Origin of the sequence: Streptosporangium sp. NPDC049376 (genome assembly GCF_044466505.1) — a bacterium.
Taxonomy (GTDB): domain Bacteria; phylum Actinomycetota; class Actinomycetes; order Streptosporangiales; family Streptosporangiaceae; genus Streptosporangium.
This window is the reverse complement of sequence record NZ_JBITMT010000014.1, coordinates 111,397-169,067: the sequence shown is the minus strand read 5'-3', so window position 1 is coordinate 169,067 and position 57,671 is coordinate 111,397. Positions and strand designations below refer to the sequence as shown.

Here is a 57,671-nt window from a genome sequence, read left to right as displayed (position 1 = left end):
GCTCGTGGTGAAACTCGACCCCGGGTTGCAGTCGGTGGACAGCGCGACCGTCGCCCCCGCCTCCAGCAGGCGCCGGGCGTCCGGGTAGGCGGCCCTGGTGGAGAACTCGGCGCCGGGCAGCAGCGTGGCGACCGTGTTCCCCGAGGCCAGGGCGTCGACGTCGGCGTCGTCGAGGTGAGTGCAGTGGTCGGCGGAGGCGGCGCCGAGCTCGACGGCGAGCCGTACGCCGGGGCCGTGACCGAGCTGGTTGGCGTGGACCCGGGGGGTGAGCCCGCGCTTGGCGCCCGCTTCGAGGATCGCCCGCGCCTGGTCGCCGTCGAAGGCGCCGCGCTCGCAGAAGACGTCGACCCAGCGGGCGTACGGCGCGCACCGGTCGAGCATCGGCCCGGTGACGAGGTCCACGTAGGCGTCGGCGTCGGTGTCGGCCGGGACCACGTGGGCGCCGAGATAGGTCACCTCGTCGGTGTGCTCACCCGCGATCCGCAGCGAACGGGCCTCGTCCTCGACGGTGAGCCCGTAGCCGGACTTGCACTCGATGACCGTGGTCCCCTGGCGCAGCGCCTCGGCGACCAGCCTGGCGACGTTGGCCGACAGTTCGACGTCGCTCGCCGCCCTGGTCGCCGCGACCGTCGTGCGGATCCCCCCGGCCGTGTACGGCGTGCCCGACATGCGGGCGTCGAACTCGGCCGTGCGGTCCCCGGCGAAGACCAGGTGGGCGTGGGAGTCGACGAAGCCGGGGATCGCGGCCCTGCCCCCGGCGTCGTGGACCTCGTCGGCCGCCGGAGCCGAGGAGGCGGGGCCCACCCACGCGACCGTGGGCCCGTCGAGGACGACGGCGGCGTCCTCGACCACGCCGAGCGGCCCCTGCCCCAGCGAAGGATCGTTGGTGACGAGACGGGACAGACCGGTGACGAGCAGGCTCACGGTACCTCCGGACGTGCGGAAAGACAGGCGGAACAGGGACTCACCACGGCACGGCGTGAATGGGTACAGGGACCGGTCCCGGCGCTCACCACGGCATGGTGTGGGACGGGCCAGGGACCGGCCCCTGCGTTCATGATGCCGCCGTCGTGCCGGGTGACACGGCTCCGACGCGGCGAGGAGACCACGGCGCACCTCGGCTCATGTCTCCGGTGCGACGGGGAGACCATGACGTCACGACGCCCAGAGGCGGCCGACGGCCCGGCGCAGGGCGGCGGGGACGTCGGGGACGAGCCGGTGGGCGCCGTGACGTACGACCAGCCTGCCGCCGACCACGACGTCCCGCACGTCGGCGGCCGTCGCGGCGAAGACGGCGGTCTCCGGGCGGGGCCGTGGGGTGGCCGTGCGGACCGAGTCGAGGGAGACCGTCACCAGGTCGGCGACGGCGCCGACCTCGATGCGGCCCGCCTCCGGCCAGCCGAGTGAGGCGTGTCCGTCGCCGGTGGCGGCGCGCAGCAGTTCGTCGGCGCTCCAGTGCCCCCTGCGGCGGGTGCGCAGCCGTTCGTCCAGCTCCATGCCGCGTGCCTCCTCGAACAGGTCGATGACGGCGTGGCTGTCGCTGCCCAGGGTGAGCCGCGACCCGGCGAGCTGGAGGTCCTTGGCCGGTCCGATGCCGTCGGCGAGGTCCCGTTCGGTCGTCGGGCACATGCAGACGGTCGTGGCGCTGCCGCCGAGCAGGGCGACGTCATCGCCGGTCAGGTGGGTGGCGTGTACGGCCGTCGCCCGGGGACCGAGCACGCCGTGGTCGGCCAGCAGCCTGGTCGGCGTGACGCCGTACGCCTCGACGCAGCCCTCGTTCTCGGCGGGCTGCTCGGACAGGTGCGCGTGGATCGGCGCCAGCCTGCCCTCGGCCCAGGCCGCGACGACGGCGAGCTGGTCGGCGGGGACGGCCCGCACGGAGTGCACGGCGGCGCCCGCGACGGCGTGCGGGTGCTTGTCCAGCGCGACGGCCAACGCCTCGGCGCGTTCCGCCCAGGCGTGGGCCGTACCGTCGCTGAAGCGGGCCTGCGTCGCGTCGGGCGGCGCCCCGAACCCGGACGACAGGTAACAGGTGTCGAGCAGCGTGATCCGGATGCCCGCCCGTGCCGCCGCCTCGACCAGCGCCTCACCCATGACGTTCGGGTCGGCGTACGGCGTGCCGCCCGGCGCGTGGTGCAGGTAGTGGAACTCCCCGACGCAGGTGATCCCGGCCAGGGCCATCTCGGCGTAGACGGCCGTGGCGAGGTCGAGGTAGGTGTCGGGGTCGAGGGCCGCGGCGGCGCGGTACATCGTCTCCCGCCAGGTCCAGAAGGTGCCGCCGCCGACCTGGGTCTCGCCGCGCAGCGCCCGGTGGAAGGCGTGCGAGTGGGCGTTGGCCAGTCCGGGCAGCACCAGCCCGTCGAGGACCACGGCGTCGCCGGGCTCGCCGCCCGGCCGCAGCGCCGTGATCCGGCCGTCGGTCACCTCGATGAGCAGCCCGGACTCAAGGGGGTCGGAACCCCCGGACCCGGATACCCCAGCCCCAGGGGTTCCGGGACCGGGGGCTCCTGCCTGTGCCCCTCCCGTCCAGGCGTGTCGTGCCCAGAACCTGCCGTTCACAGCAGGTCCTGAAGAACGTCGGTCAGGGCGCTCACCCCGGCCAGACAGTCGGTCTCCTCGGCGTGCTCGTGCGGGGAGTGCGAGACCCCGGTCGGGTTGCGCACGAAGAGCATCGCGGTCGGTACGGCGGAGGCGAGGATGCCCGCGTCGTGCCCGGCGCCGGTCGGCAGCACCGGGACCCCGCCCAGGACCCGGGCCAGCCGGTCCCGCAGCGGGACGTCGAAGTCGACGACCGGCGTGTAGGACTCCCGGGTGACCTCGGCCCCCTCGGCGGCCTCGGTGATGGCCTTGACCAGCGCGTCCAGCGTCGCCGAGTCGGCGGCCCGCGAGTCGAGCCAGGCCGTCACCAGGGAGGCGATGGCGTTGGTCCCGTTGGGTTCGACGCGCACCTTGCCGAAGGTCGCCAGCGCCCCGGCCTCCCGCGCCAGCTCCCTGGCCGAAAGCACGGCCGCCGCGTAGGCGAGCATGGGGTCGTGACGGTCGACGAGCCGGGTGGTCCCGGCGTGGTTGGCCTCGCCGGGGAAGTCGAACCGCCAGCGGCCGTGCGGCCAGATGGCGGAGGCGACGCCGACGGCGTGCGGGGTGTCCGCGAGGTACCTGCCCTGTTCGACGTGGAGTTCGACGAACGCCCCGATCCGCGACAGCCGCTCGTCGTCGCGGCCGATCGCCTCCGGGTCCCGGCCCGCGCGCTCCATCGCGTCGGCCAGCCGTACGCCGTCGCCGTCACGCAGATCCCTGGCGTGGCCGGGGTCCAGGACACCGGCCATCAGCCGGGACCCGACGCAGGCGACGCCGAACCTGGCGCCCTCCTCGTCGCCGAAGTTCACGACGGCCAGCGGCCTTGACGGGGTGACGCCCCGCTCGCGCAGCGCGTCGAGGGCGGCGAAGGAGGACACGACGCCGAGCGGGCCGTCGTAGGCGCCGCCGTCCGGCACCGAGTCCAGGTGCGAGCCGACGACGACGGCGTCCCCGGCGGCCGGGTCGCCCAGCCAGGCCCACTGGTTGCCGTTGCGGTCGATCTCGTAGCCCAGGCCCCTGGCCTCGGCCTGCTCGGCGAACCAGGCGCGGCACTCGGCGTCGGCGGAGGTCCAGGCGTGGCGCCGGTAGCCGCCGCTGCCCGCGTGCCGGCCGACGGGCAGCAGCTCCCGCCACATCCGGCGGAAGCCCTCCCCCGCCGCGCCCGCCTTCTCGTATGCGTCGCTCACGCGTCGCCCTCGCGCATCGGGACGCGCACGTCGCGCTCCTCGGCGACCTCGTTGGCCCGGTCGTATCCGGCGTCCACGTGCCTGATGACGCCCATGCCGGGGTCGTTGGTCAGCACCCGGCGGATCTTCTCCCCGGCCAGGGCCGTACCGTCGGCGACGGTGACCTGGCCCGCGTGGATGGAACGGCCGATGCCGACGCCGCCGCCGTGGTGGATGGAGACCCACGACGCGCCGGAGGCGACGTTCACCATGGCGTTGAGCAGCGGCCAGTCCGCGATGGCGTCCGACCCGTCGAGCATCGCCTCGGTCTCCCGGTACGGCGAGGCCACCGAGCCGCAGTCGAGGTGGTCACGGCCGATCGCGACGGGGGCGGACAGCTCGCCGGAGGCGACCATGTCGTTGAAGCGCTCACCGGCCCGGTCGCGCTCGCCGTACCCGAGCCAGCAGATGCGCGCGGGCAGACCCTGGAAGTGGACGCGTTCCCCGGCCATCTTGATCCAGCGGGCCAGGGACTCGTTCTCGGGGAACAGGTCGAGGATGGCCCGGTCGGTCCTGGCGATGTCGGCGGGGTCGCCGGACAGCGCGGCCCAGCGGAAGGGGCCCTTGCCCTCGCAGAACAGCGGCCTGATGTAGGCGGGCACGAAGCCGGGGAAGTCGAAGGCGCGCGCGTAGCCCGCGAGCTTGGCCTCGCCGCGGATCGAGTTGCCGTAGTCGAAGACCTCGGCTCCGGCGTCCTGGAAGCCGACCATCGCCTCGACGTGCCTGGCCATGGACTCGCGGGCGCGCTGGGTGAAGCCCTCCGGGTCCTTGGCGGCCTCGTCGGCCATGTCCTCGAAGGCGACGCCGATCGGCAGGTAGGCCAGCGGGTCGTGCGCGGAGGTCTGGTCGGTGACGACGTCGATCTCGGCGCCCCTGGCGAGCAGCTCCGGTACGGCCTGCGCGGCGTTGGCCTCGACGCCGATGGACAGCGGCCTGCGGGCGTCGCGCGCCTCGTAGGCCAGGCGCAGGGCCTCGTCGAGGTTGTCGGCCTTGACGTCGAGGTAGCGGTGCTCGATGCGCCGGTCGATGCTGCGCGGGTCGCAGTCGATGCAGATGACGACGCCGCCGTTCATCGTGACGGCCAGCGGCTGGGCGCCGCCCATGCCGCCGAGTCCGGCGGTGAGGGTGATCGTCCCGGCGAGGGAGCCGCCGAACCGCTTGGCGGCGACGGCGCTGAAGGTCTCGTAGGTGCCCTGGAGGATGCCCTGGGTGCCGATGTAGATCCACGATCCGGCGGTCATCTGCCCGTACATGGTCAGGCCGAGCTGTTCGAGGCGCCGGAACTCGGGCCAGGTCGCCCAGTCGCCGACCAGGTTGGAGTTGGCGATCAGGACACGCGGCGCCCACTCGTGGGTCGTCATGACCCCGACGGGACGGCCGGACTGCACGAGCAGGGTCTCGTCGCCCTTCAGCGTGCTCAGGGTGCGGGTGATGGCGTCGTAGGAGCGCCAGTCACGCGCCGCCTTGCCGGTGCCGCCGTACACGACGAGCTTGTCGGGATGCTCGGCAACCTCGGGGTCGAGGTTGTTCATGAGCATCCGTAGCGCGGCCTCCTGCTGCCAGCCGCGCGTGTTCAGCTCCGTCCCACGCGGAGCCCTGATCGGACCTCGGCCGTTCTGCTCAGCCACGCTTCCGCCCTCCAGCACGTCGGCCGTCAGCCGACATGTTCAAATAGATGTATTCACTTGTATCCCGCTTGAATAGTTTCAGTCAACAGGCTAGTCCGTGAAGATCTCCCTGGCCGCGGCTGACACCTCGAACGCCTCAAGCCGTCCCTCGGCCCCCGGGATCTCATCGCACATCGCCTCAAGAAGGACTCTGCCCAGCATCATGGGGCCGCAGGCCGTGTCGAAGACCAGACTCGTGCCGACCTCGGCGGCCAGCACCACGTCCGACAGCGCCGCGGCGGGCGCGAAGGCGCTGTCGGCGACCGTCACCACGCTCAGCCCGGCGTCCCTGGCGACGGTGAGCGCCTCGGTCAGCTCCGCCGGATAGCGGGGCAGCGCGAAGCACAACAGCGCGGTCGCCCCCGCCGCCGCGGCCCGCTCGATCCGGTCGGCCAGCATGGACCCGCCCTCGTCGAGCAACCGCACGTCCGGGTGGACCTTGGCCGCGAAGTAGGAGAACCCCGCGGCCTGCGCGGCGGCGGCCCGCAGCCCGAGGACCGGCAGCGGCCGGGAGACCGACAGCAGCCGCGCGGCGGCGACGACCGGCTTGGGATCGGCCAGCGTCCCGGCCAGCCGCCGCAGGTGGGCGATCTCCGCCAGTACGGCCCGCTGCAACTCGTTCGGCGCCTCCTCCTCGGCACCCTCCCCAGCCTCGTCCTGGACGACCGTCTCCGGGGAGCCCAGCTCACGCAGCTGCCTGCGCAGCGCGGGGTAGCCGTCGAACCCGAGGGCCATCGCGAAGCGGGTCACCGACGGCTGACTGACCCCGGCCAGCTCGGCCACCTCCACGCTGGACAGGAAGGCCGCCTCCCCGGCGTGCTGCACCAGGCAGTGCGCGATCCTGCGCTGCGCGGGGGTCAGCCGGTGCCCCTCGAACAGCCGCAGCATGCGGGGTCCGGCGTCGTCGTGACTCATACTTCTCCTCGGTCGGGGGCGTCGGTCGGGGCCCAGCGCGGCCGTGACTCAGAACCCGGGTCTGGAGTGGGGCCGGGCTTCAGACTTGGGCATGGAATATATTCATTCATCATGCCTCCTGCATGGCTACATGCAGAACGGTGGAGGCTCCCTAAAGGGCTATTCGGTCACCGCCCGGTCGGCCGTCCGCCGGAGACCAGTGACAGCCGTCACCGTCGTTTGCCCGCCTTCCGTGCCAGGCCCGGGCCCTCAACGCATGATCATGCGCGGAAGCGGACATGACCCGCGCGAAAAGTGCCATGAACCGCCAGGCTGGGGCTACCGGTTGCCGGAATATGACCCCGGGGCATAAGAAAAGCGGATAACCTCCGCAGAAAATGGATCTGCTGGACGGAGAACACGGTGGCATCGTCGAAGCCGGAGAGGCCCAGGCTCGACACCACGACCCCGAACATGGGGCGGGTCGCTGACTACTTCCTGGGTGGCAAGGACAACTTCGCCGCCGACCGGGAAGCGGCCAAAGCGGCGATGGCCATCACCCCCGAACTGCCCGTGCTCTGGCGTGAGGGGCGGCGCTTCCTCGGCCGGGCCGTACGCTTCCTCGCCCAGGAGGCCGGGATCCGGCAGTTCATCGACGTCGGCTGCGGCCTGCCGACCCAGGGCAACGTGCACGAGATCGCCCACGCGGTGGCCCCGGACGCCCGGGTCGTCTACGTCGACAACGACCCCATGGTCGTGGTCCACGGCCAGGCCCTGCTGCAGGACGACCGGCTGACCGTGGTCGTCGAGGCCGACCTCCGCGATCCCGAGGCGCTGCTCGCCGACCCCGGCCTCACCAAGATGATCAACCCCGAGGAGCCGGTCGCGATCCTGCTGTTCGGCGTGCTCCAGGACATCCAGGACGACTCCCAGGTCGACCAGATCATCGACTACCTCCGCAAGACCATCTCGCCGGGCAGCTACCTGGCCATCTCCCACCCGGTCGGCGACCTGCGCCCCGAGGCAACCGCCAAGCTCGCCGCCTTCTACCAGAACGAGGGCGCCGTCACCGGCCCCCACAGGAAGGGCCTGCGCAGCAAGGCCGAGATCGAACGCTACTTCGACGGCCTCGCCCTGGTGGACCCCGGAGTCGTCTACATCCCCGAATGGCGCCCAGAGGACGACCTGATCCACCGCCCCGACTCAATCTGGGTAGTCGGCGGCATCGGCCACAAGGAATAGCGCCTCCCCCTCAACAGGGCTCTCCTCACGCCTGGCCGTATAACGGCCCCGACCCTGAGGCCGTGGCAACTCCAACCGACATCGCCTCCAGCCTGTCCTTGCTCCGCTGGACCACGGCGATGCCGACCTCAAACAAGCGACACATCACGGTCGCCCCTCGATCTGCCATCGCGCACGACCGTCGCCGCCACACCCGCCCCGAAAACCATCCCCGCGTGCGCGGGGAGCACTCCACTCGGGCCGTGTACCGGTAGGGGTAGCCCGGACCATCCCCGCGTGTGCGGGGAGCACCTCCTGACATCCTGCTGGCAAATCGGCCTGATCTTGAGCCGTGCGGGCTCTGAGCCGGGCGGCGGGCTCTCCGCGAGTGACCGTGCCTGTCCACTGCTGATCGCCCTCAGTGGCCCGGCGATGTCCTTCGACCTGCCGATCTGTGAGCACGGACTTACTTTCCACCTCAACCTTCTCCTCATCACCGGCGGTTCTGAGACCAAGGTCCCGGACGGCTTGACGAGCCGTGCCATCTTGTAGCACCAGGTAGCACATTCCTATAGGGATGAAGAGTGAACACTCCTCAGCCCGACCCCTCCCATCAGACCTCCCAGCGTGACCTGCGCAACCGGTCAGCCGAGATCATGGATGGGCTGGAACGAGGGGAACGGTACGCCGTCACCCGTAACGGCCACCACATCGGCGACCTCGTTCCCATCCGCCGCCGACGCCGAGCCGTCTCACGAGCGGAGTTCGCCGCCGTGTCTCGCGGCACGCCATGGCTGGACGACCGGAAATACCGCGAGGACATGGACCGCCACGTCAACGACGAGTTTTACGACCCCTACGACCGCGCTTACGGCAGAGGCGCGGTCACGGAGAACGAGGAATGACCCACGCCCAGGGGTTGCTCGGCACCAACACCCTTATCCTGCGCGCCGGCATCGACCCCAACGAGATGCTGATCAGCGCCATCACCACCGCGGAGCTGTTCAGTCGGCGTGCTGGTGGCCACCGGACCGCAGGAGCTCGCCCAGCGGATGAAGATCCTGCAGACCGTCGAGGCAGAGTTCGATCCACTTCCCTTCGACAACGCCGCCGCCCGTGAGTACGGCCAACTGTGGACGGCCGTCGTCGCCTCAGGACGTAAACCCCGCCCCCGGACAGCGGACCTGATGATCGCCTGCATGGCCATCGCAAACCAGCTGCCCCTCTACACCTGCAACCCCAAAGATTTCAAAGGCCTGGACCACCTGCTCTCCGCGATGCCGGTCACTCGGCCGCGCTGGGACAGCGGATGAGCGCAAGGCAGTCGAAACTCCCGGTGATCGGCTAGTGTCATGCGCCTGAAATTCGCCGCGTAAGTTCCTATGCTGATTTGTATGTCGCATCCGGGTCCATCGGCGGTGAAGATTCATCTGAGCGAGGCTGAGCGTGCTCGGCTGATCGGTATGTCGGCGGAGCCGTCGAGGCTGGCGATCCGGGCGAAGATCGTGCTGGCGTGTGCCGAACCAGGGGCCAGTAACGCGCAGGTGGCACGGGACCTGGGAACGGCGCTGGCTACGGTACGCAAGTGGCGGGCGGCCTTTGCCCATGACGGGATCGACGGGCTCCTCGACCAGGTGCGTCCAGGACGGCCGAAGTCGGAGTTGTCTGTGACCGACCAGGAACGGGCCACACTGCAGCGATGGGCACGGCGGGCCACATCGTCGCAGGTCCTGGCGATGCGGTCGAAGATCGTACTGGAGTGCGCGGACGGCAAGGACAACCAGCGGATCGCGGCTGAGCTGCGGGTGCATCCCGACACGGTGTCGAAGTGGCGGACCCGGTTCATTCAGCTGCGACTGGACGGGCTCATCGACGAACAGCGGCCGGGCCGACCGCCGTCGATCACCCTGGAGCGGGTCGAACAGGTGGTGGTGGCGACGCTGGAGGAGACGCCCAGGGGCGCCACGCACTGGTCGCGGGCCTCGATGGCCGAGCGCAGCGGGCTGAGTAGATCGACGATCGGACGGATCTGGCGGGATTTCGGGCTCAAGCCTCATCGGGCCGATACCTTCAAGCTGTCGAGTGATCCGTTGTTCGTGGAGAAGGTCGTCGACGTCGTAGGGCTGTACCACAATCCGCCAGAGCGGGCGGTGGTGTTGTGTGTGGATGAGAAGTCGCAGATCCAGGCGCTGGATCGCTCCCAGCCGGTGCTGCCGATGATGCCGGGCATGCCTGAGCGGCGCACCCATGACTATGTGCGCAACGGGATCACCAGCCTGTTCGCCGCGTTCAATGTCGAAGACGGCACCGTCATCGGGGAACTGCACCGCCAGCACCGTGCCACCGAGTTCAAGAAGTTCCTGATCACCATCGACAAGAGCGTCCCTGTCGAGCTGGACGTCCATCTGATCTGCGACAACTACGGCACGCACAAGACCCCGGCGATCAAGGCGTGGCTGGCCCGGCACCCTCGGTTCCACATGCATTTCACCCCGACCGGATCCTCGTGGATCAACCAGGTCGAGCGGTGGTTCGGCCATCTGACCGAGCAGTTGATCCGGCGAGGAGTCCACAAGAGCGTCCAGAGCCTGGAGAAGGACATCCGCACCTGGATGGATCAGTGGAACGAGGATCCCAAGCCGTTCGTGTGGACCAAGAGCGCTGAAGAGATCCTCGAATCCCTGGCTAAATATTGCCGACGAATTTCAGGCGCATGACACTAGATGCGTGCCATACGGACCTTGAAGTGCCCGTAGAACGACCGAAGCCCAGACTGGGGAACCATCCCCGGCCTGGGCTTTTCGTTGGGCGGAGCCTAGGAGATTCGAACTCCTGACCTCCTGCTTGCAAACGGGGGCCGGTCACAACGTAGAGGGCTCCTCGCCCTGGTCACGCGACAGATGCCGTCCGGAGACGTGTGATCATGTGAGGCGGTGTTGCTGTATCCGGCTGCTGTACACAGCACTCCGGCCAGCGGCCCGCCCCACCATCCGATGGCAAGAGGACCTGGGCCACAGGGCCACCGGGCCGAGGAATGGAAACCCGCGGCGGCGTAGAGCACCCGCGTCAGGAAAGCCGGGGCCGAGTGACCGGCTCGTCCAGTGAGGGGTGCACGGGCGCCCCACACAGCCTGTATCCCTTACAAGATCATCTCATGCATGTCCTGCATTACGGTGGTTGTTCTCCGGCAAGATCACCGACTACCCGTGCTAAATGATCTCCCCCATCCACATGCGTCGACCAAGGTCGTCGAGTTCCATGCGGTGCTCCTTATATTCAGGCAGTGCTTGCCCTAACAGTCGCCAAAAGTAAGCATCATGTCCGGGAATTCGCGCATGGGCGAGCTCGTGGGCGATCACATAGTCAACCAGGTGCATCGGAAGCTGGAAGAGAGGCCAGCCGAGGCTCATTCGGCCTGGTCCTCGCCCCTCTTCCACTGAGCGGTACGTTCCCCAGCGGCTGCCTAGGTCACGTATATCCACCGCTGGCTCCGGCACGGACATCCGGGCTGCCCAGGGTTGAAGTCGTCCCATCACCCAAGCATGACCGGTCCGGCAGTACCAATCGACCAGCGCCACCCGGCCACGTGCCGTATCTTCGGCCAGTTTGTGACTCATGGTCAGACGTCCGGCTACTAACCGAACCCTGTCATTCCTTGACTCGTTCCCCACGATGGCGAGCCGGTACGTTCGGCCGAGATAACGGAAGACCTCCCCCTCTATGAGATGTTTGGCTGGATTCAACGGTCGAGCCTGCTCCCGCAGCGCACGTCTGCTCACTAACCAGGTCCGGTGGGCACGTACAAAATCCTCAGCGTCCGATGCCGAGTGTCCTTGCGGAGCGTGCAGTGTGAGAGCGGCGTCCGCCTCCACCGTTAGCGCGAAGCGCCTGCGTCGGGCGCTGATGCGCACTCGCAGCGCCAATCCGTCGATGGTGAGGAGGCCATCGTTCCTCAGCGCCTGCGGGGTGTGGTTCTCGGCCGATACGCTCACCCGCCCTATTCTCCCTGAGCCCTCCGCAGGAACTGTGAACGGTTGTCGTTGGCATACGCCGCGAGGCTCTCCGCGATAGCCCTCAAGGGAGCCCAGTCCACACCCGCAGGTCGGAGGCCTCCGCGGAGCAACTGGCTGTGAACTGCGTTCGACAGCTCGCTGAGGTCCTGGCTCTGACCTTGATAGGCGACACTGCCCATGACTCGTGCGGCCGTGTCGCACACCATATCGACTAGCTTCCGTAGGTCTGTTTTCCCACGAACGATTCCTGGATTCCCCTCCAGCTTCCCCTCGACGAGCCGGTACAACCGCTGCTCCAGCACGCTGAGCCCCGCCAGAGCGGGGCTCTCCTCGTCCTCCCTACGGGCCTGCTCGATGAGCGGCCCCAACTCCTCGACCTGCTCTTCGAAACGTTCGGGAAGATTTTTCAAGATTTCCTCCAGACGCTGCGAGAGCCGGATGTACTTCTCCGGATCCTCTCGTCTGACCCGTTCCTCCAGGTGGAAGCGGAGCGCGTGCCCCATCTCGGCCGCGGCTTCACGCGCCGGGATGTCCCTGACCATGTCGTCGAAGGAGTCCGAGGCGAGCGAGACTGGCGGGATGACCTGTTCGATCTGTGGACCTTCCAGGTGGGCAGCGATCATGGATCGGACCTTCCGTCCGTAGCGGCGCAGGGTGAAGGTGCCGCCCTCCGCGTCCCGGTAGAGCCGTCGAATACGCTTCTGCAGCATCCCCCAACGTCGGGCGTCGGGCACGTACTCCAGGGCGTGTTCGTGGGGCAGCACACGTTCCAGCGCGTTGAGGAACGCGTGCAGCACTTCGTCGAAGGCGAAGCGGTCCTGCTCATCCTCAAAGGCCAGGGCCGCTTTCCGTAGTCCGGCGAAGCCAGTGAGATCCTCGTCAGTGATCCCTCGACGGCGCAGGAGGCCGCGGACCGCTTCGGCCGCCGGGTGGAGATTCCCGATCTCCTCGGACAGATCGCGCATGGTGTCGTCGACATCGGTCCGCCGGTAAGCACCGAGCGCGTCGGCGAGGTGCTCCAGAACACCGTAGTAGTCGACGACATAGCCGACCTGCTTGCCCGGCATCGGCCGGTTGACCCGCGCGACGGCCTGGAGCAGCTCCGCGTCGCGGATCGGCCGATCCAGGTAGAGCACCTGCTCACGAGGGGCATCGAAGCCGGTGAGCAGCATCGACTTCACGAGGAGGAAGGCGATGGGACTGTCGGGGTGGACCGGGTCGGCTCCGGGCGCGGCTTCCGGTCGTCCGGTCGCCTGACTCTGGGACCAGGGATTGGCGCCCGCGCTGCTGTACGACGTCTCTTGCGGCGGCGGGTTGAAGGGGAGGGCGGCCGTCCAGGCTTGGTCCGGCGGCAACTGGGGAAACGGCTGGTGGAAACGGTCGATGTATGCCTTCTGCCGTTCCGCGTCGGTCCAATGCAGCCACTGGCGGTACTTGCGCTCCGCTCCTGGGGATATCACCGGTACGAAGTCAACACGACGCAGTAGCGCGCGGTACCGGTAGGCCATGTGGAGATAGCGTGTCCTGCCGTCCATCTCTTCCACCGGACCGCTCACCGACTCCGGATCAAACATGGCCAGCTCAGCCAGAAGGGCGTCCCGCGCCCGCCGCAAGGCGTGGTGATACTCGACGGCCGCTTTCCTGCTAACCACCGCGACCTGGGCCTTGAACCCCTCTGGCAGCACCCAGCTCACCCAGTGCTCCAGCATGTCCTCGGCCTTGGCCTCGATCATCGGCACCGACTCGGCGACGTCACGCTCGGTGGGCCAGCGCTTCAGCAGGGCTCTGCGTTCGCCGTCCGTGCGCTCGCGGACCAGGTCGTCGAAGTTTCTATCAAGACCGTCCTTGTCGAAGACCTTTCCCTCGCCGGTACGGCCCTCGTAGCGGATGCGCACGACGACGCCGTCACGCTCGGCCTCGCTCATCCGGTACTCATCGAGGAAGCCCCCGCCGGGGCCGCCGCTGAAGATCCTCCGGGTGTCCTCCGTCCGCCCGGTCATAATCGGTGTGCCGGTGAAGCCGATCTTCGCCGCGTTGGGGACGGCCTTGCGCAGGGCGGCGTGCAGCACGCTGGTGTGTGAGCGGTGTGCCTCGTCGACCAGGACCAGGATCGCGGAAGAGGTGTTGCACTCCGGGAAGTTCGGCTCCGGGGGGATCTTCTCGGCCTTCCCCTCTCGTCTGGCCTGTTCGGCGACCTCGTACTCCTTCGCCAGGTCGCGGTCGTCCCCGTCCTCGGTGGCCTCCGCGGCGAACGCGAGTCCGCTTCCGTACTTCTGGATCATCGCGAAGACGACCCGCCTGCCGCCGTCCCGGAGCAGCCCTTCCAGCTGGGCGCGGGTCTTGGCGGTCTGGACGTCGGACTCGCTCAGCATCAGGGTCCCGGAGAGCTGGTCCTGGAGCTGAGTACGGTCGGTGACGACCACGACCATGAACTCGCTGAGCTCGTGGTGCAGGTGGATGCGGCGCACCAGAAAGGTCATGGTGAGGCTCTTGCCAGAGCCCTGTGTGTGCCAGATGACTCCGCCGCGCTCGTCGGCGTCCCGCGGCCCGCTGCGGACCCGTCCGGTCCGCAGCCTCCGCACGGCCTCCTCCGCAGCCCGATACTGCTGGTGTCGAGTGACGATCTTGATGGTCCGGGTCCCACCGGATTCGTTCTCGACGGGGAACGGGATAACGTAGTGCCTTACAACATTAAGCAGGATGGCGGGGCGCAACACGACCCCGACCAGTTTGTGCCGCTCGTTCAACGGGCCGATTTTGTCCGGTGTCTCTGCTTCGAGCGTCTCCCGGCGTTCCGGCTTCACACTCCGCCACGGGTGGAAGTGATCGGGTGTGGAGGTGACCGTGCCAAGGTGCGCGGTCTCCGCGGTGGCCGCGACCAGCAGCTGGACGGTGCGGAAAAGCTCCGGGACTCCGCCGGGCTCCGAGCCGCTTCCAGCGTCTTCCTCGTCGGGGAGTGGATTCCCCGAGTAGTACCGTAGATCACGTACGGCCTGGTAAAGAGGGTCGGCGAGGTCGGAACTCTTGCACTCGACTGCGGTAAGGGGGATGCCGTTGACGAAGAGGACGAGATCGAGGACCGACACCTCCCCCGAGCGGTTTCGCACCCGGAGCTGGTCGACCACGGTGAAGTCGTTGAGCTCGACACGGTCCTCGTGCCACTCGATGTACTGCACGGTCGCGGAGGGGCCGCCATGCGCCGCGGACGGGCCCGTCAGGATGAACCCGCTGAGAAGCAGGTCGGTCGCGTCGAAGTTGGCCTGCACGACGCCGTGGCCGAGGGAGACGGAGGACAGTTGCTCAACGGACCGCGCCACGTCGGTGTCGTCCATCCACGATCCGCGGCCGGTCGCCTTGAGGTTGATCCGGCGCAGGGCGCCCTTCAGCTTCTCGACCAGGAGCGGAGTGTCGGCATCGAGTGTCCCGGCCTCCGTGCCGGGAAGGTGTGTCCAACCCATTGCTTCAAGCTGAGCGATGATGGGCCGCTCGACCTCGTCCCGCTCCACCTGCACCGCCACGTCGCCACACCCTCCGGCTCTCGCCCGCCGTTCCAGTGATCCATTCTGCGCGCCGCAGTGGCGTAAGGGTGAGGGTTCTCCCGAAATAGGACACCTCGATGAGGCATGGAACCCTGCCTCGGCGAAAACGGTGGCGATGCGAGAGGCTCAGACGCTGACGCGACCGCTCAGCAGATCGTCCACGATTCCCTGCTTGAGCTTGCCCAGCTTGGCGAGTTCCGTCCGCGCACTCTCCACTTGCTCGTCGCAAGCGAGTAGACGGTCGACGATCCTGCGCTGCTCAGCCAAATTGGCTGGCATATCGATTTCCAGCTCGCGCAATCGAGTTGGGTTGACGTTTACCTGCTGGACGGCGACGGTCGATATCGATCGGATTTTCTGACGGATCGACGGATGCATCAACCACTCAACGAGATACTCGGGAATCAGGCGTGAAGTGTCGGGGTTGATGCGCACCAAGTATGAAGCAAATGTTGCTCTCGGGATCTCCTCGCGCCACATGCACGACTTTCCTATATGATCAATGCTGTTTGTTCGATTGAAAAGGACATCTCCATGTCTGAGCTCAAGTTTTTCCGGTACCGGCGTCGGGCTGTAGCGGAGGTCCGTGAGCTCCGTCCTGCCTTCATTGATATTGTTCATTCTCAGTACCGGCACCCCTCTCGAGTCTCGATCGAGGGCTTCGGATATTCCATAATCGACCTTGGGGATAACCTCCTTCAAGGGCACCCGAATCCAGTTGACAGGAGGTTTCCCCAAGTCCATGCGCGCCATGGCATCTAGCAGGACCCCCAACCTTATACCCTGCAACTTCTCGATTAACGCCATGATGACCCTCTCCTGTCTGAGCAGCGCATCAGCGACTTCGATGATTCGCTGCTGTCCAGCGAGTGCCAGAAGAGGAAATTTCAGTGCAGAAAATCGCTCGCCGCCAAGATGAGCGATACTTGTCGTCTGCTTAGCAATGGCAGCAAATACTCCCGTATCCAACCAGCGTTCGAAGATCGCCTGCGCATATGCCGGAAGCACATGATCGCCCGACCGAAAACGCACGAGAGTATTCTGAAAACAGAACTCGCCTTCGCCGCCACCATAAATCGCACTTCGACCAACGAGATCGAGGCTCTGCCCTTCGTTTAGCAGAATATCGCCTGGCTTCAACCCGTATATTTCACGTTCTCTGAGGCTAAACCCCATCGTCTTAACATCCGCATAGTCGATCCGTCCTCGAAGTACGTTCGCGACTCGTAGGTACGGAAATTGCCCGGTCGCTCCCTGGCTTGCAGGAGAAAGTTGTTTCCCCATGCGAACATCCCCGACCTTCCGTACGGGGACCCAGCAGATCTCATTGTCACTCCGCATAACCGAGCTCCTTCAGGAAACCGTCCAGGACCGCTGCGGACCTCTCCCGCTCCGCCTCGATCTCCCGCAGCGACACCGCGTACTTGTCCTCCCACACACGGCATGCCTCCGCCAGCTCCCGGCGGCGCCGTACGACGTGCCCTTCCAGTTTGGCCGTCAGGTCGTCCCGGAGCAGATCGAGCACCACCCTGCGCTCGTCCTGTGGGCCAAGCGCCCGCCGTGCCCGGAACAGGCGTGGCGGTTCCTCGTCGAGTTTGGGCGGATCGCTCGGCCAAGGGAACCAGAAGTCGGCCTCAAGGCGCTTGACCACGGCGGCGGCCTTCGTCCGTGCCTTCTTCACCCGATCGAGCTCCGCTTCCTGCTCCGGGCTCAGGATTTTCTGCTCATGCGACGAGGCTTCGTTGTCGGCCTCCGTCTCGTCCTCGGACGGCTCGGCGTTCAGTTCCTTCCACTGCGCGTCCAGCTCCGCCTTGCGCGCCTCGGCGTCGACCAGCTCCTTCAGGAAGTCCGGGGCGATGGCGGCGACCACCTTGTGGTCGTAGGCTTGGCGCCGCTCGGCGGCCGCCCGGTTGCGCAACTTCCTCGTCCTCGGGTCTTGCTCGGGGGCGAGCATCGTCTCGACATTCTCCACCCACCCGTCCAGGACTCCCGCGAAGCCGTTCTCCGAGAGAGTGAGCAGGTCGTACTTCGCCTCGTACCACCAACCCGCCACCGCGCCGGCGAGCGCGTACCGGTCCAGCGGGCCTTCCTGCCCTAGTTGCTCCACGAACGACTCGATAAGCGAGCCCCGGACCGCCATCAGCGCCGCCTTACGCTCCGAGGAGGACAGATCGGCGAGACGCTCCGGGGTCGCGGCCACCGCCTCCAACCGCCGGGTCTCCGCCTCCCACCACTTCGCGAACGCTTCTCGCAGTTCTTCCTCGCGCGGGCGGGCCAGCTCGACCAGCCGGGCGGCGTCCAGGCGCCGCTCCTTCGGAAGGAAGTCCACGTAGTCCGGGTCCACCGGTTCGCGCTCGGCGAAAAGGTCGCTCAGCGTGATTCGGTACGCGTCGAGCAGTTCCTTCCTGCCCTCGACTTCCGCGCGCGGCACCCCACCCACCAGGTGGGCGCGCACATCCTGCGGCTCCGGCGGCGGCGTGTTGTCCACGTAGCGGCGGATGTTGAGATTGTCACCGTTCTCCCGCAGTTCCTCGCGGTCGACGATGCGCGAGAAACCGGGGACCTCAGCGTAGGCGTGGAAGGTCGAGGTGATTTTCTCGGCGTGTTCGGGGAGGAGCACGTTCTGTGCCCGCTCCGCATGGTACTCACGGTCGGCATTGACAAACAGGATCTTGCCCGCGTGCTCCGGATCCTTCTTTCCCGGCGGACGCAGCACCAGGACGCAGGCCGGGATGCCGGTGCCGTAGAAGAGGTTCGGGGCCAGGCCGATGACCGCCTCGATCACGTCGTCGTCCAGGAGCTTCGTGCGGATCTCCTGCTCACCGCCCCCGCGGAACAGCACGCCGTGCGGCATGACGGTGACGACCATGCCGCCGGAGCCCTCACGCTTGGCCATCCAGAGCATGTGCTGGAGGAACATCAGGTCGGCTTTGCCGCGCTCGCTCGTCTTACCATACTTCGCCCGCTGGCCGGGGAAGCTGAGGGCGGTGAGGACGTAGTCCATGGAGAACGGCGGGTTGCTGAGGACGGCGTCATACCGGTCGGTGTCGGACTTAGGCACGTGCGCTGGTTCAGTGAGGGTGTCACCGGTTTTCAGGTCGAAGCGGCGCACTCCGTGCAGCACCATGTTCATCGTTGACATGATCCACGAGCCACTGTTGGCGTCCTGCCCGGCGAAGAACATGTCTTTGGTGTCCCCGCCGTGCTCCTCCACGTACTCCTTGGCGTGGATGAGCATGCCTCCTGAGCCGACGCACGGGTCGTAGACGCGCATGCCCTGCCGGGGGCGGACCAGCTCGACCATCATGCGGACCACGTCACGCGGGGTGTAGAACTCGCCGCCCTTACGGCCCGCCGAGTCAGCAAACTCCTTGATCAGGTATTCGTACGCGGCACCGATCAGGTCGGGGAACTCGAAGTCGTCGGTCCGCAGGCGGATGCGTCCGAAGTGCATGATGAGCAACTTGAGGCGCTGGTCGGCGAGCTTAGCCGTGGCCGATGCCGCGCCGGAGCCGCCGATGCGGTTGAAGTCGAGATGGTCGAAGAGGCCCCTGAGCTTGCTGTTCTGCCCTTCGATAGCCTGGAGGGCTGGACGCAGCCGTTCCTCGTTGATGTTGTGGGTGGCCGAGGAGATCCACTTCCATCGGGCGTTCTTCGGGACGAACAGCACGTCACGTTCGCCATAAGGCGCGGGCTGTTCCAGAAAACCGTCCAGCAGCTCGCGGGGAAGATCGAGTTCCCGGACGGCATGTTCCCGGATGCGTTCGCGGGCGGCCTCGAACTCGTCGTTTGCCCGTTTCAGGAAGAGCAGGCCGAAGATGTAGTCCTTGTACTCGGAGGCGTCCATGGTACCGCGGAGGATGTCCGCGGCGGCGAACAGATGCCGCTCCAGCTGAGCGAGCGTGAGTTTGGCCACTGTACGACTCCCTACAACCCCGATATGACGTAGGAACCCTACGGCGACAGCGCATGTAAGGGGAAACGATTGCCTCGCCAGGTGGATCGACTTCAGTAGGAGGTGATCCCGAGGCCCTGCTCCACGAAGTGGAAGACATCGGTGTACGGGTCTCGACTCGAGAGGGGCACGTGGTCGCCGTGCTGGGCGTTCATCCGGAGGGCGCGCCGCTTCGCCTCGGTGTAGCGGCCCATGACCTGGCCTGCATGCACCTCCTTGATCTTCTCCACCTCGTTCCTGAAGGGGAGCCGATCCGTCACCAGATCACACACCTGACTAAAGGTCCCGGTCACATCCTTGTGGTGCAGGAGCCGCCATACCTCGAAGCAGGGGTGTGAGAAGGCGATGCGGACCTTTCCCTGCTTGGCCTGCTTGAAAGCCTGGTCGAACTCCTGGTGGTCGTCCCGGTCGAACAGGCACCAGACCTGCGGCATCATCTCCTCCCGCAGCCGATTGCGCTCTGCTTCCCGAGTCAGTTTGCGCATGAGCGGCACCGCTGCCTCGACCAGGTCGATCGGCTTGCGCTGGGAGCCCGGTGCACCGGCGTTCGCGATGTGCACCTCGACGGGGAGCTCCCGCTCGTCAAGGAGCTTTTTCATGATGTCGATGTACGAAGGCTCGGTGAGCCTACCTTCGGTGAAAACGTGGACGACTCGGTTGCGTTTGCCATGCTGCTGTCTGGACGGCCCCAGCGTGTCCTTCCCCCGCGTGCGCGTCATCGGGCTCGCTCTGCGGTGCGCCGGTGTCCGCGTGTACTTGCGGCGGACAACCGCCGGGCAAACTGTCCCTCCACGATGGAGGGGACCCCGCCGAAGGCCCCGGCGAGGTAGGACTCCATTAGGTTCTCGTCTTCCCCCGGTTCGGCGGCGGTCAGGGGGTAGAGTTCCGTGGCGCCATCCTTGTCTTTCTCTGTCAGCCACACCTGGCCCGGCTCCAGCAGCCGCTCGCCGCTTGGGGCGATGAGCAGCGACGGATCGTGCGATGTGAAGACAAGCTGCGCGCCCTTGGGATTGGCATGCGGATCATGGAAGAGCCGGACGACCTCGGCGGCGAACCGCGGGTGCAGGCTCGCATCCAACTCGTCGACGAGCAGCACGGCACCCTCATCGAGAGCCAGCAACAAGGGGCCGAGCAACGCAAACCAGGATCGGGTGCCGAAGGACTCACTCCGCCAGTCGAAGGCGATGTCCCCGGTCGCCGACCGGTGGATCAGCCGCATCGTCGGCCGGCCCTTGCCCTCCTGGACGACTTCCGCGCCGGTGATTCCGAGATCCGCGACCCTCAGTAGTTCATTGATCCGTTGTGCGCGACTGCCGGAAAGCTCCCGCAGAGTGAATTCCTCTCGTTGTTCCCGCTCCTCCTCGGGATTGATGATCCACAGATTACGACGGAACCAGTGGAAGAGCGCCAGGAGTTGCGGATGGTTGTCCGTACCGGCCGTGGACAGCACCAGCGCGTCGGAACGTGTACGCCTGGCTAGCTGCGCCCGGTCCTTGACCCGGTTGCCTGGCCATTCGTATACGCCAGCTCGTGAGGCATCACGGTCGAGCCACACCTGACGACGACCGCGAGGGTAGCTGTGGATCCACTCGGCCTCGACGCGCCTTGAGCTCAGCTCGAATCCGTAGGTCCAGCGCACCCCGTCCATCACGAGGTCGACCTCGAAGAAACTCGGCTCTTTTTCGCTCTTGGAATCAAGCCCGAAAGGTTTACGTGGGATTCCCTCGAATGACGCCCAGTGGGCGTAGGAGCTGAGGACCGCCGCGCGCATGTCAGTCAGCGCGGCCAGAACGTTCGACTTCCCCGAGGCGTTGGCGCCGAAGATGCCGACCAGCGGGAGGACACCGGCGGAGCGACCTGTGCCGAGTCCTGTCTCCCGCGCCACTGCGCTCGGCTCGTGTTCGGAGACGACGAAGGACAGCTCCTGCTCATCGCGTAACGACCGCACGTTGGCGACACGGAATCGGAGCAGCACGCTGTCCCTCCTTTCCACTCTACGGTTAGAGTAACTGTCCGATCTTCCAGTGGCTCGCCCTGGCGACGATCACGCTTCGATGAGTTTTGAGAAGCATGGCAGCGATACCAGACATACCGGCCCTCGGGCTCGATACTCATGCCTTGTGGACGCCTACTCGGAGTTCCTCACCTGCTCGGCAAGCTCGACAAGGGACCTGCCCCGAACCGACCAGTACTTCGTCCCCTGGACCGCCCCCTTTTTTCCGAGCGCCTGCAGCCTCATATGCGCAGTGAGCGTGGTTGGTGAGTAGGGCTGGCCATCCGCTTCCCAGATCAGCGGCTTCGACCTGCTGTTGACCCACGTCGCCCGCCCCCGCTTCGGATCCTTTGCGATCCAGCCGTTCATACCGGCCTGCTCATCGCCGAAGACGCGGAACTCAAGCACTGCCCCTTCCTCGATAACCCCGGCGTCAACGAGCACCCCGACGGCCCGAGAGCTCCGCTTCTTCACCTGAATCTCTGGTGGCGGTGCCTGTCCGTTGACCGACGCGATCACCGACGCAGCCAGAGATCTGCACTTCTCCGGGTTCTTGAAGATGCTAACCGGGTAGCCGCCGAGTTCCTCCACATGGTGTACCAACCAGGCGAGTACGGTGGCCGTTCGTTCTGGGACGGCAGGCAGGACGGTGTCTTCCCAGGGGGACTGCAGATCGTTGATGCCGCTTTGGTCCAGGATCCTGAAGGTAATGTGGGTGATCAGGGATCGTCCGTGTTCCGCGACTCGGGCGGTGAGTCCTTCCCGAAGGCCGTGCCCTTCGTCGAGGGCGGCGCCCACCTCCCGATTGAAGACGACGGACCGCCAGACTCGATAGACGCTGATCTTCTTGGGGAAAAGCTGGTCGTAGGCGCTTCCCGGATTCCTCTCCCAGAGATAATCGCCGCCGGCCTTCGCCTGCACGGTCAGTTCAGGACGCGCATGTGTGCACGCGAGCGCCTCCGCCGCCTCGACATTCGTACAGCCCCGTTTCCCCTCCGGCGCATCGTCGCCCCCTTTGATGACGTATGTATGGCCCAGCGCCCACGCGAACTCCTCCCGCAGGCGAACCTGAACCTCGTCGAGCGCTGCGAGATCACGCCGCCCCACCTGGTTCTGTGTGTTGGTGGCACGGGTGATCTGGTCGGCGAATCCCTCCGGGCAGTCCTCCAGTGAGATCAGCCGAATCCAAACCCGCGCCGCTCCGGCCTTGTCCGGCGCGCGCCGCAATCCCTCATTGATTGCCGCGACCGTCTGCGCCCCGTTGACCACACTCGAGCCCTCCAGCTTGAACTCTCGAGGGCCTCCGTCGGAGGTCGCATACTGCACCGTCGGACGGACCCGATCACACAGGACGGTGATCCCGTTGTTGAAGTACCAGAAGTCATGAGGACGTGTGATCAACGTGTCCACAAGGGAACGATTGACTCCAGTCAGGCCAAGCGACTTGCGGATGTTCTGCTCGAACAGGCTGTCCTCGTGATCGCCGTACCAGCGCGCGACCTGCCCAACCGACACCGACCCGTAGTAGGCGAGGTACGGCTCCTGTAGACGCCCAGCGCCGTCAAGCGTCACAGAGAGATCAATGCGAGCCGGCGCTGATTTCGCGCGGACCATCTTATGGACGTCATGAAGTCCGAGGGTGCGGATGTCCAGAACCTCGTCCTCGGGCTTCGGCCCGTTGAGCTTCTTGGCCGCCGCCAGCAGCGGCCTCTCAACGACGTCCTCCATCTTCGGGTCACCCAGCACGACCAACATCAGGGTGATCTTTACGGAAGGGTCGCCCAGCGCCGCATCGATCCGCTCCTCTAGCTTCGCGAAGCGGGGATTGAAGCTGCCATACTCCCCTTCCAGTAGCAGATCGAGCCCTTCCTTGAGCTTGAGAGTGGTCTCCTTGTCAATCGTCCCCTCGCCAGCCTTAGCCCACTTGGACTGAATCAGCCACAGGTGCGGCTTATCACCGTCGATTGCGACGGCGTCGATACCATTGTCGTCCCGTCCGTCGATCACGAACGCTGCCGCTTCTTCGGCCAAGCGTCCTGTTACCTGCTGCGCAACATATGCGGCAAGCGCACGGCTCAAGAACTGGGCTTCCCTCTGCGCCTGCGGCGCGTTCTCGGCCACATCGGTGAGATCGATCAGCCCATCGAAGGACCTCTTCAGCTCCTCTTCGATGTGTCGGACATGCAGAACACTCACCGAACCTCCTCAGACTCGCACGCACCCACTCAACGGATCACCATGTCGAGCTCATGAGATTTTCCAACTGAGTGAGTCTGTCAATCAAACGGCTCTGTCACGATGCAGAGCCCCGGCGAGTTGTTCGCGTCCGGGCGGCGCATGACCACAATCGTCGCAGACTGCGCCCCAGAGCTGCTGGAGCAGCACGGCATCGGTCCGGACACCGCCGCCGCCCTGCTGATCACCGCAGGCGACAACCCCGACCGGCTGACCAGCGAGGCCACCTTCACTGCCCTATGCGGAGTCAATCCGATCGAGGCATCCTCCGGCAAAACCACCGCCACCGGCTCAACCGCGGTGACGATCGACGCGGCAACAGCGCGCTCTACATCGTCGTCTCACCCGTCTGAGCCGTGCCCAACGCACCCGCGACTACGCCGAACGCCGCACCATCGAGGGCAAAGGGCAAATCGAAGAAAGAGATCATCCGCTACCTCAAGCGCTACGCCGCCCGCGAGGTCTTCCCGATCATCGCAGCAGCCCTATCACCAGCACCGCCTTCATCGGCCGCCTGGCAATCCCCTGAAACCGTGGAGACTTTCTATGCAGCGATGAGCTGCTGACATCTCGCTGTGGCGGCCGTGATCCGCTGTTCGTAGACGAGTGGTGGTAGCCCGTCGGTGGCGCTGTGCCGACGGCAGATGTTGTAGAAAGCGGCGATCCAGGTCGCGATCTTCAGCCGTGCCTCGGTGCGGGTGGCGAAACGGTGCCGGTAGGCGAGCTCGACCTTGAGGGCGGAGTTGAACGACTCGGCCGGGGAGTTGTCCAACGCGCAGCCAGCCCGGCCCATCGACTGCACCACACCCCAGTGGGGGCAGGCGGCCTGGAAGCGGGCGGCGGTGTACTCGCTGCCGCGATCGGTGTGGAAGATCACCCGTCGACGTTCCCGCCCCGCATGGCCGCGACCATCTACAGCAAGGCGACGGTCAGGGCGGCATCGTGATGCTCACCCATGGCATAGCCGAGCAGGCGGCGGGAGAACAGGTCCTCCACTGTGGCCAGATACAGTTTCTCCTCATCGGTGACGTCGCCGCACCATAAAAACGTCCGCGGTGACCGCATTGAACTGCTGGTGCACCAGATCCGGCACCGCAGGCCGACTGCCCTGACGGGTCAGCGACCGGGGCAGACGCCGCATGCGGCCACCAGGCCAAGCTCCGACATCCGGACCGCGACCGTTTTCACCGACACCCGCTACCCGTGCTCGCGCAGGTCACGGGTGATGCGCTGGGAGCACTCCACTCAGGCCGTGTACCGGTAGGGGTAGCCCGGACCGTCCCCGCGCGGGGATGGTCCCCCGCAGATCTGGGCGTTCTCGAACGCCGGTGAGTGCTCCCCGCGCACGCGGGGATCGTCTGCCCCCTCGAAGAGGCGGGAGATAACGATCAAGGTGTGGTGTTGAGGAGGGCGTTGATGTCGGTTTCGCGGTAGCGGCGTTGGTTGCTGGGGGTTCTCACCGAGGGGATGCGGCCGGTCAGAGCCCAGCGGTTCACGGTCTTGGGGTCGACGCCGAAGATGCGGGCGACCTCGCCGGGGGTGAGGAGGCGTTCGGTGGTGCCGGCTCCGGTGGTGAAGGTGCCGTCGGGGGCGACGGCCTTGAGTGGGGACATGGGGGGCTCCAAAAGGGGTCAGGGGCGGGTGTGGTGGAGGATTTCGTCGTGGTGGGCCAGGGCGTCGGCGAGGCGGTGGAGGGTGGTTCGGCCGAGGATGTCGCGGGCTCCGGCCGCGCGCTGGTCGGGGCGGAGCGGTTTGTAGCGGATGGCCCACCATCGGGGCAGACCGGGTAGGTGGAGGTGTTCGTAGCGCCAGGCGGGGTGGGCGCTGGTGAGCAGGTCGATCATTCGTCGCTCGTAGTCGGTCATGGTCGTCCTGGTTCGGAGGGCGGACAAGAAACTCAGGCCGCAGGCCGGGGGCACTTCACCGAAGTCCGTGGACCTTTCTTCGTGCAGGTCATGAGGGCGGTCGTAAGGCCCTTCGAGGGGGCGGGTGCCCGGCCCCGAGCCGGGGAGCACGACGGCCGGGCACCCTGGAGGAGGGCCGGCCCCACGAGTGAGACCGGTGCGCCAGACGACTCCCCTTCCCCAACACGCTCAGAACGTGCATGGGAGCCGCCTTGCGAAGATGTGCGGTCCAGGTCCCTCCTACCTGGACCGCACGTTCATGGGGTACGGCGGGTAGCGGGTGGGATGAGTTTCCACCGCCCGCCGTACCGGCTTCACGAGCGCAGTAACCTGCGCAGTCCGGTGGGACGATCCAGCGCGGCGCCCTGACCGGTCCGTACGGTTCGAGCGGCCTGGACCAGACCGGATGCCCTCGCCAACTGCCTGACCCGAGCGGACTGGATGGCGCGGGCGACGGCGACGGCCTGGATGCTCGGCGGCACCACCGGAGACACCTGGGCGGCCAGCTTGCGATCCAGCTCCTCGGCGGACTCGGCCCGCACCAACAGCACCTTCCCGGGGTACGGCCTGCCGGACAGGGCGCTCCGGTAGGCGCTCCACAGGCCGGACCGCGAGCTGTGGAAGACCAGCCAACCCGGATGAGCCGTCTGCACGGAGTTACACGCTCGATCTGAAAACTCAGAAACTTGACGAGGAACCCAGGCCGGGAGCATCATGCCGCCCTCCCACCCGGCGAACGCCTTTCGGTCACGTCCCGGCCCCGCACCTCAGCGGCCGGACGCCTCCGCCGAGCCAACGAAGGCGGCGCAAGCCGCATCGCCCGGATCATCTCCGCCTCCCGCATCCGCTCCTCCAACCCCTCACCAGTCGAGTCCTCGACGATGACCGGGCGTGGGCCGTCCCAGGCAGCCATGGCGTAGAAGCTGCGTCGGCCCAGACTGTAGAGAACCGTCCAGTCCGCCCACGCCAGGTCGATTCGCTCGGCCTCAGCGCGGGCCGGGCCATCCCACACCCTTCGATAGACCGGCGCGTACGGTTGACCGTCCCGATGCCGACCGGTCACGAGGCCGCCCCCTCACCGGCATCGCGGGCCTTCTCCTCCTGCTTGGCCACGGCCTCCCGAACCTCCTCGAAGGTGTCGGCGTCCACCGTCGGCTCCGCCCCCGCACGCAACGCCGTACGCGGGAAAGCACGGTTACGGATCGCCCAGAACCGCCCGGCATCACTGATGATCAACCGCCACCCCGGAATCGCCGGGGCGGTCGTCGTGGACGTGTCGTCGTGCACGGCTCGGGCCTCCCTTGTTCTGATCAAGAACTCGTTCCGGCGGTCCAGCCACCGGGCGGGTCCGCCTGCGGGCAGTAGGGACCTGGAGTCCCTTCGTTCGGTAGAGCTTGTGGCTGGTGCAGGGGTCAGGTATCCACGTTGCTGCCCTGGCAGGCCTTTCACGCCGGGGGTATGGACCGCGCGCAAGACCGCTACTGGCAGGCCAACCCATAAATGGATGCCTGAGCTCGTCGTCTGTAATGGTGAGGCAGCCACACGGCTCAGAGAAGGCCATCTAGAGGACTTTCAGAGGACTCTTAAAGGACGTAGCCAGCGAGTATGCGCAGGTAACTACCCCTCAGGTAGCCTTTTTTGTACTCTGAAGTCCTGTAGTAGCTCAAGGTTGGAGGCCGTCATGCCGCGAGAGTCCGGCAACGTTCACCTCAAAGCAGCCCGCCAGCACGCCGGATACGCCTCACAACAAGCCCTGGTGGACGCGCTCGCCCGCGCCGGAAGCGAACTCGGCGTGGACCACACCGAGGTGAGCCTTCGGCAGGTACGCCGCTGGGAGAGCGCCAACCCGCCATGGCCGCACGCCGTTCACCAGCGCCTGCTTGAGCACATCCTCGGGCTTCCGATCGCGCAGCTGGGATTCACCCCGCCCTGGGGCGCCCAACCCGAACGGCAGAACGCAACGCCCCGAACCTCGACCACCATGTCGGCCACCCCACCGCTGCCTCTGCCATCTCCGACGACCACGACACAACCGGCGTCGATCGCAGTGGACTACGCCTCTGTGACCAAGGCACACAGACGGCTGTACTGGCGCGTCCAGCCACCCCTGATCCGCGCCGCAGCGACAGAACACACACGATTCGGCACCCAGCTGCTCAGCGAGATGAGCGGCGCGCCCCGACGCGTCCTCGCCACAGCCCTGGCCGAGTCCCTCCTGCTGGTGGGCCGCATCGAGTTCTTCGACCTGCGCCAGCCGAACGAGGCCGACGCCAGGTTCGTTGAAGCTCTGCAGGCGGCCGGAGCCGCCGACGACCAACTGCTCGGCGCCGCCATCCTGGGCCACGCCGCCTTCGTGCCCGGCTGGGCAGGAGACCGGGACGGAGCCGCCGAACGACTCCGCGCCGCCCGTGCCTACATGCGACGTGCGGGTTCCACACCCGCACTCTTCACGGCCTGGCTGTACGCGGTCGAAGCGGAATGTGAGACACGATGCGGCAAACACCGGGAAGCGCTACGCGTCATCACCAAGGCAGAAGACACCCTGGCCGACGCTGACGAAACCCCGCTGCCGGAGTGGTTCGACTGGTTCTCACCGATCCGTCTGGCCTCCTTCAAAGGCAACACCCAGCTCAAGGCAGGCCACCTGCCCCAGGCCCGTCAGACCCTTCTTCACGTTCTGGAAGAACTGCCCGACGAGGCCAGGAAACAGCGCACCGTCGTCCTGGGCGACCTGGCCGCCGTCGAGGCCGCCGAAGGCAACCCGGAAGCCGCATGCGCCCACGCCGGCGAAGCCCTCGACCAACTGTCGATCACCTGGTACGCCACGGGGATGGAACGCATCCGCGAGGTACGGCGAGCTCTCGAACGATGGGCCGACCTCGACTGCGTTCTCCAACTGGACGATCACCTGTACGAGTGGCGCACCACCCTCATCGCGCTTCAGCGTTGAGCGTCTCTATCCCGCCCAGCAGATCAGCCAGGGAGTCAAGGCGCAGGCTGGGGAGCCGGGCGGCCTCCGGGTCGGCCTGCTGGATGGTTCCCCACGGGCCGCGCCTGACCAGCGCGGTCCTCATCCCCGCCGCCACCGCCGGGCGGATGTCGTTGTCCAGGCGATCCCCCACATACAAGATCTCCCCGGCCTCGAACGGCACCATCTCAGCCAGCCGCGTGAAGAACAACGGGTCAGGCTTGGCCGCCCCCCAGTCGTCGGAGGTGCCGATCAGGTCCACGTCCTTGGCGAACAGCTCCCGCAGGATGCGACCGGCCCGCACGGTCTGGTTACCGGCGATCCCCAGCCACAGGCCGGCCTCGCGCAACGCCGCCAGCGCGGGCCGTACATCCGGGTAGAGGTCCTCCTCACCGAAGGTCTCCGCCCGGCCCGCCGCCGCACGAACCTCCCGCTCCTTGTCCAGGTCGAACCCTGGACGAAACACCTGGAAGGTCTCCCGGTAGTCACGCCCCTGAGCGATCACCGCACCGAACACGGCACTGAAGGTATGCCGGGGAACACCGAGCCAGTCCGCCCAGGTGCCGTACTCACGGCTCTCATCCACCAGGCACTCACCGACATCGAACACCACCGCGCGAATCATGCCCGCAGCCTACGACGCCCCCTCCCGCACAAGCGGACATGAAGACGACAGGAAACACACCCTCAGCGAAAGCCCGAAGCCCTCACAGTTCCTTGAGGATTCGTTCCAGGATCATCGGGGTCGCGTTCGGTTGTTCGGCTTCTATGTCGAGGCTGTTCATGACGTGCCAGTACTTCTCGGTCTCCGAAGGTTTGTCCAGGTAGAGGGCACCGGCGAGTTGTTCGAGGTAGACCACGTCGGGCAGTTCCCCCTCGGGGAAGCGCAGGATCGTGATGGGGCCCGCCGCGCAGGCGTGTCCCCCCATGTGGAACGGCATGATCTGCAGGGTGACGTGGGGCAGTGCGGACAGGCGGATGAGGTGCTCGATCTGGGCGCGCATCGTCACGGAGCCGCCGATGAGACGGCGTAGCGCGGCCTCGTCGATCACCATCCACAGCTTCGGGGGGTTCCTCCGGAGCAGCAGCTCCTGGCGCCGCAGCCGCAGGGCCACCCGTCGTTCGGCCTCCAGGGGGCTGACGTCGCGACGGCCGAGCTGGACGACGGCCCGCGCGTAGCCCTCGGTCTGCAACAGGCCGGGGACGAACTGGACCTCGTAGCTGCGGATGACGCTCGCGGCCTGTTCGAGGCCGAGGAAGGCCTCGAACCAGTCGGGCACCACGTCGTGGTAGTCCTGCCACCACCCCGGCACGTTCGCCTGTTCGGCCAGCGAGAGCAGCGTCGCGCGCTCGGCCTCGTCCGCCACGCCGTACAGGGTGAGGAGGTCGGCCACGTCACGCCGTTTGAAGCTGGTACGGCCGAGCTCCAGCCTGCTGATCTTGGAGTGCGAGGCCCGGATGTACTCCCCGGCCTCCTCGCGGGTGACGCCCCTGGCCTCGCGCAGCCGGCGCAGCTGCGCGCCGACCAGCATCCGCGCCACCGTTGGTCCCGTCCGCCGGTAGTCAGGCGTGAGGTTCTCCTCCGACGAGGTCATGCTCGTCCGAACAGTACGCACGCTCGCTCCCTATTCAGGATGTACGGCCGGGTCCAAGCTTTACATGCCGGACAGGTCCGGCACAGGGGGATGAATCCATGGAACCAAGTGTTCATTATCATCCTAATGATCATGACGGAGGCGTCATGACACGGGAGCAGGGAGAGCTTGTGGACGACAGGACGGGTTTCTCCGAGGCCACCAGGCTGAACCCCGGGGTCGCGCACAACGCCAGGGTCTGGAACTACTGGCTTGGCGGTAAGGACCACTACCCGGCGGACCGTGAGGTCGGCGAACGGGTCTTCGGCATGTTCCCGAACATCGTGCACGTCGCCCGCGCCGACCGCGCCTTCCTTGGCCGCGTGGTCAGCCACCTCGCCGGGCAGGCGGGCGTCAGGCAGTTCCTCGACGTCGGGACCGGCCTGCCGACCGTGGACAACACCCACGAGGTCGCCCAGCGCCTCGCCCCCGAGTCGCGGATCGTCTACGTCGACAACGATCCCCTCGTGCTGGTGCACGCCCGCGCCCTGCTGACGAGCACGCCCGAGGGCGCGACCGACTACATCGACGCCGACGCCCGCGACACCGCGAAGATCCTGCGCGAGGCCGCCAGGACACTGGACCTCGACCGGCCCGTCGCGGTCATGCTGCTGGGCATCCTGAACTTCATCCTCGACACCGACGAGGCGCTGGCCATCGTGCGCGGGCTGATGGCGGCGGTGCCCTCGGGCAGCTACCTGGTGCTCACCCACCCGACCCTGGAACTGGGCGGGGAGGCGAACGTCGAGGCGATGCGGTTCTGGAACGAGCACGCCACGCCCCCGATCACCGCCCGCAGCGGCGAGGAGATCGCCCGCTTCTTCGACGGCCTCGACATCCTCGACCCCGGCCTGGTCTCGTGCTCCCTGTGGCGCCCCGACCTCCCCGAGATCGGTGGGCTCCCCACCCGGATCTCCCAGTACGGTGCCCTCGCCAGAAAGCCCTGACCGTCAGAGGACGAGGAGGTCGGTGACGGTCACCGGGTGGAGGCGGCGGCGGGCCAGGCCCCTGAGGATGTGGGGCATCGCCTCCGCCGTACCGGGGTGGCCCAGGTGCAGGCTGACGATCGAGCCCGGCCGTACGGTGTCCAGGACGTTGGCCGTGACGGTCGCGACTCCGGGGTCGTTGTGGTCGTCGGAGTCCACGTCGTAGGACAGGCAGGTCCGGTAGCCGACGCGGGCCGCGAGTTCGCGGACCATGGGTGTGGCGTGGTGGGCTCTCGACGGCCTGAAGTAGGAGCCGATCGTCCCGGTGAGGCGGCGCAGCCTGGCGGCGCACCGGGCGATCTCGTCGTAGGCCTCGCGCTCCCCCATCGAGGAGATGTCCAGGTGGTGCTCGGTGTGGTTGCCCAGGTCGTGGCCACCGGACAGGACGCGCCGGGCCATCCGGGGGTACCGCGCGAGCCAGTCGCCGACCGCGAGGACCGTCAGGTGGGCGCCGTGCCGTTCGGCCTCGGACAGGACGCGTTCGGCCAGGTCGGCCGGTCCGGCGCCGTGGAAGGTCAGCGCGACCTTCGGCCGGTCCCGGGGACCGTTGCTCACCTCGCGGGCCATGCGCCCGGCACCGGACCGCCTCCTGGCGGACATGCGCTTCCGGGTGGCCGGGGTGGCGGCGGGACCGGGAGCGGGGGCGGGGTGGATGCCCAGGGCCTGCCACGGGTCCGGTACGGCCTGCCCGGGACCGGGGGCGGGGCTCTGAAGATCCGGAGGATCGGAGGTGGGCCGCCATGATCTCCGGACGGGGTGCTGGAGATCCGAGGCGGCCTGCCCGGGAGCGGTGGGCCGCCAGGGGCCCGGGGCGGGGTGCCGGTCGTCGGGGAAGGGTTGCCAGGGTTCTTGAACGGCCTGGCGAGGGCCCACAGCGGGGCTCGCAGAGGGCCCCACGGCGAGGCCCGGAGCGGCCGGGACGGAGAGGGGCCGGGGAGTCGGCACCAGGGAGGTCCCCCCGGGGACCGTCCTCGGAACCGCCTCGGGGACCATCTCGGGAGCCGCGCCCGGCCCCTTCCTGCCCGGGGAGCAGGAGACCACGCCGCCGAGGGCGGCGACGATCCCGAGGCCCAGGACCAGGCGCCGTCCGACCACGGCCTCCCCGTTCACCGGAAGATCCCGGTGTGGCCGAGCGAGTAGCGTCCCGGCTGGGGGTAGACGGCCAGGCCGTGCGGTCCGGCGCCGACGGGGATCTTGCGGATGAGACGGCCGTCGGCGGTGTCGAGGACGTAGACGACCCCGTCGTACCTGCCGGACAGCCACAGGCGGCGCCCGTCGGCGGACAGGCCGCCCATGTCCGGTGAGCCGCCGCCGGGGATGCGCCAGGTGGCGACCGGTTTGTGGCGGGCGAAGGAGATGACGGAGACCGACCCCTCACCCCGGTTGGACACGTACAGCAGCTTCGAGTCACGGCTGACGTAGAGCCCGTGGGCTCCCTCTCCGGTCCTGACGAAGCGTTTCACCCGGAAGTCCTTCGCGCCGACGAGCCACACCCCGTTCCTGGACATGTCGGCGACGTAGAAGGTGGTGCCGTCGGGGGACAACTTGACGTCCTGCGGCATGCTCCCCCGAACCCCGGCCGTCCCATGCCCCCCGGTCACCACGTGCCCTCCGGACGTCACATGCTCACCCGGCGCGTGTTCCCCGGTCCTCCCCTGCCCCCCGGACGCCCGCCCACCCGGCATCGCGTGCCCAGCCCGCGCATGCCCTCCGGACGTCGTGTGGCCGTCGGCCGTGGCGTGCCGTACGCCGTCGGTGTCCGGGTGGCCGTGGGGCACCTTCGCCTGGGTCAGGTCGACGACGGCGCGGACCTTCCTGGCGGCCACGTCCACGGCGACCAGCTGGCCGGAGAACTCGCAGCTGGCCAGGAAGACCGTCTCGTCGGCGGTGAAGTCGCCGTGGTTGACGCCCCGGCAGGGCATCGGCAGCGAGTACCGCAGCCGCATGGTGCGCGGGTTGCGGAAGTCGAGGCGGTTGTTGCGTTCGGCCATCACCAGGGCGGTGCGGCCGTCCGGGGTGAAGTACAGGTTGTAGGGGTCGTCGACGGGGATGGACCTGCCCGGTCTGCCGGTCTTCGGGTCGATCGGGGTGAGCGTGTTGCCGTCGTTGTTGTTGACCCACAGCGTCTTGAGGTCCCACGAGGGGACGACGTGCTGTGGCCGTCCGTGGACGGGGAACTCGCGGATCACCCGGTAGGTCCTCGGGTCGATCACGCTGACGGTGTCGCTCTCGCTGTTGGGCACGTAGACCCGCGGCGGGAAGTCCCTCACGGCCGGGCTGAGCATCCCCGGCCGGTCGTGGGCGTAGACGTCCGGCGTCTTCGGCTCCGCCCTCGCCGGGATCCGCCCGTGCGGGGACCCGGCGGGCTCGGCGGGGCCTGCCGGTACGGCGGGGCCGCTCCCGCATCCCGGCACGCACGCGAGCGCGATGACCAGGGCCGTGCCGGCGCGAAGCCGCCCTCGTCCGTCTTCCAGCCGTCTCATGACCGCCCCCGTCGCCCTGGTTCCAACGAGGGCCCGTCCCGCGGAACACCTGGGCGACTCCCCGCGGAACAGGCCCAGGGAAGACGCTAGGAACCCCTCGGTCAGGAAAGGGTCATGCCGTGGTCATCGGTGGCCCGCCTTTTCCCGCTCCCGGGCGCGCGACGGCCACCCAGGTCAGGAAATGTCAGCTCTCGAAGGGAGGTACGGCGCGCAGCCCGGCGAGGGCGAGGCCGACGGCCCGTCTGCACCCCTGGAGCACCTCCTCGGCGGGGCCGCCCTGCTTCAGACCCATGGAGATCGCGAGTTTGGCGGTCCCGACCACGGAGCCGACGGCGGCGCACGCCTCGACGGCGTCGAGTTCGCCGGGGAAGGCGTCCTGGAGGGCCTCGACCATCTGGTGCTGGACGTCGAACATCAGCAGCAGCGCCTGCGCCCTGAGTGAGGGGACGCTCATGACCAGGCGGTTGATCTCGGTGATCTCCCAGCCCATCTCGGCGTCCTCGGCCAGGGTTTCGAAGATCGTCTCCACGGCGCGGGCCAGCAGGTCGGCGGGGCCCTCGTCAGGACGGCGTTCGGCGAACGTCCGCAGCAGGCGGTCGAGGCTCTCCCTGGCGTCGCACAGGACCACCTCCTCCTTGCTCGCGAAGTAGCTGAAGAACGTCCGTGTCGAGACGTCGGCGGCCATGGCGATCTCGGAGATGGTCGTCTGCTCGTAGCCCTTCTCCAGGAAGAGGCGTAGGGCCCCGGAGATCAGAGCATGTCTGGTACGGAGTTTCTTGCGTTCGCGCAGCCCGGGGACCTCACCCATGGGCGAATCTTAGTGCATGGAATTATGTTATGCACTTATTGCAAACTTACACCACATGTACTTTTATGGGAGATGACAAACGATCTCCTCCCACGCCACCGCACGGGCCACACATACTGGAGGATCCGATGAAAATCCACACCGACACGCAACGGTGCGTGGGCGCGGGCATGTGCGCGCTCACGGTGCCCGAGGTGTTCGACCAGAGCGAGGACGACGGCACCGTCGTCCTTCTCGACGCCGAGCCCCCGGCCGCCCAGCGGGCCGCGGTCCAGCGGGCCGAGCGGCTGTGCCCCTCGGGAGCCATCTCGGTGCTTCTCGACGACTGACCGTCTGGCTCCCCGTCCCGGCCGCGTGACCCGCGAAAGTCCGGCCGGGACGGGAAGATCATCAGAGGTGGTAGGCGTACTCGCGGAACTCCCAGTCGGTGACGGTCCTGGAGAAGCGCTGCACCTCGTCACGCTTGTAGGCCAGGTACGCCGCGGCGAACTCCTTGCCCAGCACCTCGGTCAGCTCCGCGTCGGCCTCGAAGGCGTCCAGCGCGGCGGGCAGCGTCATCGGCAGCACCGGCGCCTTGGTCGCGTCGTAGCCGTAGCCCTCAAGCGGGGCCGGGGGCGTGATCCGGTCGCGGATGCCGAGGTAGACGGCGGCCAGCAGCCCCGCGATGCCCAGGTAGGGGTTGGCCGAGGCGTCGCCGAGCCGTACCTCGATGCGGCTGCCCGCGCCGCGCTCCGGCGGGATGCGCAGCATGGCGCTGCGGTTGTCCAGCCCCCAGTCGTTGAGCCAGGGCGCCAGGGTGTCGGGGCCGAAGCGCTTGTAGGAGTTGATCGTGGGGTTGAGCAGCGCGGCCAGGGCCGGGGCGTGGGCGAGCACGCCGCCGATGGCGTGCAGCGCGGTGACGGAGAGGCCGTGCTCGGCGTCCTGGTCGCCGGGCTGGGCGGCGAAGACGTTGCGGCCCTCGGCGTCCACACATGACAGGTGGACGTGGAAGCCCGAGCCGCCCTCGTCGTCGAAGGGCTTGGCCATGAAGGTGGCCATCAGGCCGTCGTGCCGGGCCAGCTCCTTGATCGCGCCCTTGAAGCGGAAGGCGCGGTCGGCGGCGTCGAGGGCCTCGGAGTGGTGCAGGTTGATCTCGAACTGGCCGCCGGAGAACTCGTGGTTGCCCATGGTGACGCCGATGTCGAGCTTGCGCAGGGTGCGCAGCGTGCGCAGGACGTGGGACAGGCGGTCCCCCTTGCGCCCGGTGACGTAGACGTTGCCCAGGGCGTCGTCGTAGCGCCGCCACCCGCTGGACGAGCCGGGCGTGGGGTCGGGTTCGAGCAGGTAGTACTCAAGCTCGGGACCGGCCAGGGCGGTCAGGCCGAGGTCGGCCAGGCGGGCGACGGCGGCGCGCAGCACCTGGCGGGGGGATTCGAGGAAGGGGTCGCCGGTCGCCGGGTCGTAGGCGTCGCCGAGGACGTGGGCGACGCCGGGCTCCCAGGGCAGCTCCACCAGGGTGCCCAGGTCGGGGCGGATGGAGACGTCGGGCAGGCCCCGGTCCAGACCCCCGGGGACGGGGACGGTGTCCCCCTGGGGTGAGGTGTAGTAGACGGCCTGACAGAAGGCGACACCGCTGTGGACGACGTCGGGCAGGCGTTCCAGCAGGACGTCCTTGCCGCGCTCGGTGCCGATCAGATCGGGGTAGCCGACCCGGACGACGTCGATGCCCTGTTCGCTCAGGCGCTCGACCGTCCGTTCTGCGGACTCCGCGCTCACTGCGTCCCCCTTGGTTCGTCCCAGGATTTCGTTTGGATGCAAAACATACGCCTCGAACAGCCGGGGAACAAGGTTCCAGCCAGGAAGGCGGCCGTTCCCATCGTGACATCTCGCAGTTCAAGGCATATCGTATGGCCCCAAACAGTCTGAGACGTTCCCTAGGCAAGGAGACATCGTGGCCACGGTGCGCGGCTTCTTCACTCCCAAGACGGCGACCGGCCGCTCCTCGCTGGTCCCGGCTCCGCCGTGGTACTACTCCGGTGATCTGCTCACCGTCGAGTATCGCACCGACCCCGCCAGGGTGGCCGAGCTGCTGCCCGAGCCCCTGACCCTCGCCGACGAGGACCCCGGCGCGGTCGCGATCATCTGGGCCGACTGGCAGTCCTGCTCGGGAAGCAAGGAGGAGCTCCTCGACCCGGTGCGCTCGCAGTACAAGGAGTGCTTCGTCGTGGTGCGCTGCGCCTTCGAGGGGCGCACCTTCTCCCGCTGCGTCTACATCTGGGTGGACAAGGACTTCGCGATCGCCCGCGGCATGCACCAGGGCTACCCCAAGAAGCTCGGCTCGATCCACCAGACCCGCCCCTACCCGTACGGCCAGGCCGCGCCCCGCATCGGCGAGGGCGGCACGTTCGGCGCCACCCTGGCCGCCGCCGACCGCCGTCTGGCCCAGGCCGTCGTACGGCTGAACGAGCCCAGCGAGACCAACGGCTTCGTCAACGGCCACCCGATGGCCCACAACCGCTGGCTGCCCTCCATCGAGCCGGGTGGCGGCCTGGCCCTCGACGAGCTGATCTCCAGCGCCGGGCAGTCCTTCGAGGGCGGCCAGGCCTGGAAGGGCGACGCCGAGATCGAGCTGTTCGACGCCCCGACCGAGGAGCTGTCCGCGCTGCGCGTCGAGGAGGTCATCGGCGGCTACTACCGGCAGGTCGGCGTCGTCTGGAACGGCGGCACCCTGCTGCAGGCGGGTGGCTCCGGAGCCGAGTGACCTTCCGGATATGACAGGGCCCGTGCGGTGCAACCCCGTACGGGTCCTGTCATATCCGGCGCCAGTCCGTTGACGTGCGCGGCGAACATCCGCTGGGATGGAAAGGAGAGCGCTCCCCTGACCGGCGGAGGGAGTGACGCCGTCGAAAATGGCGTGAGGATCTGTTCTTCCCGGCCGGCCACCACCCGCCGTACGACATCGAGGAGTTCGCGTGCCCGCGTACTATTCATTGACGGAGACCGAGGAAGCGGTCAGCCGCCGCCTCGGGAGCATCCCGATCAGACGCGAGGCACTGGCCGCCGTCTCCAATCTGCACCGTGCGGCGACCGCCGTACGACAGCACCTGGAGAACTCCGCCCTGCGCGTGGCCGACCTGACCTGGAGCGCGTTCGTCGTGCTGTGGGTGGTGTGGATATGGGAGGAGATCGAGACCCGGCACGTCGCCGCCGAGGCCGGCATCTCCAAGGGCACGCTGACCGGCATCATCAAGACCCTTGAGTCCCGTGGCCTGGCCGTACGCAGCCAGCATCCCGACGACGGCAGGCTGGCCCTGCTGCGGCTGACCCCCGAGGGGGTCTCCCTGATGGAGCGGCTCTTCCCCGCCTTCAACGACGAGGAGGCGTTCGTGGTCACCGACCTCGACGCCGAGGAGGCCGTGACCCTGGCGGAGTCCCTGCGCCGGATCGTCACCCATCTTGAGGAGCACGGCGAGGAGCGTCGCGCGAAGCTCCGTAAGGAGAACCCGGCCCCGCCGCGTCGCGGTGGCCGCCGCCGCGCCGAGTAGCCCCTTCGCTCCGCCTCGGGCGGGGTCCCACTCGTTCTCCGGGTGGGACCCCGCCTTTTTGCGCTTTCCGGCCTGAAGGACAAAACCCGGTTGATATGACCCTATTTGCCATTCCGGGACGATTGCCCCTGGCCTTTCTCTCGGGGAGTTAACGGAAGACCATCGCGGCTTTCCGTTAACCACCCCATCGGAAACCCCTACTACAAACCATTGACAAAACACCACACCGGGTGCGCGACCTCGCGTTTCTCAAGGAAATAGCATGCATTGCTTTATTACCTAAAAGGAGAACCGTGATAAAAGAGACATTGTTCGCCAAAGCTATCCTGCGTTCTCGTCGCTCGGTGTGGCTGTCCGTGGGAGCGGTGACCTGCGCGCTCATGATGGCCCTCCCAGCCTCGGCGAGCGCGGCCGGCACGACCGGCGCCCCCAAGGCCGGCAAGATCGCCAAGATCACCAAGACGGCCCACGTCGACAGGATGGGCAAGGTGGCCAGGAGGGCCAAGACGGCCAGGGGGCCCGTGCTCCGACACCGCGCACGGGCGGCCGCCGACCAGAAGAGGGCCCGGCTGGTCGTCCATCACCGCACGGTGTTGCGCGAGACACCCCGGGCCCTGCGGATCAGGCAGGCCGACCCCGAGGCCACCGTCAACGCGGGCCAGACCGGTATCTACACGCTGAGCGTGACCAACAACGGCCCCGCGGTCGCCACCAACGTCGTGGTCACCGACACCCTGGACCCCAGGCTTGAGATCGTCCCCCCGCTGCCCGAGGGATGCACGGCCGAGGGCCAGGTCGTCACGTGTACGGTCGCCTCGCTCGCCGTCGGCGCGACGCAGACCTGGGACATCACGGTCAGGGTCCGGCCCGACACGCCGGTCGGGACCGTCATTCCCAACGTCGCCGACGTCGACTCCGACAACTCGACGCCGGAGACCAGTAACAACGCCAACATCAACGTCGCCGCCGAGTCCGACCTGTCGATCACCAAGACGGCCGGCACGCTGAACTCCGGTGGCACCGGCACCTACACCATCAAGGTCACGAACAACGGGCCGTCGGACGACACCGGAGTCGTCGTCACCGACACCCTGCCCGCCGGTCTGACGTTCGTCTCCAGCACACCGTCCGGTTGCACCGCCGCGGGACAGGTGGTGACCTGCCCGGTCGGCACCCTGCCCGCCGGAGAAAGCACGGACATCGTGCTGAACGTCAACGTCGACGCCACCGTGACCGGAACGGTCAGCAACACCGCCAGCGTCACCGGCGACAACCCCGATCCCGACACCGACAACAACAACATCACGATCGACACGCCGGTCAACGCCGTGGCCGATCTGACGATCACCAAGTCCGTGCGGGCCGGATAACCCCGCTTCCCGTAGCGCTCGCCGTCCGCCCAGGCGGACGGCGAGCCCGACGGACCGAACGGACGCAGAAGCGGCCACGACATGGCTCAGGCGGCTCCCTTGTCGGGAGCCGCCTGCTGTGTGTCTCAGGACGGTTCTAGGACGGTTTCACGGCGGTTTCAGGGCAGGGCTCAACCGGTCCGGCGGGCCGTCCACCGTACGGCGGAGCCCGCGACGACCAGCAGCCCGGCCAGGCCGAGCAGCCAGGCGGGGAAGCCGGTGAACGGCAGTTCCTCCCGGGGCACCGGCGCCGGTCCGGCGACGAGCGGCGGCTTCTCGAAGAGCGGCGGCCTCTCGACATGCGGAGGTCTCTTGACGTGCGGAGGCCTCTTGACGTGCGGCGGCCGGTTCGTCACCGTGATCTCCGCGCGCCCGAGGTTGTTGTCGAGACGCGACTCGGGGGTCACACCCGACACCTTCGCGACGTTGCGCAGCCGGTAGCCGTCCGGTGTGTCCGGGGAGACCAGCCCCCGCCACTCGACGGTGACCGCCTCCTCCGGACCCAACCTCCCCAACCGGCAGGTCAGCACCCGGTCCTGGTAACCGCAGGAGTCGGGGCTGACCGAGAGGAACGTCAACCGGTCGTCGAGCGGGTCACGTACGACGACCTCGCGCGCGACCGCGGGTCCCACGTTCCTGATGGTCATGGCGAAGACCACCTCATGACCGGCGCGCACGGTTTCTTCCGCTTCGGCCGGTCCCTGGATGCAGGCCAGAGACAACAAAGCCATTGGCCATACGGCGTTCGATCTCTTCACTCATAAGCCGATCAAGTCGCTGAACAGGGAAAACTCCACGAGTTATACACCCGGTCACAGTCTGTCGGCATCGTGCCACACCCAGGGCAGACCAGTTCGTCAGACAGCGCGGACGATCAGCTCACCGGGCTGACCGACTTGGTGATGGACAGGTCGACCCCCGCCGCGGCGCATCCGGCGGGCAGGACGGCGGGGTCGGGCGGGGGCACCACGGCCCTGACCACGTTGGTCACCGTGCCCGTCACCACGTCGAAGATCTGGCTTCCCGTCTGCGAGGTGTCGTAGAAGACGATCTGCGGACTGCCGGCGGCGCGGCCCGCCACCACGGTGAGGCCGGTGAAGCGGTAGCTCCCCGCGCCCGTCATCTGCCCGGTCACGGCGATGGTGAAGTCACTGCCACTGGTCACGCCGGTCGCGGTGCTGGTGTAGGTCCCGGAGATGTACAGACCCATCCTGTTCGCGGTACCGCCGGTGGCCAGGACGATGCCCTCGTTGGTGGTCGAGCCCTCGGACTCGTAGCCGAACCGGAAGTCGGCTATGCACCTGTTGTAGAGGGTTCCCGAGGTGGTGGCCGAGCCGATGACCGTGATGGTCCCGGTGTTCGTCGTGGTCGAGCCGTTCTGGAAGGCGCCGACCGTGGTGTCGCCGACGTTGGTGAACGAGCTCTGCTCGGCCAGCGTCAGCGAGCCCACCAGGTCGATCGTGCCCTCGTTGGTCAGGCTCGCCGTACCGAACAGCGTCTGTGATCCGGTGCCCTGCCAGGTGGCCCCCTTGTGGTTGATCAGCACCGAGTTGGCACCGGCCTGGATGATGCCGCTCACCGAGACCGTGCCCTCGTTCTCCAGCAGGAAGCCGTTGCTCAGCGCCTGGAGCGTCTGCACGTCGAGTTCGCCCCGCACGTGGATCGACCCGACCGGGGCGACGCCGAAGGAGGTCACCGTCCACTTCGCCCCGGGGGCCAGGCAGGCGACGCCACCGCCGGTCACCATCGCCGAGAGGCTGTTGTAGGTCCCCGCCTGGAAGAGCACGACCATGCCCGCGGAGATCGGTGGCACGGGGCTCCCGCTGGTGAGGGTAACGGTGGGATTCGCACACGCCGTGTCGTAGTCAGCCGCGTAGGCCCTGGGAACAAATCCCACAATAGTGGCCATAGCCACGCAAGCCCCTGCAATCACAATACTCACGCACTTCACCATGCATGCTTTATCGGCATCGTTATGCGGTTGTAACCACCTTCATCCGATCAATGCAGCAAACGCCTGGGACAAGGGTGAATGAAATAGGAACAATCACCCTTAATTTCGGGAGGCGGTCACCAGGGCGTCGAAGAGGCACTGGTTGGCCGAGTCCTTCGCCGCGGTGTCCTCCGGGTGCCACTGCACCCCGAGGAACCACCCGGCCGCGTCGGGCAGCTCGGCCGCCTCGACCGTGCCGTCCACGGCGTGTGCCACCGCCACCAGGCCCTCACCCAGCCCGGAGGCGCACTGGTGGTGGTAGCACGAGGCGCTGATCCGGCTCTCCCCGGTGATCCCGGCCAGCAGCGAGCCCGGCCGTACGGTCACCGGGTGCACCATGTGACGGTGGTCGGCCTCCATGTGCTGCCGGAGCCTGCCGCCCCGCAGCACGTTGACCACCTGCAGCCCCCGGCAGATCGCCAGCGTCGGCAGGCCGGTCGTCAGCGCGTACTCGGCGGCGGCCAGGTCGAAGGCGTCCTGCTCGGCGTCCACGTCGTAGACCGTCTCGTGCGCCACGGCCTCGCCGTACGACTGCGGGGCCAGGTCGCCGCCGCCGGGCAGCAGCAGTCCGTCGGCCACCGCGAGCCGCTCGGCCGCCCGCTCGGCGTCGACCGGGTGCATGAGGAACGGCTCCCCGCCCGCCCGGTACACCGCGTCGGCCAGCGCCCGGGCGGTGACCACGGCCTCATACCGCAGGGCGGAGGTGGTGGCGGCGAAACGCGACGGGATCGCGATGAGCGGACGTCGAGACATCCCGGACTCCTTCAAAGGTTCATTTGAAGCCAAACGGTACCCTAGAGCTCCTCCTAGGTCTTGACCTGCCGTCGCGGCTCACCCTAGGTTGTTTGGAGCCAAACGATTAGGAGAAGCGGATGGCCACTGTCGCCGGTATCCCCGTCCACGGCGATCACTGGATCGGCGGCGAGCGGGTCAGCTCGCCCACCACGTTCGACGACCACTCCCCCATCGACCAGACCCTGCTCGCCCAGGTCGCCCGGGGTGGGGCGGCCGAGGTCGACGCCGCGGTCGGCGCCGCCCACGCCGCCTTCCCCGCCTGGGCCGCGACCTCCCGGGCTGAGCGGGCGCGGTTGCTGCACGCGATCGCCGACGGGGTCGAGGCCAGGCTTGAGGACCTGGCGATCGTGGAGACCACCGACAACGGCGCCCTGCTGCGCTCCCATCTGCGGGGGGTCATGCCGCGGGTGGCGCACAACTTCCGCTTCTTCGCCGACTGGCTGCTGGAGCTTGGTCACGAGGACTTCGAGACCCGCGGTCACACCAACCACGTCAGCTGGGACCCGGCCGGGGTGTGCGCGCTGATCACGCCGTGGAACGCGCCGCTGATGCTGGCCACCTGGAAGATCGCGCCCGCGCTGGCGGCGGGCAACACGGTGGTGCTCAAGCCGGCCGAGTGGACGCCGCTGACCGCCTCCCTGCTGGCCGACATCACCGCCGAGGCCGGGCTGCCCGCCGGGGTGTTCAACGTCGTGCAGGGCTACGGTGCCGAGGCAGGCGCCGCACTGGTCGCCGACCCCCGGGTGCGGCGCATCAGCTTCACCGGCTCCGTGCCCACGGCCCGGACCATCGCCTCCGCCGCCGCCGCGAACCTCACCCCGCTGTCGCTGGAGCTCGGCGGCAAGTCGCCGCTGATCGTGTTCGCCGACGCCGACCTGGACCTGGCCGTGAACCTGGCGGTCGAGCAGTACGACAACGCCGGGCAGGTCTGCCTGGCCGGTACCCGCCTGCTCGTCGAGGAGTCCGTCGCCGAGGAGTTCACCGCCCGGTTCGTCGAACGCGCCACCGCGTTGAAGCAGGGTGACCCCCGGGACCTGTCCACCGACCTGGGCCCCAACATCCACCCCAGGCACCTGGAGCGCATCGACGGCTTCGTCCAGCGCGCCCTGGAGGCCGGGGCGAAGGCCGTCATCGGCGGCGGCCCCAACACCGACCTGGGCGGCCAGTACTACCGGCCGACCCTGATCACCGGTGCCGCCGAGGGGAGCGAGATCCTCACCGAGGAGGTCTTCGGGCCGGTGCTGACCCTGCAGACCTTCACCGGCGAGCAGCAGGCGGTGGAGATGGCCAACGGAACCCGGTTCGGGCTGGCCGCCACCCTGATCACCGGCGACCAGGAGCGGGCCGAGCGGGTCAGCGCCCAGCTCGTCGCCGGGACGGTGTGGGTGAACTGCTTCTTCGTGCGTGACCTCAAGGCGCCGTTCGGCGGGTCCCGGGAGTCCGGGGTCGGCCGTGAGGGCGGCACCTGGAGCTTCGACTTCTACTGCGACGTGAAGAACACGGTGAGCGCGCCATGGGTCAGGTAGTCGGGGCGGGCCTGCTGGCCCACGTGCCCACCATCGTCCTTCCCGAGGCCACCCGGCGGGAGCTGAACAACGGCCAGGAGATCACCCTGGTCACGGGCTTGCAGCAACTCCGCAAGGACGTCTTCGAGACGGTGGACTACGACACGGTGGTGGTGCTGGACTCGCACTGGGCCACCACGGTCGAGTTCGTCGTCACCGCCCAGCAGCACCGCGCGGGCCTGTTCACCTCCGAGGAACTGCCCCGCGGCATGTGCCGGATGCCCTACGACTTCCCCGGCGACCAGGAGCTCGCGCACGCCATCGCCGCCAGGGCGGCCGACCACGCCACCTGGATCACCGCGATCGAGGACCCCTACCTGCCGATCTACTACGCCACCACCAACCTGTGGACGCATCTGGGCGTGGCCGGTAAGCGGTGGGTGAGCATCGGGGTGTGTCAGACCGGTGACGCCGAGGACCACCTGCGACTCGGACGCGCCCTGGGGGACGCGATCGCCGCGACGGACCGCAAGGTGCTGCTGATCGCCTCCGGCGCCCTGTCGCACACCTTCTGGCCGCTGCGGCATCTGCGGGCGCACGAGGCCTCCGGTCCCGAACACATCATCACCCCCGAGGCCCGCGCCGCCGACTACGAGCGGATCGGCTGGTTCAAGGAGGGCGATCACGCCCGGGTGCTGGACACCATGCCGGAGTTCGCCCGGTTCAAGCCGGAGGCCCGGTTCGGCCACTACCTCATGATGATCGGCGCTCTGGGTGAGGGGGACTGCACCGCGCCGGGCCGGCAGTACGGGGAGTACGAGAACTCCGTGGGCACCGGCCAGGTCCTGTTGTGGTTCGACCCGCCCGCGGGCGGTTTCCCGGCTCCGCACCGCACCGACCCCTCCAACGACCCCTATCCCTACCCTTACCCCGGCTGACCTGCGCGTTCCGGTACCGTCGTGGGACGGCGCCCCAGTTCTCGCTTTTTCCGACTCTCAACGTGGAAAGGGCCGTTGATGCCCGAATATCGCAGAATCCTGCTCGACGGCGCCGCCACCCAGGTGCGGCGTGAAGGCGACGAACTGGTCAGCGCCGACGGGCGGGTGGTCGGTGTCGAGGAGGCCGTGCACCTGCCGCCGGTCGTCCCCTCCAAGGTCGTCGCGGTGCACCTCAACCACCGCAGCCGGGTCGAGGAGTTCATGACCACCCTGCCCGACGCCCCGACCTACTTCCACAAGCCCACCTCCGCCCTCAACGCGCACAAGGGCGCCGTGGTCCGTCCCGAGCGCTGCAGGTACCTCAACTACGAGGGCGAGGTGGCCATCGTCATCGGCCGCACCGCCCGTAACGTCTCCCCCGAGGAGGCGGGCGACTACATCGCCGGGTACACCATCGGCAACGACTACGGGCTGCACGACTTCCGCGACACCGACGCCGGGTCCATGCTGCGCGTCAAGGGCTCCGACACGCTGTGCCCGCTCGGCCCCGGCCTGGTCACCGACTGGGACTTCCACCACAAGCGGCTGCGCACCCTCGTCAACGGGAAGGTGGTGCAGGACGGCTCCACCGACGAGATGGAGTGGGACATGCACTACCTGGTGGCCGACATCGCCCGCACCATCACCCTCTACCCCGGCGACGTGCTGCTGTCGGGCACCCCGGCCAACTCCCGCCCGGTCCAGCCCGGTGACGTGGTCGAGGTCGAGGTCGAGGGGCTGGGCAAGCTGACCAACCACATCGTGACCGGCCCCGCGCCGATCCGCGACGACTGCGGCGCCCAGCCGACCGAGTCGGAGGAGGTCATCTCCACCACCTTCGGCGGCGACTGGGAGTTCCGCGGCATCCGCGCGCCCCAGCGTTAGGGCCTGTTTTGCGGACCCCTAGAGCCCGCCCCGGCGGAGCACGTCGGGAGGTCAGGGGCCTGCGGCCTTGTCCGGCAGGCCCCTGACCGTGTCTGCGCCGGGGCCGGGGGAGTACAGGGGCAGGTGAACCCCGGCCGGAGTGATCCGGCCGGGGTTCACCCGTTCAGGCGCGCGTCACAGCGGGTGTCACAGTGGATGTCACGGCTGGGGCTGCGCGAGGGTCGGTCCGGTGCTCGCGGCCGCCCGCCAGATGGCGTAGAGGGTGGCGTCGGCGGCCCGGTCCAGGATCGTGTCGCTGATGTTGCTCGTGGTGTCGCAGGCGGAGTGGTAGCAGGAGTCGTAGGGCTGGTTGGCCGTACCTCCCCACTTGGAGGCCTGGGCGTAGGTCTTACGGGCGCTGGCCCCGGCCGCGACCCCGGAGGTGGGGATGCCCCCGTTGCGGAAGGAGGCGTCGTCGGAGCGGTTGGCGCCCTCGACGTTCTCCTCGGTCTGGACACCGATCTGGTTGTAGAAGGCCTTGAGATCGGCCGCCGCCGCGGTGGAGATGTTGTTGATGAAGTAGCCGCCGTTGCGCGAGCCGACCATGTCGAAGTTCAGATACCGCTTGATCTTGGAGCGCCCGGCCGAGCCGAGCGAGTTGACGTAGAACTTCGAGCCGAGCAGACCCTGCTCCTCGTCGGTCCACCAGCCGAACCGCACGTGCTTGGCCACGGTCGGCCTGTACTGGGCCAGGGTCAGCGCGACCTCAAGCAGGCTGGCGGAGCCGGAGCCGTTGTCGTTGATGCCGGGACCTGCGGAGACGCTGTCGAGATGGGCACCGGCCATGATGACCTGGTTGACGTCACCGCCCGGCCAGTCGGCGATCAGGTTGGGACCCGCGCCCCGGCTGCAGCCGCTGGTGCAGCTCTGCCGGGTCACGGTGTAGCCCGCGGCGCGCAGCTTGTTCTCGATGTAGGTGACCGAGGCGGTGTAACCCGCGCCGGTCGAACGGCGGGTGCCACCGTTGCTCGACGCGATGGACTGGAACTGCTGCAGGTGGGCCTTGACGTTGGCCAGGCTGACCCCAGGGGGGTCACCGGGTCCCGTGGGGGCCACCACCGGCGTCACGGTGGGGACCGGGACCGGGGGCGGGGTCGGCGTGGCGGAGGGGACGTTGACCGCTCTCCAGGCCGCCCAGACGGCGGCGTACTCGACGCTGCGGGAGCCGTACAGCTCGGCCGCGGCGGCGAGGGTCGCACGGTGGACGTCGGTGTGACGCCAGGTCGAGGTCCTGCGCAGCAGGGCGTTCAGGAAGATCTTGCCCGCCTTCTTGATGCCGATACCGGCCAGGTAGGACGGGCCGGAGCAGACCGGGCTGTTCGGCTTGCCACCGCCGGGGTGGGTGCCCTCGGCCAGCAGGTAGAACCAGTGGTTCTGCGGCCCGGCCGCGGCGTGCACCTCGGTGATGGGGATCGTGGAGGAGTAGCAGTTGGGCGCGCTGTCGATCAGCGACGGGTTGGCCATGTTCCTGATCGGGCCGGTGCCGAGCAGGTCGACCTCCTCGCCGATGGTGTAGTCCGGCGGGTCGCCGGGGACGTTCGCGTAGTGTTCGAGCAGCGTGCCGAAGATGTCACCCGCCGACTCGTTCAGCCCGCCGAACTCGTTCCCGGTGCCCATGCTGCCGCTGCCCGCGAACTGGAAGATGGCGTGGCCGTACTCGTGGCCGATGACGTCCAACGCGGTGGCCTGCTGGGTGTTCGCCCGGTTGCGGCCGAAGACGGCGTAGGAGCCGCTCCAGTACGCGTTGGCGTCGTTCATGCCGACCCGCGTCGGGAAGCCGCCGCCACGGCCGTTGAAGCCGTTGTAGCCGAACCAGTCGCGGAGCATGTCCCACATCTTCTGGGCGGCCCAGAAGGCGTCTACACAGCCGGTCTCCAGGCTGGTGCCGGTTCCGTCACCCCAGGAGTCGACGTCCTTGGTGTACGGCGCGCCGTTCTGCCCGCCGCAGGCCAGGCCGTTGCGGGTGGGGTCCTTCATCGTGTACGAGCCGGCGGAGCCGGAGGTGGAGATCGTCACCTGGCCGTTGTAGAAGCCGTTGCCGGTGCCGTACTTGACCAGGTCGTAGGCGTCGATGACCGAGCCGTCGAGGGCGTCGACGAAGACGTGCTGGACGCTCGGTTTCCCGTCGGCGACGCCGGAGACCGCGACCTCCCAGGCGAGTCTTTCGCCCTTCTCCCCGGCCCGCACCACGAGCCTCGGCTGCTCGGCCTTGTCCACCTGGGACAGCCTGGCCTTGGCGACCTTCAGGGCGCTCCTCGTGCTGACCTTCGGCGTCAGCGCGACGTCCCCGGTGGGGCCGGTGGCCGCGACGGTGTCGATGATCTTTCCGGCGGCGTCGGTGACGACCACCGCGTCGCCGCCGACCACCGGCAGCCCCTTGTAGGCGCGCTCGTAGCCGACGTACTGCGTGCCGTCGGCGCCGGAGGTCACGCCGGTGCGCTCGAAGCTCTCCTCCGGGCCCCTGCGTAACGCGCCCAGCCCCTCGGCGACCGCCTTGTCGGCGGCCTGCGCGGCCAGCGCCCTGGGGTCGCTTCCGGGGTCGGCCGTCGTCGCGTTCGACGTTCCCGGGGTGGTCTGTCCGGCCGCGTTCACGGGTGCCGTGTAGAGCGTGGTCGCCGCGACCGTGGCGACACCCACCGTCACCGCGATCAGTCCCTTACGTTTCATGCGTGTCGTTCCTTCCTGGCTTCCCCGCCTGCCTGGCGTTCGCTGGGAACACCGGGCGCCGACGCCACCGGAAACATCCGGAAGGTACGGAACATCACGGGGATTGGGGGGCAGAAAAGGGATACGGTTCTAACTTTGCCGGCCAAACGGTAAGCACTAAGTGGCCACCGAAAAACCGCCGCCACATGCGTGGCCCAGTAGAAGAAGCTACGTATCCTCCCCCGAAAAAACCACCCCTGTGGCCAGGGAGATCTCGCCCCCCAATTACCGAAATTTCATGAAAAGGAAGGCACTATATCGGGGGTACGACGCCTCGGACAATGAACAGCCAGGGGGTATTACCCGAGACTATGGACGCCCGTTGGGTGCAAATGATCTCAATTCCATGCGACCTTAAACAAACCGGCTCCTGCCGTTCTCCGAGGAACCGGACACCCCCCGCACGCCGAGGAGACCACCGTGGGCGCCGATCGCGTAACCGACGAGACCGAGAACGGCATCAGCAGGAAGACGCTGCTGAAGGCGGCCCTGATGGGTGTGCCGATCCCGCTGCTGCTCGGCCAGGCCGCACCCGCGCTGGCCGGGGAGACCGGGCGGCTCCTCGACCCCACGCCGTTCTGCGACGACGACCCGACCGTCCAGCAGCCCGTGGGCGTCCACTTCAGGCCGAGCTCTCCCGCGCGCAACGTCTTTCCCGGCTCCGGCACCCCGCTGAAGGTCAGCGGTTTCGTCGTGAACCGCTCCTGCGACCCGCTGCCCAACGTCCTGATGGACTTCTGGCACGCGGACAGCCAGGGAAAATACGACAGCGTCGGGTTCGCGTTCCGCGGCCACCAGCTCACCGACCCCCGGGGCGCCTTCAAGCTGACCACGGTCGTGCCCGGCCCCTATCCCGGCCGCACCCGGCACATCCACGTCAAGATCCAGGCCCCCGGCCTGCGGCTGCTGACCACCCAGCTCTACTTCCCCGGGGAACCGCGCAACAGCGTCGACGTCCTCTTCGACCCCCGGCTGCTGCTGAACATGTACGCCGGCAACGGAACCTACGTCTTCGTCCTCGACTCCACCGGGTGAGCCACCGGGTCACACCGTTCTCTCGCCCTCCAGCACCCGAAGCACCCACGCGTCCAGATGCGGGCAGTCACGCCGCAGTGCGGCGAGGCCGTGATCCGCGATGGCGAGAGGCCCGTCATGGGTCTTCCGGTATCCCGGGTACGCCGCCAGGATGCGCTTCGAAGGGGCGGTCTCCCCTCCGTCGTTGACCAGTTCGGGCCCTCCGGCGCGTTCGGCCTGCTTGCGCAGGGCGTCGGCGACATCCGGCCTGCCGAGAAGCTCCCCCAGCTCTTTCGCCGCGGCGAACACCCACGTCTCCGTCTCGTGCAGAACAAGGTTCGGAACGAGACGCGGGTCATCGTCCAGCGCACGATGGACGGCCCTCTCCACATGCTCGACGCGCGCGTGAGGCGTCCCACTCGGAAGGTCGTCCATCCCAGGGGTGTCCCGGGGAAGGCCGTAGTAGGAGTAGTCGTCGAGCCATTCCCGGAGGGCCTCGGGCTCCGGCCTGCGCAGGACCGTTTCCCCCTCGTCCCTCTCGGCCACCACGAGGTCGTCGAGGGAGAACTGGTTGAGCAGGGTCACCGACTGGGTGGCGATGACGATCTGGCTGCGGGTGGCGGCGGATCTCAGCATGTCCGCCAGCTGGACGATCGCGAACGGGTGCAGTCCCAGCTCGGGTTCGTCCAGGGTCAGCAGGGCGGGAGGCCTCGGCTGCAGAAGAAGTGTGGTCAGGCAGATGTAACGCAGGGTGCCGTCCGAGAGGGCCTCCGCGGGGAAGACCGCGTCGACGCCCTGCTGGTTCCAGCGGAGGCTGGTCCGCCCCTTGGCGTCCTCCACCAGGACGAAGTCGCGGAAGAACGGCGCCATCACCCGCACCGTGCTTCGAATCCGTTCGTAACTCTCCGGGTGTTCCCTGCGCAGGTACAGGAGGAAGGCTGCGAGGTTTCCCGCATCCGGCCGCAGGAAGTCCTGGCCGTCCACGTAGCCGAGCTGTTTGACCGGGGCGTTCCTGCTGGTGTCCTGGAAGTGGAAGACCCGGCACCCCCGCAGGATGTCCACCACGTCCTCCGTATCCTCCGGCGCGGTGTGCAGGAGAGTCTCCCGATGACCGCTTCCGAAGGAGACACCCCACCGTTTGGCGAGGCCCGAGCGCCGACGGGTGATCCTCTCCTGTTCGAAGATCAGTGTGTCGTTCGCCGCGGCAACCAGCACCGCCTCGTAGCCGCTCGTCACCTCACCGTCTCCGGCCTGGATTCCCAGGACGATGGATCCGCCCGCCTTGGCCCCCGCGTGCAGAAGGGCCTGTGCGCCTCCCCTGAGGCCGACCTCAAGGCCGAGCTCGCCGTCGGCGATCCTGCCGAGGAGTTCCACGGCGGCGATGAAGTTGCTCTTGCCCGCGCCGTTCGCCCCCACCAGGAGCGTGATGTCCCCCAGCCGGACATCGGCCTGGCGGATCGAGGTGTATCCCTCGACGTGGATGTTCTGGATCTTGCGCGGCATATCCCAAGCGTACGGTCCAACTTCCTGGACAGTACGACTTCCTGGACGGTTCCGTGGTGGTCAGCCCTCCCGGCCGGTGATCAGGGTGGCCACGCCGTCGAGGATGCGGTCGAGGCCGAAGGTCAGGGCGACCTCCGGGTCGGCGGGGGCGTCGTACTCCTGGCCCGCTGCCTGGCCGACCCGGGAGGCGACGGGGAACCTGCTCTCGTCGGCGACCTTGTCCAGCAGGGGCGCGTTGGCCACCCACCACTCGTCGTCGGTCAGGCCGCTGTCGCGCCGGGCCTCCTCCAGGCTCGCCCTGGTCCGCGCGGTGCCCTCGACGTGGGTCAGGACCAGGGTGAGGACGGCGTCCATCTCCAGGTCGGTCAGGCCGATGCCGTCGAGGGGCCGCAGCTCGGCCTCGTACTTGAGCACGGCGTTGGGTCCCAGGGCGGGGCGGCCCCCCGTGACCTGCAGCATCCAGGGGTGGCGTAGGTAGAGGTCCCAGTTGCGCGCGGCGACGAACCGCAGCGCCCCCCGCCAGCCGCCGGGCTGTGCGGAGGGCGCGTCCACGTCGTCGTAGAGCCTGCCGTACGCGGTGTCGACCATCAGGTCCACCAGCTCTGTCTTGCCGGGCACGTGGGTGTAGAGCGACATGGTGCCGACCCGCAGCCGCTCGGCGACCTGGCGCATGGAGACGGCCTCGATGCCCTCGGTGTCGGCCAGCTCGACGGCGGCCTCGACGATCGCGCGGATGGTCAGCCCGGACCTTCCCGGCCTGCCGTGCGCCCTCCACAGCAGGGCCAGGCTGCGGGCGGGGTCGGCGCCCTTTCTTCCGCTCACGGGAACAGTCTCCAAACCTTCGGCGTTGACCCCACTATAGTCATTCAGTACGGTGTACGGTACGCCGTACGAAAGAAAGGGGTGCACGTGGGGCGACCCGAGTTCACGATCGACGCCGAGGGTGTGCGCAAGCGCTACCCGAAGGCGCCGGAGGGGACGGGTTTGAATGGGTTCGACCTGCGGGTGCGGGCGGGCTCGGTGCGCGGGCTGCTCGGCCCGAACGGGGCGGGCAAGACGACCGCGGTCCGGATCCTGGCCACGCTGCTCGAAGCCGACGCCGGGCGGGTGAGCGTCGCCGGGTTCGACGTCGCGACGCAGGCCCGGCAGGTCCGCCGGAACATCGGGCTCGTCGGGCAGTACGCCGCGGTCGACGAGGTGCTGACCGGACGGCAGAACCTCGTGATGTTCGGCAGGCTGAACCACCTGCCCTCCCCGGTGGCCAGAAGCAGGGCCGAGGAGCTGCTCGAACGCTTCTCCCTGACCGAGAGCGCCGGCAGATCGGTCGCGACCTACTCGGGGGGCATGCGGCGCAGGCTCGACCTGGCCGCGAGCCTGATCGTGGCGCCGCCGGTGCTGCTGGTCGACGAGCCGACGACCGGTCTCGACCCGGCGGCCCGCGCCGAGGTGTGGGAGGCGGTCCGCGAGCTGGCCGAGTCGGGCACGACCGTGCTGCTGACCACCCAGTATTTGGAGGAGGCCGACCGGCTGGCCGACCGGATCTCGATGCTCAGGGCCGGTCGGGTCGTCGCCGAGGGCACGCCGGACGAGCTCAAGGCCACCGTCGGCGGTGACCGGATCGACGTCGTGCTGTCCGGTGGCGACGACGTGACGACGGTGCTCAGCCTGGCGGGCCGGGTCGCCTCCGGCGAGCCGTACGCCGAGGGTGACCGGGTCAGCGTGCCGGTGGCCGGGCGCACCCGCGCGCTGGCCGAGCTGGTTTCGGCGCTGAACGAGGCGGGCGTCGAGCCCCAGGACATCACCCTGCGCCGTCCGACACTCGACGAGGTCTTCCTCAAACTCACCAAGGAGGTCGTTCGATGACGGCACTGTCCACGGTCGGCTGGACCTTCGCGGACACCTGGACGATCACCAGGCGCGACCTGAACCACTGGGCCCTGCGGCCCGGCACGGTCGCCATCGGCTGGGTCTTCCCCGTCATGATCGCGCTGATGTTCGGCGGCCTGTTCGGCGGCGCGATCGAGGTGCCCGGCGGGGGAGGTTACTTCGACTTCCTGATGCCCGGGATGTTCGCCATGACCGTGTTCTTCGGGCTGGAGAACACCATGATGGCCGTGACGACCGACGCCGCGAAGGGCGTGACCGACAGGTTCCGCTCGATGCCGATGAGCTCACTGGCCGTCGTGGCGGGCCGCTGCGTCGCCGACATGCTCAACTCGGTGGTCGGCCTGGCCGTCATGGTCGGCGCGGGGCTCGCGCTCGGCTGGCGCTGGCACGAGGGACCCGGCCCGGCCCTGGCCGCGTTCGGGCTGCTGCTCCTGCTGCGTTTCGCCCTGCTGTGGGTGGGAATCCTGGCGGGCCTGGCCGCCGGCGGCCCGGAGTCGGTGACGGCCGTGCAGATCCTGGTCTGGCCGGTGGGCTTCCTGTCCAACGTCTTCGTCGACCCGGCGACCATGCCCTCCTGGCTCGGCGCGATCGCCGAGTGGAACCCGCTCTCGGTCACGGCGGCGGCCGTACGGGACCTGTTCGGAACCCCGGGCTTCGAGGCCGGGTCCTGGATCACCCTGAACGCGATCCCCATGGCCGTGGCGTGGCCGCTGCTGCTCGTCGCGGTCTTCCTGCCGCTGTCGGTACGGAAATATCGCCATCTGAGCAGGACATGAAAAAGGGGCCGTCCCGGGCGCACCCCCGGGACGGCCCCTCGCCTGGTGGCTCAGCTCCCGGCGCGCTCGTAGACGACCTTCCCGCCGAGGACGGTCAGGTCGACCGGGATGTCGGCGTAGTCGTGCGGGTCGCCGGCGCGCAGGTCACCGCCGAGGACGCACAGGTCGGCGATCTTGCCGACCTCGACGCTGCCCTTCCAGGACTCGGCGAAGTCCTGGCGGGCGGGGTTGATCGTGTAGGCGCGCAGCGCGGTGGCCAGGTCCACGCACTGGTCGGGGCCGCTGACCTTGCCGGTCGCCTTGGACTCGCGCAGCATCATCGAGGCGACGGCCTGGCGCCAGTTGGGCTCGGTGATCGGCGCGTCCGAGCTTGAGCAGACCGCGACGCCCGCCTCGACCGCGGAGCGGACCGGCCACTGGTACTCGGAGCGCGCCTTGCCGAGGATGTCGTCCATCATGTCGGCGGTCATCCACTTGATGCCGGGGTTCATGTTGACCGAGTAGCCGTGCGCGGAGAGTTTGGCCAGGCTCTCGGCGGAGACGAAGTCGCCGTGGATGAGGTAGTGCCTGGCGTCCGGCCTGGGGTGGACCTCGTTGGCCGCGACGAAGGCGTCGACCACGGCGTCGATGCCCCGGTCACCGGTGACGTGCACCCCGAGCTGGTAGCCCGCGGCGTGCGCGTGCCTGATCATCTCCCGCAGCTCCGCCTCCTGCAGGGCGGCGGTCGCGCCGTGCACGCACAGCGAGCCGTAGCCTCCCGCGCTGCCGTACGGCTCGTGCATCCAGGCGGTCTCGTTGGGCGGGACACCGTCGGCGAAGATCTTCACGCCGATGACCGACAGCAGGTCGGGGTCGATGTCGTCGGGCACGCCGAGGCCTTCGAGCCCGGCGACCAGGTCGGCCGCGGAGCCGCCGATGGCGGCGGGCAGCAGCAGGACCCTGACCCTGGCGGCCAGTTCCCCGGCGCGGGCCAGCTCGATGTAGGCGTCGAGGGACTCGGTGCTGAGGCCGCCGCCGAGGATCTGGGTGCCGCCGGGGCCGAGGCCGGGCTCGGTGTAGCTGGTGATGCCCTCGGCGTGCAGGGCGGCGACGGCCTGGCGGATGGCCTCCTTGCGCTGCTCGACGCTCGCGACCGGGATGAGGCCCTGCACGAGGGCCTGGGCGGCCTCCTTCAGGATGCCGGTCGGCTCACCGTCGGCGTCCACCTCGATCACCCCGCCGGCAGGGGCGACGGTGTCGCGGGTGATCCCGGCGATCTCCAGGGCCCTGGAGTTGACCCACAGCATGTGCGCGGAGAAGTCGGTCAGCGCGACCGGGTGGTCGGGGGAGACGGCGTCCAGGTCGCGGTGGTGCGGGCGGCGGGACGGGTCGGCGAGGACTTCGGCGAGGTAGCCGAGGTCCCAGCCGAGGCCGGTGATCCACTCTCCCTCGGGGGTGGTCTCGGTGGCCCGCCGTACGGTCTCGGCGATGTCGGCGATGGACCTGACGGCGGGGTAGCCGACGCTGAGCGCGAAGGGCGGCCTGGTCAGACCCCAGGCGGCGCCGTGCAGGTGCGAGTCGTTGATGCCGGGCAGGAGCGTACGGCCCGCCAGGTCGATCACCCGGGTCTCCGGTCCGGCCAGCGCCTCGATCTCCGCGGTCTCACCGACGGCGAGGATGCGTCCGTCCCGCACCGCGACCGCCTGGGCCACGGAGAAGTCGGCGTCGACGGTCAGGACGTCGCCGTTGACCAGGATCAGGTCCGCTGGTTGGGACATCGGAGGCCTCCAAGGGGTTGTTTGAATGAATGTATGGACCCAAATGACTCTCCGTCAATGGGGGGCCGCGCAGCTCACGGCGTACAAACCTTGCCAACACCCACCCCCGGGACATACCGTTTGGACCCAAATCTTTAGACGACAGGCGGAGGCGTGCCCGTGGCGACCCCGAAGATGCTGCTCATCCTCAGCGAGAACTGGACGATGACGCCGGGCGACGACCTGGCCTCCGTCGTCCGGTGGGCCCGTGAGGCGGAGGACGCCGGATTCGACTCGGTGATGCTCAGCGAACACGTGGTGCTCGGCCCCGACTCCGGCGCCCTGGGGGTCATGCCCAACCCCAGGGAGTACGCCCTGCCCGGCAACCAGGACCCGAAGACCTCCTGGCCCAACTCGATCGTCCTGCTCAGCGCCATCGCCGCGGTGACCAGCCAGATCCGGCTCGTCGCCGGGGCGATCCTGGCCCCGCTGCGCCACCCGCTGCTGCTGGCCAAGGAGATGGCCACCCTGGACCGGCTCAGCGAGGGCCGTCTCGTCGTGCTCCCCACGGTGAGCTGGAGCCGCGACGAGTACGCCGCCCTCGGCGTGCCGTACGAAAAGCGCGGCAAGCTCCTCGACGAGCACCTGGCCGCCTGGGACCTGCTCTGGAAGGAGTCCCCGGCGAGCTTCGACGGCGAGTACTACCCGTTCGAGGACGTCTACCTGGAGCCCAAGCCCTTCCGCCCCGGCGGCCCCACCCTCTGGTTCGGCGGCCAGACCCTGCACGGCCCGCTGCTGCGGCGCCTGGTCCGCTACGGCCACGGCTTCAACCCGCTCGGCAGGCCCAAGCCCGAGGAGCTCGACCTGCTCGCGAACGCGATGCGCGAGGCCGGACGGGACATCTCCGAGCTTGAGATGATCGGCGGCACCCGGGCGATCTTCCCCGACAACGACTCGGTCGCCGACCTCGACCAGGCGCTGTCCACCATCCCCGACCAGATGGCCCAGGGCTTCGACACCTTCTGCATCAAGCCCTCCCAGTTCACCGACGACCCGCACGACGTCGCGGCCTTCTGCCGCCGGGTGATGGCCCGCGTCGAGACCCTCACCAGCTAAGGAGACGCATGGACACGCTGCGCAACGTGATCGGCGGGCAGAGCGGGGAGCCCGCGGGCGGCGAGTGGATGGACCTCGTCGACCCGGCAACGGAGAAGGTGTACGGCCGCGCGCCCCGCTCGACCGCCGACGACGTCGCCGCCGCGGTCACCGCCGCCACCGAGGCCGCCCGTTCCTGGCGGCGCAGCACCCCGGCCAGGCGGCAGGAGCTCCTGCTCGACCTCGCCCGGTTGATGGAGGAGAACCGCGACGCGCTGACCGAGGCCGAGGTACGGTCAACCGGCAAGCCCCGCGGCATCACCCGCCGCGTGGACGTCGGCGGGTCCATCGACGCCATCCGCTACTTCGCCGGCGCCGCCCGGGTCCTGGAGGGCCTGGGCGCCACCGAGTACGCCGAGGGCCACACCTCGTTCGTACGGCGTGAGCCGATCGGCGTCGTCGCCCAGGTGACGCCGTGGAACTACCCGCTCATGATGGCCGCCTGGAAGATCGGCCCCGCCCTGGCCGCGGGCAACACCCTGGTCATCAAGCCCGCCGACAGCACACCCGGCTCGACCGTGCTGCTCGGCGAGCTGTGCGCGCAGGTCTTCCCGCCCGGCGTCGTCAACGTCGTCTGCGGTGACCGCGACACGGGCCGGGCGCTTGTCGAGCACCCCGGCGTCGAGATGGTCGCCATCACCGGTTCGACCCGCGCCGGGATCGAGGTCATGCGCTCGGCCGCCGACGACCTCAAGGACGTCCACCTCGAACTGGGCGGCAAGGCCCCGGCCGTGGTCTTCGCCGACGTGGACGTGGTCGAGACGGCCCGCTCCGTCGCCGAGGCCGCCTTCTTCAACACCGGCCAGGACTGCACCGCCGTCACCCGCGTCCTGGTCGAGGAGAGCGTCGCCGAGGCCTTCACCCAGGCTCTCGCCGAGGCCGCGGACGCCCTGACCGTCGGCGCTCCCGACGAGGAGGGCGTCTTCCTCGGCCCCTCGAACAACGCCGCGCAGGCCGAACGGGTCGCCTCCTTCGTCGAGGGGCTGCCCGGCCACGCCCGCGTCGTCACCGGCGGCCACCGCCTGGACAGGCCCGGCTACTTCTTCGCCCCCACCGTGGTCGCCGGGGTCCGCCAGGACGACGACATCGTGCAGCAGGAGGTCTTCGGCCCGGTCGTGACCGTGCAGTCCTTCGCCGACGAGCGGGAGGCGATCGAGCTGGCCAACGGCGTCCCCTACGCCCTGGCCGCCAGCGTCTGGACCCGCGACACGGGCCGGGCGATGCGGCTGACCGCGGAACTGGACTTCGGCGCGGTCTGGGTCAACTGCCACCAGGTGATCATCCCCGAGCTGCCCCACGGCGGCTTCAAGCACTCGGGAACCGGCAAGGACCTGTCGCGGTACGGCTTCGACGCCTACACCCGGATCAAGCACGTGATGATCAGCCACTCCTGACTTCCGGTCGTGAGCCTTCTGGTCCGGAGGAGGCTCGCCGACCGGGGTTTCCGACGAGGAAGGGGCGCGCCCAACGGGCACGCCCCTTCCTCTGTTTCCTTCCCGTCCGGCCTTTCCACCCGGGCTCTTCCAGCCGGGATTTCCGCTCGGCGCCTTCCGTCCGGACCTTCCACCTGAGGCCTGCCCGCTGAAGCTTTCCGTCCAGGGCTCTTCCAGCTGGAGCGTCTGTTTGGGGTGTCAGCCGTCCTGTGTCCAGAGGCGTAGTTTCTC

The 57,671-nt window shown here is 68.3% G+C and carries 50 protein-coding genes and 1 pseudogene (2 of these 51 only partly in view); 19 read left to right on the top strand and 32 right to left on the bottom strand.

Translation table 11 applies throughout. From position 1 onward, the window contains the following. From hutI to ACIBVQ_RS29595, 5 genes are all read right to left on the bottom strand, one after another. Window positions 1-924 carry the 5' portion of an imidazolonepropionase gene (gene hutI, locus ACIBVQ_RS29615; protein ID WP_399181460.1) on the bottom strand. 237 nt of this gene lie to the left of the window's left edge, so only the first 924 of its 1,161 coding nucleotides appear in the window; its start codon is at window positions 922-924; its stop codon lies beyond the left edge, outside the window. Window positions 925-1,155: 231 nt separating this feature from the next. Further along, on the bottom strand, window positions 1,156-2,424 hold the full coding sequence (locus ACIBVQ_RS29610) for a formimidoylglutamate deiminase (RefSeq protein ID WP_399181457.1): 1,269 nt from the start codon (window positions 2,422-2,424) through the stop codon (window positions 1,156-1,158). A gap of 131 nt (window positions 2,425-2,555) precedes the next feature. Next, entirely contained in the window at window positions 2,556-3,713 is a 1,158-nt protein-coding gene (locus ACIBVQ_RS29605) for an allantoate amidohydrolase (protein ID WP_399181521.1), read from the bottom strand. 47 nt (window positions 3,714-3,760) lie between these two features. Then, entirely contained in the window at window positions 3,761-5,431 is a 1,671-nt protein-coding gene (gene hutU, locus ACIBVQ_RS29600) for a urocanate hydratase (protein WP_352013982.1), read from the bottom strand. A gap of 90 nt (window positions 5,432-5,521) precedes the next feature. Next, complete coding sequence (locus ACIBVQ_RS29595; RefSeq protein WP_352013983.1) at window positions 5,522-6,385, bottom strand: MurR/RpiR family transcriptional regulator; 864 nt, start codon at window positions 6,383-6,385, stop codon at window positions 5,522-5,524. Between the two features lie 402 nt (window positions 6,386-6,787). Here ACIBVQ_RS29595 and ACIBVQ_RS29590 point away from each other — a divergent pair, with 402 nt between their 5' ends. The 4 genes from ACIBVQ_RS29590 (at window position 6,788) to ACIBVQ_RS29575 (ending at window position 10,302) form a co-directional block, all read left to right on the top strand. Next, complete coding sequence (locus ACIBVQ_RS29590; protein ID WP_352013984.1) at window positions 6,788-7,606, top strand: SAM-dependent methyltransferase; 819 nt, start codon at window positions 6,788-6,790, stop codon at window positions 7,604-7,606. Between the two features lie 563 nt (window positions 7,607-8,169). Then, window positions 8,170-8,490, top strand: a complete 321-nt coding sequence (locus ACIBVQ_RS29585; RefSeq protein ID WP_399181454.1) for a type II toxin-antitoxin system Phd/YefM family antitoxin — start codon at window positions 8,170-8,172, stop codon at window positions 8,488-8,490. A 114-nt stretch (window positions 8,491-8,604) separates the two neighbouring features. Beyond that, entirely contained in the window at window positions 8,605-8,898 is a 294-nt protein-coding gene (locus ACIBVQ_RS29580; protein WP_399181452.1) for a type II toxin-antitoxin system VapC family toxin, read from the top strand. An 81-nt stretch (window positions 8,899-8,979) separates the two neighbouring features. Further along, entirely contained in the window at window positions 8,980-10,302 is a 1,323-nt protein-coding gene (locus ACIBVQ_RS29575; protein WP_399181450.1) for an IS630 family transposase, read from the top strand. A 492-nt stretch (window positions 10,303-10,794) separates the two neighbouring features. On the opposite strand, the gene ACIBVQ_RS29570 is transcribed toward ACIBVQ_RS29575, so the two are convergent. The 7 genes from ACIBVQ_RS29570 to ACIBVQ_RS29540 all read right to left on the bottom strand — a co-directional run bounded on the left by ACIBVQ_RS29570 (window position 10,795) and on the right by ACIBVQ_RS29540 (window position 23,281). Beyond that, complete coding sequence (locus ACIBVQ_RS29570; protein WP_399181519.1) at window positions 10,795-11,496, bottom strand: M48 family metallopeptidase; 702 nt, start codon at window positions 11,494-11,496, stop codon at window positions 10,795-10,797. Between the two features lie 86 nt (window positions 11,497-11,582). Beyond that, window positions 11,583-15,116 carry a type I restriction endonuclease subunit R gene (locus ACIBVQ_RS29565; protein WP_399181448.1) on the bottom strand — a complete coding sequence of 1,178 codons (3,534 nt, stop codon included), beginning with the start codon at window positions 15,114-15,116 and terminating at the stop codon, window positions 11,583-11,585. A gap of 147 nt (window positions 15,117-15,263) precedes the next feature. Then, the gene (locus tag ACIBVQ_RS29560; RefSeq protein ID WP_399181446.1) at window positions 15,264-16,421 is read right to left on the bottom strand and encodes a restriction endonuclease subunit S; all 1,158 of its coding nucleotides are present in this window, start codon (window positions 16,419-16,421) and stop codon (window positions 15,264-15,266) included. Between the two features lie 46 nt (window positions 16,422-16,467). Then, window positions 16,468-19,053: an N-6 DNA methylase gene (locus tag ACIBVQ_RS29555; RefSeq protein WP_399181444.1), complete on the bottom strand. Its 2,586-nt coding sequence runs from the start codon at window positions 19,051-19,053 to the stop codon at window positions 16,468-16,470. A 92-nt stretch (window positions 19,054-19,145) separates the two neighbouring features. Further along, window positions 19,146-19,811, bottom strand: coding sequence for an RloB family protein (locus tag ACIBVQ_RS29550; RefSeq protein ID WP_399181442.1), 666 nt, complete (start codon window positions 19,809-19,811; stop codon window positions 19,146-19,148). Beyond that, window positions 19,808-21,067 carry an ATP/GTP-binding protein gene (locus ACIBVQ_RS29545; protein WP_399181440.1) on the bottom strand — a complete coding sequence of 420 codons (1,260 nt, stop codon included), beginning with the start codon at window positions 21,065-21,067 and terminating at the stop codon, window positions 19,808-19,810. The genes ACIBVQ_RS29550 and ACIBVQ_RS29545 overlap by 4 nt, the downstream gene beginning before the upstream one ends. Window positions 21,068-21,220: 153 nt before the next feature. After that, window positions 21,221-23,281 (bottom strand): AIPR family protein, encoded by a 2,061-nt coding sequence (locus ACIBVQ_RS29540; protein ID WP_399181438.1) that lies wholly within the window; start codon window positions 23,279-23,281, stop codon window positions 21,221-21,223. A 147-nt stretch (window positions 23,282-23,428) separates the two neighbouring features. Between ACIBVQ_RS29540 and ACIBVQ_RS29535 the strand changes: the two are divergent. Next, window positions 23,429-23,886, top strand: a pseudogene (locus ACIBVQ_RS29535) (transposase); the annotation flags it as partial. On the opposite strand, the gene ACIBVQ_RS29530 reads toward ACIBVQ_RS29535, so the two are convergent. The 6 genes from ACIBVQ_RS29530 to ACIBVQ_RS29505 all read right to left on the bottom strand — a co-directional run bounded on the left by ACIBVQ_RS29530 (window position 23,865) and on the right by ACIBVQ_RS29505 (window position 26,511). Next, window positions 23,865-24,197, bottom strand: coding sequence for a transposase (locus ACIBVQ_RS29530; RefSeq protein WP_399181436.1), 333 nt, complete (start codon window positions 24,195-24,197; stop codon window positions 23,865-23,867). The pseudogene ACIBVQ_RS29535 and the gene ACIBVQ_RS29530 overlap by 22 nt on opposite strands. Before the next feature lie 35 nt (window positions 24,198-24,232). After that, a complete protein-coding gene (locus ACIBVQ_RS29525) occupies window positions 24,233-24,385 on the bottom strand; it encodes a hypothetical protein (protein ID WP_399181434.1) in 153 nt (50 codons plus the stop codon). Window positions 24,386-24,708: 323 nt separating this feature from the next. Continuing rightward, window positions 24,709-24,933 (bottom strand): BldC family transcriptional regulator, encoded by a 225-nt coding sequence (locus tag ACIBVQ_RS29520; protein WP_399181432.1) that lies wholly within the window; start codon window positions 24,931-24,933, stop codon window positions 24,709-24,711. An 18-nt stretch (window positions 24,934-24,951) separates the two neighbouring features. Continuing rightward, on the bottom strand, window positions 24,952-25,185 hold the full coding sequence (locus ACIBVQ_RS29515; protein ID WP_399181430.1) for a hypothetical protein: 234 nt from the start codon (window positions 25,183-25,185) through the stop codon (window positions 24,952-24,954). 353 nt (window positions 25,186-25,538) lie between these two features. Beyond that, on the bottom strand, window positions 25,539-25,877 hold the full coding sequence (locus ACIBVQ_RS29510; RefSeq protein WP_399181428.1) for a hypothetical protein: 339 nt from the start codon (window positions 25,875-25,877) through the stop codon (window positions 25,539-25,541). 406 nt (window positions 25,878-26,283) lie between these two features. Beyond that, window positions 26,284-26,511: a hypothetical protein gene (locus ACIBVQ_RS29505; RefSeq protein ID WP_399181425.1), complete on the bottom strand. Its 228-nt coding sequence runs from the start codon at window positions 26,509-26,511 to the stop codon at window positions 26,284-26,286. A 394-nt stretch (window positions 26,512-26,905) separates the two neighbouring features. On the opposite strand from ACIBVQ_RS29505, the gene ACIBVQ_RS29500 reads away from it, so the two are divergent. Beyond that, window positions 26,906-28,174, top strand: coding sequence for a transcriptional regulator (locus ACIBVQ_RS29500; RefSeq protein ID WP_399181422.1), 1,269 nt, complete (start codon window positions 26,906-26,908; stop codon window positions 28,172-28,174). Here ACIBVQ_RS29500 and ACIBVQ_RS29495 read toward each other — a convergent pair. Further along, complete coding sequence (locus ACIBVQ_RS29495; protein WP_362911251.1) at window positions 28,155-28,817, bottom strand: HAD family hydrolase; 663 nt, start codon at window positions 28,815-28,817, stop codon at window positions 28,155-28,157. The genes ACIBVQ_RS29500 and ACIBVQ_RS29495 overlap by 20 nt on opposite strands. 82 nt (window positions 28,818-28,899) lie before the next feature. Then, window positions 28,900-29,787, bottom strand: coding sequence for a helix-turn-helix domain-containing protein (locus tag ACIBVQ_RS29490; protein WP_399181517.1), 888 nt, complete (start codon window positions 29,785-29,787; stop codon window positions 28,900-28,902). Window positions 29,788-29,933: 146 nt separating this feature from the next. Between ACIBVQ_RS29490 and ACIBVQ_RS29485 the strand changes: the two genes are divergently transcribed. Then, window positions 29,934-30,773 carry an SAM-dependent methyltransferase gene (locus ACIBVQ_RS29485; protein ID WP_386189597.1) on the top strand — a complete coding sequence of 280 codons (840 nt, stop codon included), beginning with the start codon at window positions 29,934-29,936 and terminating at the stop codon, window positions 30,771-30,773. A gap of 3 nt (window positions 30,774-30,776) precedes the next feature. On the opposite strand, the gene ACIBVQ_RS29480 is transcribed toward ACIBVQ_RS29485, so the two are convergent. The 3 genes from ACIBVQ_RS29480 to ACIBVQ_RS29470 form a co-directional block, all read right to left on the bottom strand. Next, window positions 30,777-31,922, bottom strand: coding sequence for a polysaccharide deacetylase family protein (locus ACIBVQ_RS29480; protein WP_399181419.1), 1,146 nt, complete (start codon window positions 31,920-31,922; stop codon window positions 30,777-30,779). Continuing rightward, on the bottom strand, window positions 31,919-33,295 hold the full coding sequence (locus ACIBVQ_RS29475; RefSeq protein WP_399181417.1) for a hypothetical protein: 1,377 nt from the start codon (window positions 33,293-33,295) through the stop codon (window positions 31,919-31,921). Before ACIBVQ_RS29475 ends, ACIBVQ_RS29480 begins: the two co-directional genes overlap by 4 nt. A 184-nt stretch (window positions 33,296-33,479) precedes the next feature. Then, window positions 33,480-34,103, bottom strand: a complete 624-nt coding sequence (locus ACIBVQ_RS29470) for a TetR/AcrR family transcriptional regulator (protein ID WP_352014001.1) — start codon at window positions 34,101-34,103, stop codon at window positions 33,480-33,482. Window positions 34,104-34,231: 128 nt separating this feature from the next. Here ACIBVQ_RS29470 and ACIBVQ_RS29465 point away from each other — a divergent pair, with 128 nt between their 5' ends. Next, the gene (locus ACIBVQ_RS29465; protein ID WP_352014002.1) at window positions 34,232-34,432 is read left to right on the top strand and encodes a ferredoxin; all 201 of its coding nucleotides are present in this window, start codon (window positions 34,232-34,234) and stop codon (window positions 34,430-34,432) included. A 61-nt stretch (window positions 34,433-34,493) separates the two neighbouring features. Here ACIBVQ_RS29465 and ACIBVQ_RS29460 read toward each other — a convergent pair whose 3' ends face one another. Beyond that, window positions 34,494-35,858: a glutamine synthetase family protein gene (locus ACIBVQ_RS29460; protein WP_352014003.1), complete on the bottom strand. Its 1,365-nt coding sequence runs from the start codon at window positions 35,856-35,858 to the stop codon at window positions 34,494-34,496. Between the two features lie 175 nt (window positions 35,859-36,033). Here ACIBVQ_RS29460 and ACIBVQ_RS29455 point away from each other — a divergent pair, with 175 nt between their 5' ends. From ACIBVQ_RS29455 to ACIBVQ_RS29445, 3 genes are all read left to right on the top strand, one after another. Then, complete coding sequence (locus tag ACIBVQ_RS29455) at window positions 36,034-36,843, top strand: acetoacetate decarboxylase family protein (RefSeq protein WP_352014004.1); 810 nt, start codon at window positions 36,034-36,036, stop codon at window positions 36,841-36,843. 211 nt (window positions 36,844-37,054) lie between these two features. Next, window positions 37,055-37,627, top strand: a complete 573-nt coding sequence (locus tag ACIBVQ_RS29450; protein ID WP_352014005.1) for a MarR family transcriptional regulator — start codon at window positions 37,055-37,057, stop codon at window positions 37,625-37,627. 344 nt (window positions 37,628-37,971) lie between these two features. Further along, window positions 37,972-38,997, top strand: coding sequence for a DUF11 domain-containing protein (locus ACIBVQ_RS29445; RefSeq protein WP_399181413.1), 1,026 nt, complete (start codon window positions 37,972-37,974; stop codon window positions 38,995-38,997). 170 nt (window positions 38,998-39,167) lie between these two features. Here the strand turns inward: ACIBVQ_RS29445 and ACIBVQ_RS29440 are convergent, their stop codons facing one another. The 3 genes from ACIBVQ_RS29440 to ACIBVQ_RS29430 all read right to left on the bottom strand — a co-directional run bounded on the left by ACIBVQ_RS29440 (window position 39,168) and on the right by ACIBVQ_RS29430 (window position 41,782). Then, window positions 39,168-39,713, bottom strand: a complete 546-nt coding sequence (locus ACIBVQ_RS29440) for a DUF11 domain-containing protein (protein ID WP_399181411.1) — start codon at window positions 39,711-39,713, stop codon at window positions 39,168-39,170. Window positions 39,714-39,910: 197 nt separating this feature from the next. Then, a complete protein-coding gene (locus ACIBVQ_RS29435; protein ID WP_362911244.1) occupies window positions 39,911-40,849 on the bottom strand; it encodes a hypothetical protein in 939 nt (312 codons plus the stop codon). A gap of 240 nt (window positions 40,850-41,089) precedes the next feature. Next, window positions 41,090-41,782, bottom strand: a complete 693-nt coding sequence (locus tag ACIBVQ_RS29430) for a gamma-glutamyl-gamma-aminobutyrate hydrolase family protein (RefSeq protein WP_399181409.1) — start codon at window positions 41,780-41,782, stop codon at window positions 41,090-41,092. Window positions 41,783-41,901: 119 nt separating this feature from the next. On the opposite strand from ACIBVQ_RS29430, the gene ACIBVQ_RS29425 reads away from it, so the two are divergent. From ACIBVQ_RS29425 to ACIBVQ_RS29415, 3 genes are all read left to right on the top strand, one after another. Next, entirely contained in the window at window positions 41,902-43,350 is a 1,449-nt protein-coding gene (locus ACIBVQ_RS29425) for an aldehyde dehydrogenase (RefSeq protein ID WP_352014010.1), read from the top strand. Further along, the gene (locus ACIBVQ_RS29420; RefSeq protein WP_352014011.1) at window positions 43,338-44,267 is read left to right on the top strand and encodes a catechol 1,2-dioxygenase; all 930 of its coding nucleotides are present in this window, start codon (window positions 43,338-43,340) and stop codon (window positions 44,265-44,267) included. The genes ACIBVQ_RS29425 and ACIBVQ_RS29420 overlap by 13 nt, the downstream gene beginning before the upstream one ends. Window positions 44,268-44,345: 78 nt before the next feature. Continuing rightward, entirely contained in the window at window positions 44,346-45,191 is an 846-nt protein-coding gene (locus ACIBVQ_RS29415; protein WP_399181406.1) for a fumarylacetoacetate hydrolase family protein, read from the top strand. 198 nt (window positions 45,192-45,389) lie between these two features. Here ACIBVQ_RS29415 and ACIBVQ_RS29410 read toward each other — a convergent pair whose 3' ends face one another. Continuing rightward, window positions 45,390-47,897 carry a M28 family peptidase gene (locus ACIBVQ_RS29410; protein WP_399181404.1) on the bottom strand — a complete coding sequence of 836 codons (2,508 nt, stop codon included), beginning with the start codon at window positions 47,895-47,897 and terminating at the stop codon, window positions 45,390-45,392. 459 nt (window positions 47,898-48,356) lie between these two features. Between ACIBVQ_RS29410 and ACIBVQ_RS29405 the strand changes: the two genes are divergently transcribed. Then, complete coding sequence (locus tag ACIBVQ_RS29405) at window positions 48,357-48,971, top strand: dioxygenase (protein WP_399181402.1); 615 nt, start codon at window positions 48,357-48,359, stop codon at window positions 48,969-48,971. Window positions 48,972-48,980: 9 nt separating this feature from the next. Here the strand turns inward: ACIBVQ_RS29405 and ACIBVQ_RS29400 are convergent, their stop codons facing one another. Together ACIBVQ_RS29400 and ACIBVQ_RS29395 are read right to left on the bottom strand one after the other, a co-directional pair. Further along, window positions 48,981-50,453 carry a DUF4276 family protein gene (locus tag ACIBVQ_RS29400; RefSeq protein WP_399181400.1) on the bottom strand — a complete coding sequence of 491 codons (1,473 nt, stop codon included), beginning with the start codon at window positions 50,451-50,453 and terminating at the stop codon, window positions 48,981-48,983. A 60-nt stretch (window positions 50,454-50,513) separates the two neighbouring features. After that, a complete protein-coding gene (locus ACIBVQ_RS29395) occupies window positions 50,514-51,275 on the bottom strand; it encodes a TetR/AcrR family transcriptional regulator (protein ID WP_399181398.1) in 762 nt (253 codons plus the stop codon). A gap of 87 nt (window positions 51,276-51,362) precedes the next feature. Here ACIBVQ_RS29395 and ACIBVQ_RS29390 point away from each other — a divergent pair, with 87 nt between their 5' ends. Continuing rightward, window positions 51,363-52,316 (top strand): ATP-binding cassette domain-containing protein, encoded by a 954-nt coding sequence (locus ACIBVQ_RS29390; RefSeq protein ID WP_399181396.1) that lies wholly within the window; start codon window positions 51,363-51,365, stop codon window positions 52,314-52,316. Continuing rightward, entirely contained in the window at window positions 52,313-53,116 is an 804-nt protein-coding gene (locus ACIBVQ_RS29385; RefSeq protein WP_399181394.1) for an ABC transporter permease, read from the top strand. The genes ACIBVQ_RS29390 and ACIBVQ_RS29385 overlap by 4 nt, the downstream gene beginning before the upstream one ends. 50 nt (window positions 53,117-53,166) lie before the next feature. Here the strand turns inward: ACIBVQ_RS29385 and ACIBVQ_RS29380 are convergent, their stop codons facing one another. Next, complete coding sequence (locus ACIBVQ_RS29380) at window positions 53,167-54,873, bottom strand: amidohydrolase (protein ID WP_386189608.1); 1,707 nt, start codon at window positions 54,871-54,873, stop codon at window positions 53,167-53,169. Window positions 54,874-55,032: 159 nt separating this feature from the next. Between ACIBVQ_RS29380 and ACIBVQ_RS29375 the strand changes: the two genes are divergently transcribed. After that, window positions 55,033-55,968, top strand: coding sequence for a TIGR03619 family F420-dependent LLM class oxidoreductase (locus ACIBVQ_RS29375; protein WP_399181391.1), 936 nt, complete (start codon window positions 55,033-55,035; stop codon window positions 55,966-55,968). An 8-nt stretch (window positions 55,969-55,976) separates the two neighbouring features. Further along, on the top strand, window positions 55,977-57,401 hold the full coding sequence (locus ACIBVQ_RS29370; protein WP_362911235.1) for an aminobutyraldehyde dehydrogenase: 1,425 nt from the start codon (window positions 55,977-55,979) through the stop codon (window positions 57,399-57,401). Between the two features lie 237 nt (window positions 57,402-57,638). On the opposite strand, the gene sigJ is transcribed toward ACIBVQ_RS29370, so the two are convergent. Continuing rightward, window positions 57,639-57,671: the 3' portion of an RNA polymerase sigma factor SigJ gene (gene sigJ, locus ACIBVQ_RS29365; RefSeq protein WP_399181389.1), read on the bottom strand. It continues 867 nt past the right edge of the window; 33 of the gene's 900 nt are visible here — the last part of the coding sequence; its start codon lies off the right edge, out of view; it ends in the stop codon at window positions 57,639-57,641.

Coding starts and splice junctions, on each gene's coding strand:
- ACIBVQ_RS29605 (WP_399181521.1), bottom strand. CDS start 3,713: ATGTGGCGGGAGCTGCTGCCCGTCGGCCGGCACGCGGGCAGCGGCGGC.
- ACIBVQ_RS29595 (WP_352013983.1), bottom strand. CDS start 6,385: ATGAGTCACGACGACGCCGGACCCCGCATGCTGCGGCTGTTCGAGGGG.
- ACIBVQ_RS29575 (WP_399181450.1), top strand. CDS start 8,980: ATGTCGCATCCGGGTCCATCGGCGGTGAAGATTCATCTGAGCGAGGCT.
- ACIBVQ_RS29560 (WP_399181446.1), bottom strand. CDS start 16,421: ATGGGGAAACAACTTTCTCCTGCAAGCCAGGGAGCGACCGGGCAATTT.
- ACIBVQ_RS29550 (WP_399181442.1), bottom strand. CDS start 19,811: ATGACGCGCACGCGGGGGAAGGACACGCTGGGGCCGTCCAGACAGCAG.
- ACIBVQ_RS29525 (WP_399181434.1), bottom strand. CDS start 24,385: ATGCGGTCACCGCGGACGTTTTTATGGTGCGGCGACGTCACCGATGAG.
- ACIBVQ_RS29520 (WP_399181432.1), bottom strand. CDS start 24,933: ATGTCCCCACTCAAGGCCGTCGCCCCCGACGGCACCTTCACCACCGGA.
- ACIBVQ_RS29515 (WP_399181430.1), bottom strand. CDS start 25,185: ATGACCGACTACGAGCGACGAATGATCGACCTGCTCACCAGCGCCCAC.
- ACIBVQ_RS29500 (WP_399181422.1), top strand. CDS start 26,906: ATGCCGCGAGAGTCCGGCAACGTTCACCTCAAAGCAGCCCGCCAGCAC.
- ACIBVQ_RS29495 (WP_362911251.1), bottom strand. CDS start 28,817: ATGATTCGCGCGGTGGTGTTCGATGTCGGTGAGTGCCTGGTGGATGAG.
- ACIBVQ_RS29490 (WP_399181517.1), bottom strand. CDS start 29,787: ATGACCTCGTCGGAGGAGAACCTCACGCCTGACTACCGGCGGACGGGA.
- ACIBVQ_RS29485 (WP_386189597.1), top strand. CDS start 29,934: ATGACACGGGAGCAGGGAGAGCTTGTGGACGACAGGACGGGTTTCTCC.
- ACIBVQ_RS29475 (WP_399181417.1), bottom strand. CDS start 33,295: ATGAGACGGCTGGAAGACGGACGAGGGCGGCTTCGCGCCGGCACGGCC.
- ACIBVQ_RS29470 (WP_352014001.1), bottom strand. CDS start 34,103: ATGGGTGAGGTCCCCGGGCTGCGCGAACGCAAGAAACTCCGTACCAGA.
- ACIBVQ_RS29465 (WP_352014002.1), top strand. CDS start 34,232: ATGAAAATCCACACCGACACGCAACGGTGCGTGGGCGCGGGCATGTGC.
- ACIBVQ_RS29430 (WP_399181409.1), bottom strand. CDS start 41,782: ATGTCTCGACGTCCGCTCATCGCGATCCCGTCGCGTTTCGCCGCCACC.
- ACIBVQ_RS29425 (WP_352014010.1), top strand. CDS start 41,902: ATGGCCACTGTCGCCGGTATCCCCGTCCACGGCGATCACTGGATCGGC.
- ACIBVQ_RS29420 (WP_352014011.1), top strand. CDS start 43,338: ATGGGTCAGGTAGTCGGGGCGGGCCTGCTGGCCCACGTGCCCACCATC.
- ACIBVQ_RS29415 (WP_399181406.1), top strand. CDS start 44,346: ATGCCCGAATATCGCAGAATCCTGCTCGACGGCGCCGCCACCCAGGTG.
- ACIBVQ_RS29410 (WP_399181404.1), bottom strand. CDS start 47,897: ATGAAACGTAAGGGACTGATCGCGGTGACGGTGGGTGTCGCCACGGTC.
- ACIBVQ_RS29400 (WP_399181400.1), bottom strand. CDS start 50,453: ATGCCGCGCAAGATCCAGAACATCCACGTCGAGGGATACACCTCGATC.
- ACIBVQ_RS29385 (WP_399181394.1), top strand. CDS start 52,313: ATGACGGCACTGTCCACGGTCGGCTGGACCTTCGCGGACACCTGGACG.
- ACIBVQ_RS29380 (WP_386189608.1), bottom strand. CDS start 54,873: ATGTCCCAACCAGCGGACCTGATCCTGGTCAACGGCGACGTCCTGACC.
- ACIBVQ_RS29370 (WP_362911235.1), top strand. CDS start 55,977: ATGGACACGCTGCGCAACGTGATCGGCGGGCAGAGCGGGGAGCCCGCG.